This is a genomic window from Caldinitratiruptor microaerophilus, from assembly GCF_025999835.1.
Classification (GTDB): Bacteria; Bacillota; Sulfobacillia; order Symbiobacteriales; family ZC4RG38; genus Caldinitratiruptor; species Caldinitratiruptor microaerophilus.
The window spans coordinates 3,494,768-3,551,347 of the sequence record NZ_AP025628.1; the positions used below are offsets into that span (position 1 = coordinate 3,494,768).

The following is a 56,580-nucleotide window of genomic DNA, read 5'->3' on the forward strand; positions in this document are numbered from 1 at the left end:
TCGGCCACGTACTGCGCCAGCAGCTTCGCCGGTCAGACCGGGCCGGCCGCCTGGGGGGCGACGAGTTTGCTCTGGTGCTGCCGGGTACCGACCTGGCCCAGGTCCACCGGGTTTACCAGCGGCTGGTGGATTCCCTGTCCAGGCAGCCGTGGCCGCACGAGGGGCCCGTATTGTCGGCCGGAGCTGCCGAGGCGGGCGCCACCGACACGGCCGCCAGCCTCATCGCCCGGGCCGATGCCGCCCTGCTGGCCGCCAAGCGGGCCGGCAAGGGGCGCCTGATGCTGGACAGCGCGGTGGAGGCGGGTGGCGGGGAGTAATCGGGGCGGACCTGGGCCGGCGATCGGGGGGTGCTCGCTGCCGCGCCATCTGGGTGACCTTCTCCTGCCTGTCAGGCGGATAACCGTGCCTGCGGAGGATATGGTTCACGAGCAGCCGCCGGTGGGCGCGCACGTTTACGCGCACCGCCCAGTCAATGGTGACGTTCGCGCGCACGGCGGCCACGGGCTCGCGGGCGATGGCGCGCAGGGTTTCGTCGCCCAGGACCTTCACTGCGCTGTCGTTGAGAGCCGGCCATTGTTCACATGACCTGTAGTCCACGGCCGCCAGCTCCGTCCGGAGCGGCCGCCTCGAAAAGCCCCTTGATCTATGACGCCCACCACGTGATATAATCACGGGGGCAACCGAGGAAACGGACGGCAAATGCAAACTCCGCAAGGGGAGTAGCCAGCCTGGGCTATACCAGGTGGTGTGGCCGTCATTACGGGGTTACCCCGGCTGCACCTGCCACCGGCGTGCGGGGGCACGGCAAGACCTTGGTTCCGCTACGGAACGGAAGGCTGCCGTGCCCCCTGTTTTGTTGCGAGCGGGCCGGTACCGTGCAAGGGAGGATGTCATGGCGGACAGTATCCTGGCGGTCCTGGCGACAGTGGGTGTTTCGATAGTGCCTGTGCTGGAACTCCGGGCGGGCATTCCGCTAGGCCTGCTCCTGGGCCTGCCGCCCGCTGTGGCCACGGCGGCAGCCATCTTCGGCAATATCCTTCAGATTCAGGCTGCCCTCGCGGTTGTCGCTGCGGTGCGCCGGTATGGTGGCCGATTCACCGGGTTGGCCCGGTGGCTGGAGCGCGTGGAGAGGCGGGCAACCCACCATGCATCGCTTCTCAACCGTTATGGATGGATTGGCCTGGCCGCCTTTGTCCTGCTGCCGCTCCCCGGCACCGGTGTTTGGGGCGGAGTCGTGCTCGCCCGTCTGCTGCAACTGGGTGCCGGGGTAACCTGGCTGGGTCTCGGCATCGGCGTCGCCCTGTCGGGTCTCTTCTTCGGACTGGGATGGGGCGGTGTCCTGGCCGGCCTCGGGTTCTTGCGGTAACCCGGCAGCGGCCCGCGGGCGCACAGTGCCCGGCCTCTCGCCTGCGGAGTGAGCGGGGCAATATACCGAACGGTAGGAGGATGGGCGATCGGTGGACGGAAACCAACTGCTACTCTGGGTCGGATTCAACCTCTTTGTGCTGGCCATGCTGGCCCTCGACCTGGGTGTCTTTCACCGCCAGGCCCATGCGGTCACCATCAAGGAAGCCACCGTCTGGAGCACGGTCTGGATCGCCCTGGCGCTGGCGTTCAACGTCGGGGTGTACCTCTGGCGGGGGCCGGAGACCGCCCTTGAATTCTTGACGGGCTACCTGATCGAGAAATCGCTGAGCGTCGACAACATCTTTGTCTTTCTGATGATCTTCTCGTACTTCAGCGTTCCGGCCGCTCTGCAGCACCGGGTGCTGTTCTGGGGGATCATCGGGGCCCTCATCATGCGGGGCATCTTCATCGCCGTGGGGGCCACGCTACTGGCCAAGTTCCACTGGATCATCTACGTGTTCGGCGGGTTCCTGGTCCTGACGGGTATCAAGATGGGCGTGCAAAAGGACACAGACATTCACCCCGAAAGGAATCCCGTCCTCCGGTTCTTCCGGCAGTGGATGCCCATCACCGAGGGGTACGACGGGGAGCACTTCCTCGTCCGCCGGGCGGGGCGCCTGTTCGCCACGCCGCTGTTCCTGGTACTGCTGATGGTGGAGACCACGGACCTGATCTTCGCCCTGGATTCGATCCCGGCGATCTTTGCCGTCACCCGGGACCCCTTCATCGTTTACACCTCGAATGTCTTTGCCATCCTGGGCCTGCGCTCGCTCTTCTTCCTGCTGGCAGGGATCATGGGCCTGTTCCGCTACCTGAAGCTGGGTCTGGCGGTGGTGCTGGTCTTCGTGGGCGTCAAGATGATGATCGTCGAGATCTACAAGATCCCCATCGCCGCCTCGCTCGGGGTCGTGTTTGGGGTTCTGGCCATCTCGGTGCTGGCCTCGGTGCTGATCCCGCACCACACGGGGAAGACGGAGCCCTGAGTACGCAAGACCCCGGGGTATCCCCGGGGTCCTGCGTCTGCGCGCGGCACGGGTACTGACCCGAGCGCCTACTTCTTCACGAGTTCGAGACCGACCGGGATGAACTCATCCACCTTCTCGCCCTTGAGCACCTTCACGGCGGTCTCCACGGCGATCCGGCCCATGTCCCGCGGCTTCTGCGCCACGGTGGCGGTCATCTCGCCGGCCTCGACCGCCTTGCGGGCGTCGGCGGTGGCGTCGAAGCCCACCACGATGACGCCCTTCTTGCCGGCGGCCTTCAGGGCCTCGATGGCGCCGAGGGCCATCTCGTCGTTGTGGGCGAAGACGGCCTGGACGTCGGGGTGGGCCTGGAGCAGGTTCTCCATGACCGAGAGCCCCTTGGCCCGGTTGAAGTCGGCGGGCTGCTTCGCCACGACCTCGATGCCCTTCACGCCGTCGACGGCCTCATGGAAGCCCTTGCCCCGGTCGCGGGCGGCCGAGGTGCCGGGGATGCCCTCGAGCTCGATCACCTTGCCCTGACCCTTCAGCAGGTCGACGATCAGCTGGCCCGCCATCTTGCCGCCGGCCACGTTGTCGGAGGCGATGTGGCTGACCACCTTGCCGCCGCCGGCCCCGCGGTCCACCGTGATGACGGGGATGTTGGCCTTGTTGGCCGCCTCGACGGCGGGAACCACCGCCTGGGAGTCGGTGGGGTTCACGATGATCAGGTCGACCTTCTTCGTGATCAGGTCCTCGATGCCGGATACCTGCTTGGCAGTGTCATCCTGGGCGTCCGTGATCTCCAGCTTGACGCCGGCGGCCTTGGCGGCCTCCTCGGCCCCCTCCTTCAGGTCCACGAAGAAGGGGTTGTTGAGCGTGCTGATGGCGAGCCCCAGGGTGAATTCCTTCTGAGCTGGCTGCTGTGCGGCCCCGCTCTGCCCCTGGGTCTGGGCCTGGGGGGCTGGCTGGGCGGCCGGCTCCTCTTTCTTGGCGCCGCCGCAGCCGGCCAGGAGGCCAAGGCCCAGGACAGCCGCCAGTAGCACGCCGAGACGCCGTTTCATGGACGGGTACCTCCTCGCTCGCGTGGGTTGGGTTCCAAGCGGCCGGATGGATAGTATGGAACCGTTTCCATCGGTGGGGGAGCCACGATCCCCCCCGCACCACCTCCCCCGGGGGTTTTCGGTCCGGGGCCGGCAACACGCCGGCAGGGCGGGCGCCCGGGCGGGCCTACTTCTTGGCCCGGTCGAGGAGCACCGCCAGCAGGATCACCAGCCCCTTGACCACTTGCTGGTAGAACGAGGAGACGCCGAGCAGGTTGAGCCCGTTGTCCAAGACGCCGATGATCAGGGCGCCGACGAGGGTGCCCATGACGCCCCCGCTGCCGCCGGCGAGGCTGGTGCCGCCCAGGACCACCGCGGCGATGGCATCGAGTTCGTAGCCCAGACCGGCGGTGGGCTGCGCGGAGTTCAGCCGGGAGGTCAGGATCACCCCGGCGAGGCCAGCGGCCAGGCCCGAGAGCACGTAGACCAGCGTTTCGTACGGGGCCGTCGGCACCCCGGCGACGCGCACGGCCTCCCGGTTGCTGCCGATGGCGTAGACGTAGCGGCCGGGGCGGGTATGGGAAAGGAACACCCAGGCGGTGGCGAAGACCAGGGCCATGATCGCCACGGGAACCGGGATGCCCAGGAGGTAGCCGCCGCCGATGGCCCGGAACGAATCCGTGAGACCGGTGATGGGCCGGCCCCCGGTGTAGGTCAGCGTGAGGCCCCGCAGGGCGGTCATGGTGCCCAGGGTCGCGATGAACGCGGGGATCCGCCCCCGGGTCACCAGGAGGCCGTTCACGAGCCCTGCCACCACGCCGACCCCCAGCCCCGTCATCACCCCGACCGGCACCGGCCGTCCGGCGGCGATGGTGCCGGCCGTGAGCGCACCGGCCAGGGCGAGGATGGAGCCGACGGACAGGTCGATGCCGCCGGTGAGGATGACCGCCGTCATGCCGGCGGCGATGATCGCGTTGATCGAGATCTGCCGTGCCACGTTGAGCAGGTTGCTGACCGTCAGGAACCGGTCGCTCAAGAGGCTCAGGGCCAGAGCCAGGGCGAGGAACCCGGCGAACGGCCCGAGCCGGCGGAAGAGCCGACCGGGGTACCACCCGTGCATCGCGCGTCGCCCCTAACCGCGCGCCGCGCCGGTCGCGCAGCGCATGATCGCTTCCTGAGTCGCCGTTTCCCGGGCAAACTCCCCCACCAGCCGGCCCTTCCGCATGACCAGGATCCGGTCGCACATCCCCAGGAGCTCGGGCAGTTCCGACGAGATCATGAGGATCGCCTTCCCGGCCTCCGCCAGCCGGTTGATGAGGCGGTAGATCTCGGCCTTGGCCCCGACGTCGACGCCCCGGGTCGGCTCGTCCAGGATCAGCACCTGGGGGTCCACCGCCAGCCAGCGGCCGAGCACCACCTTCTGCTGGTTCCCGCCGGAGAGGGTGTTCACGGGGACCTCGCTGCCCGGCGTCCGGATGGCCAGGTCGCGGATGAGCCGGCCCGCGAGCTGCCGCTCAGCCCGGCGGGGGAGCCAGCCCGCTCGCCCCAGGCGCTTCAGGCTGGAGAAGGTCAGGTTCTCGCGCACGCTCCGGTTGAGCCAAAGCCCCTGCGCCTTGCGGTCTTCGGGTACGAAGGCCATCCCGGCGGCCAGCGCGGCCTGCGGATCGCCCGGGCGCAACCGGACGCCGAGCACCGTGACCTCTCCGGCGTCGACGGGGTCGAGCCCCATGATGGCCCTGGCCAGCTCGGTCCGGCCGGCGCCCATCAGGCCGGCCACCCCGACGACCTTGCCCCGTCGCACCGTCAGGGAGACGTCCCGCAGCACCTTGCCCCGGCTCAGGTGGCGCACTACCAGGGCTTCGCCGTCCACGCGGGCCCGGCGCCCGGGGAAACGGTCCCGGAGAGGCCGGCCCACCATGGCCTGGACCAGTTCCGCCTCGTTGGTGTCGGGGAGGGGGTAGGTGCCGACGTAGGTCCCGTCGCGCAGGACCGTCACGCGGTCGCAGAGGCGGTAGAACTCCTCCAGCCGGTGGCTGATGTAAAGGATCGCGACCCCGCGCGCCCGCAGCCCCTCGAGCACGGCGAAGAGGTGCTCGACCTCCGCCTCGGTCAGGGCCGCGGTGGGTTCGTCCAGGATGAGGACCCGGGCGTCGACCGCCAGGGCGCGGGCAATCTCGACCAGCTGCTGGCTTCCGACCCCCAGGTCGCCCACCCGTGCCGCCGGATCGATGGCGACTCCGAGCCGGCCGAGTGCTTCCCGGGCCCCGGCGGCCATGGCGCGGCGGTCCACGAGCCGGAGCGGCCCCCGGACCGGCTCCCGGCCCAGGGCGATGTTCTCCATCACCGTGAGGTGCGGCGCCAGGCTGAGTTCCTGGTGGATCGTGGCGATTCCCGCCCGGATGGCGTCCCGCGGGCTCAGCAGCTGCACCTCCCGGCCCTCGAGGCGGATGACCCCCCGGTCGGGCCGGTGGATCCCGGCCAGGCACTTGATGAGCGTCGACTTTCCCGCGCCGTTCTCGCCCAGGAGTCCGTGGATCTCGCCGCGCCGCACCTCCAGGCTCACGCCTTGCAGGGCCCTGACCCCGGGGAACTCCTTGTGCAGGCCGATGGCCTCGAGAACGGGGCCGGCCGCCGTCGGCGCGCCCATCTCAGAACGTGACCCCCGCCTTCAGGACGACGTTCGCGTACGGGGTGTGCTCCCCCGTGCGGACGACCGCGACCGCCCGGGCGGAGAGCGCCTTCAGCTCCTCGTGGGTGATGGTGCGGACCGGGATGGGCCCCAGGGCATCCCTGAGCCCGGCCCCCACGTGGGGGCTCACCTGCCAGGTCTCCCCGGCGACCAGGGCCTCCTCGACCTGCAGTTCGGTGAGCACGGCCCGGACCACGTCGAGGAACCGGGGCACGTCCCGGGTCACCGCGAGGTCGATCCGCCGGGTGGCCGGCGGGATCGGCAGCCCGGCGTCGCCGATGACGAGGAGGTCGCCATGACCCATGCCGGCGATGACCTCCGAGAGGGGTTGGTTGATCAGGGTGGCCTTCTTCACGGGCTAGCGCTCCTTTCCCTCAGGAAGCCCTCGAACTCGTCCCGCATGGGCATGGCTTCCTGGGCGCCCGGCCGCGTCGCCGCCAGGGCCCCGGCCGCGCAGCCCCAGGTCAGCGCCTCGCCGGCGGGCATCCCCCGGTGCAGGGCCGCGGCCAGGCCCCCCGCGAAGGCGTCGCCGGCGGCGGTGGTGTCGACGGCGTCGACGCGGAACCCCGGGTGGCGGAACTCCCCCTCCGGGCCCAGCAGGTAGGCCCCGCGGGCTCCCAGCTTGATCAGCGCCCGGCGGGCGCCCCGGCGGAGGAGGGCCTCGGCCACCGGCCGGGGATCGTCGGGGTTCACCGGCAGGCCCGTCAGGGCGGCGGCCTCACTCTCGTTCGGCGTGACGTAGTCCGCCAGCGCCAGGAGTTCCGGGGGGAGTGGACGGTCCGGCGGCGGGGCCGGCGCGGGGTCCAGGAGCACCGTCAGGCCGTGCTCACGCCCCAGGCGGGCGGCTGCCATCACGGCGGGGAGGGGGATCTCGAGCTGCAGGAGCATCACCCTCGCCGCGCGGATCGCCGGCGTGGCCCGGGCGACCTGCTCCGGGTCGACCAGGCCGTTGGCCCCCGGGATCACGATGATGCTGTTCTCGGCCTGATCGTCGACGGTGATGAGGGCGACCCCGGTCCCGCTCCCCGCCCGGCGCTCGACCCAGCGAGTCTCGACCCCGTCGCGCCGCAGCGAGGCGAGGAGCGCGTCGCCGAAGCCGTCCGCCCCCACGGCGCCCACCATGGCGACCCGGGCACCGAGGCGAGCGGCCGCCACGGCCTGGTTGGCCCCCTTGCCGCCGGGGTGTTGTTCGAGCGCCGACCCGAGGACGGTCTCGCCGGGCAGCGGCCGGCGGGGCACCCGGGCCACCAGGTCCAGGTTGAGGCTCCCCACGACGACGATCTCCGGGAGGATCCGGGCTTCCCTTTTCACTGTCCGTCCCTCCCCGCGCCGCACGATCGCCGGACCACCAGGCGGGCCGGCAGGACGACCCGGCGCGGCTCCGGCGGCGCCTTGCCGGCGAGACGCTCGAGGAGCATCCGGGCGGCCCGCTCGCCCATCTCATAGGTCGGCTGGGCGACGGTCGTGAGGGGTGGGTTCAGCATGCCCGCGAGGGGGATATCGTCGTAGCCCACCACCGCCACGTCGTCGGGTACCCGCAGGCCCAGTTCCGCGGCCGCCCGCAGGACGCCGATCGCCATGAGGTCGTTGGCCGCCACCACGGCCGTCGGCCGGTCGGGAGAGCCCAGGAGGGCTCGCCCGGCCGCGTAGCCGCCGTCGTACGTGAAGTCGCCGGCCCGGATGTGGCCCGGGTCGGGGTTCAACCCCGCCTCGGCGAGGGCCGCCAGGTAGCCGGCGAGGCGGTCCTCGGACGTACCCGACCCCGCCGAACCGCCCACGAAGGCGATCCGGCGGTGGCCCAGGCCGAGAAGGTGCCGGGTGGCGGTGCGGACCCCCTCCCGGTTGTCCACCACCACGGCGTCGGCCTCGGCGCCCGGGGGCACCCGGTCGACGAAGACTACCGCGGGGAAGTCGGCCCGGGCGATCCGGTGCCCGACCGCCGCGCTCGAAGCGATGAGGACCAGGCCGTCCACCTGCCGCTGGCGGAGGATCGCGAGGTAGTGCTCCTCGTGGGCCGGGTCCCGGTCCGTGTTGCAGAGGATGACGGCGTAGCCGGCCCGGGCGGCGGCGTCCTCGACGCCCCGGGCGATGGCCGGGAAGAACGGGTTCGTGATGTCCGGCAGCAGAAGCCCCAGGGTGTGCGTGGCCTTGGAGACGAGGCTTCGGGCCACGTGGCTGGGGCGGAAGTGGAGCTGGGCGGCCGCGGCCAGCACGCGCGCCCGGGTAGCGGGACTGACGTACCCGCTGCCGTTCAGCGCGCGGGAGACCGTGGACTGGCTGACCCCGGCTGCTCGCGCCACGTCCCGGATGGTGGCTGCCACGATCGGGCCCCCCTGCGGATGTGGAACCGATTCCACAGGATCGCCTCAATGTTTCGCAGGGGGCCTGCGCCTTTCCTGCCGTCAGACCGTCGCTGCGACCCGTCGATTTCTGCCAGCGAGGGGACCCACCGGGTGCCGGCACCGGGGGGAGCCTGCCGGCGCCCGATTGCCGGTTGGGCCTGGTCCTGTCCAGGGTTGTGTGCCGGTCCTTTGTACGGAAGAAGGAATTGCGTCCGGCGCCGAGAATATACCAAAGTCGATATCAAATCGTATACGGAGGTGGTGGACTGCAGTTGGCCCAGCTTGTGGCTGGGAGAGGCGCAGGTGGGTGCGGAATCTGCTTTGGATTCTGATCCTTTATCCAACACGTGAGGGTAGCACAAGATGAAATTCATGCGGTTTCTGACGCCAGACGGCCCGCGGTTCGGCCTCGTGGCCGGTGACGAGCTGCGCGAGCTGGACGGGGACATCTTCGGCGGGTGGCGCGAGACCGGGCGCACGTTCGACGCCCGCAACGTGAAGGTCCTTCCGCCGGTGGTGCCCGGCAAGGTGATCGCGATCGGCCTCAACTACCTCGCGCACGCTCAGGAGAAGTCCCGCGATGTCCCCGAGGAGCCCATGATGTTCATGGTCTCGCCGACGGCGATCGTGGCGCACGACGAACCGGTCGTGCTGAAGCACCCGGAACACGTGACCGAGCACGAGGCGGAGCTCGTCGTGGTGATCGGGAAGGAAGGCCGGGACATCCCGGAGGAACGGGCGCTCGAGCACGTCTTCGGGTACACCATCGGCAACGACGTGTCCGACCGGACCCTGCAGTACAAGGACAAGCAGTTCACCCGGGCCAAGTCCTTCCACACGTACAAGCCGCTCGGGCCGGTGATCGAGACCGAGGTCGACCCCACCGACCTCGGGATCCGCCTCTGGCTGAACGGCGAGCTCAGGCAGGACTCCCGCACTTCGCTTCTCATCCACGGTGTTCCGAAGCTGATCCGCGTCATCTCGGAGGTCATGACCCTCTATCCCGGGGACCTGATCTTCACCGGGACGCCGGCCGGCGTGAGCCCCATCAAGGCCGGAGACGTGATGGAGATCGAGATCGAGGGGATCGGCCGGCTGCGCAATCCGGTGAGAGCCTGAACGTGCCGCCCGCCGGTTCGCCAGGCAGTGCCTCGGCAAGACCCGGGCGGGAGGTGGCGGGCGACGCACCGATGTCCAAGCAGGAGCGAGCGTACCAGGTGATCCGGGAACGGATCCTGGGTGGCGTCTACGGCCCGGGGTTCCGGCTCGTGATCAACCAGCTGGCCAGGGAGATGGGCCTGAGCCCCATCCCGGTGCGAGAGGCGATCCGGCGGATGGAGGCGGAGGGCCTCGTCCTCTTCAACCGGAACACGGGCGCCGTCGTGGCTCCGATGGACCCGAGCGCGTACGTGGAGACCCTGGAGGCCCTTGCGGTGATCGAGGGCTACGCGACCCGCGTGAGCGCGCCGCACCTGGGGGCGCCCGACCTCGCGCGGCTGCGCGACATCAACGCCCGGATGCGGCAGGCCATGGAGTCGCTGGACTTCGTCAGCTTCGGCCGGCTCAACCGGGAGTTCCACTCGGCCATCTACGAGCGGTGTCCCAACGCGTACCTGGTCGACATGATCCGTCGTGCCTGGCAGCGCATGGACCAGGTGCGGCACAGCACGTTCGGCTTCATTCCCGGGCGCGCCCGGAACTCGGTGGAGGAGCACGACCTCCTCGTCCGCGAGCTCGAGGCCGGGGCACCCGGGGAAGTGATCGAGGAGCTCGTCCGGGAGCACAAGATGAACACGATGCGGTACTTCCGCGAGTGGGCCAGCCGGAATCTCCACGCCCCCGCCGGCCCGGGAGCGTGAGCCCCACGGCGGCCGGCGCCTAACCGGGCGGCCGGTTCTGCGCCTGGGCCTCCGGGGCGGACGGCGGAGGGGGGGCCGGCGGGGCGTCACCCGCCTCCGCCTCCCGGACGGGGACACGGCGGGCGAGCTCCTGGGAGAACTCGTACCGGGCTTCCGCCAGCACGTTGTCGACCTCCTCGCGCACCTCGGCGGCCAGCGTCTGGGCTCGCTCGCTGGCGATCAGCATGGCCACGATCCCGCGCCGGAGCGCGGCGCGAAGACCCTTGCGCACCGCCGGCCACAGGGCGCCCCCCACCGCGCCCGCTCCCAGGCCGAGGAGGAAGAGACCGAGGTCGCGCCGGTTCACTCGGCTCGCCTCCCGAACTGTCCAGTGGCTACCTGCCTAGCCTCACCCCGCCACGTGTCCCTTATGCGAGTCGGGGGCGGGTGCGCGGGCCGGTGGCCCACGGCCGCCTCGCAGGCTGTCCCGAGCCAGGCGGCGGCCAGCACCGCCAGCCAGTCGGCCAGTCCCAGAGGGGCAAGACCGAAGGCGCTGCGGAGGGACGGCAGGTAGATGGGCGCCAGCACCACGGTGGACGCGGACCCGTACGCGACGCGCAGGAGCGGGCTCGTCGGCAGTCTCAGAGGCCGCCCGTCAGGACCCGACGCCCGCAGGTCGCGGGCGTACCGGAGCTTGGCCGTCGCCAGCGCTGCCAGGGCGAGGGAGTGCGCCTTCGCCGCGCCCAGGCCGAGCGCCAGGGCGCCTGCGTGCAGCGCCACCACGCCCAGGCCGATCCCGATCGCCCGCGCCAGGATCCGCCGGCGGACCGGAGGCGGAAGGACGTCCTCCCGGGGATCGGCCGGTGACCGGTCGAGGGCGGCGGGGTCCGGACCGTCGATGGCGAGGGCGAGGCTGACCAGCCCGTCGCAGGCCACGTTGGACCAGAGGAGGAGCGCCGGGGGAATCGGCAGCGGCAGCCCGGCCGCCAGCGGCACCAGGCTCGCCAGTGCCTCGCCGGCGTTGGTGGCGAGGCTGTAGCGGACCGAACGGCCGATGTTGTCGTGCGCGGACCGCCCGAGCTGCAAGGCCCGGACGATGGCGGGGAACTGGTCGTCGACCAGGACCAGCTGAGCCGCGCCGCGTGTGACGTCGGTTCCGCCGCGGCCCATCGCGATGCCGGCGTCGGCCGCGTGGATGGCTGGCGCGTCGTTCACGCCGTCGCCGGTCATGGCGACGACCTCCCCCCGGGCCTGCAGTGCCCGCACCACCCGCAACTTGTGTTCCGGGGCCACACGGGCACACACGGCCAGCCGCTCCCCGCAGGCGGAGAGCTCGGCGTCGGACATCCGCTCGATCTCCGTCCCGGTGAGCACGAGCCCCCCGTCTGCGAGCAGGCCCGTTTCCTCGGCGATGGCGCGGGCGGTCGCGGGGTGGTCGCCGGTGAGCATGACGACCCGCACCCCCGCCCGGCGGCACGCCGCCAACGCCTCAGGGACGCCGGGGCGGGGCGGGTCCGCCAGGCCCACAAGACCCAGCAGGATCAGATCTCGCTCGATGTCATCGGCCACCGGGGGACCGGTGTAGCGCTCGAGGGGCCGGCACGCGACGGCGAGCACCCGCAGGGCCCGCTGCGCCATCGCGTCGGCCGCCTCCTGGGCCGCAGCCCGCGCCGCCCCGTCCAGGCCCACGACCTCCCCATCCCGCAGCTCCTGCGTGCACCGCGCGAGGACAGCTTCCGGCGCGCCCTTGACGAACACCTGCACCCCCTGACCGTCGCGGCATACCACCGTCATGCGGCGCCGGCCCGACGAGAAGGGAATCTCGCCGATACGGGGGTGGCGGGCGCGCACGGCCCCCGGGTCGACCCCCACGGCCGCCGCGGCGGTGACCAGCGCCGCCTCGGTCGAATCGCCCGTCACGCCGTTCCCCCCGGGGGGGACGTGGGCGTCGCTGGCCAGGCAGGCCGCGCGGAGAAGCGGCAGGAGACGGTCTCGATCTGCCGGGGCGCAGGGGAAGTCCAGCATCTGCCCGCCTGCGTAGGCGGCCCGCAGGGTCATCTCGTTCCGGGTGAGGGTCCCCGTCTTGTCGGTGCAGATGACCGTCGTGGCACCGAGGCTTTCCACTGCCGAGAGCCGGCGGGCGAGCGCGCCTGCGCCGGCCATGCGGCTCACGGCGGCCGAAAGGGCGATGGTGACGGTGATGGGCAGGCCCTGCGGGATGCTGGCCACCGCGCTCGAAAGTGCAGGCACCAACGCCTCGCGGGCCCCGGAGCCCCGGGCTACGGCCGCCACCACTCCCGCGCCCCCGAGAACCAGCACGGCGAGGATGAGCACCCGCACGAGGCGCTGAAGGCGCAACTGGAGGAACGGCACCTCCGTGGCGACGGCGTCGAGCACGGCCGCGATGCGCCCCATCTCGGTCCGCATCCCCGTCGCGACGACGATGGCCCGAGCGCGCCCGCCGGTGACGAGCGTGCCCATGAACACGAGGTTGGCCCGGTCCCCCACCGGGGTCGCCCGGGGGCACAGCACCCCCGGGTCCTTGGCGACTGGAGCCGACTCACCGGTCAGCGAGCTCTCGTCGACCGTGAGGTCGGAGGCCAGGACCAACCGGGCGTCCGCCGGTACCCGCTCGCCCGCCTGGAGGAGGATCAGGTCGCCGGGGACCAGGTCGGCCGCGGGGACCACGACTTCCCGCCCGTCCCGCTGAACCCGGGCGACGGGGGCCTCCATCCGGGTCAGGAGTTCCGCGGCCCGTCCCGCCCGCAGTTCCTGCCGGATCCCGATGCCCGACGTGACGCAGGCGATGGCGATGCTGCTCGCTGCCTCGAGGGCCTGGCCGAGCGCCAGCGACGCGCCCCCGGCGCCCAGCAGGAGGAGGACGACGGGGTTGCGCAACTGCCGGGTGGCGAGCTGCCACACCCCCGGCCGCGGCCGGGTGCGGATGCGGTTCGGACCCCACGCCGCCAGGCGGCGCCGCGCCTCGGCCCGGGACAGTCCCCCGGGCGACTCGACGTCCAGCGCGGCGAGGAGGTCTGGCAGCGGGAGGGCGTGCCACGGCTGCCCGGGCGGCGTCTCGGGCGGGCCGGCGGTCTCCGGGGGCGCGACGGCCGGTGCCTCCGGGGGTGCTCCGGCATAAGTCTCCGGAGTATCCGGAGCCGGGCGCCAGGGCGCCCCCGTCGCCCGGAGCAGCACGTCGAGGGCCAACGCCGAGGCGTCGTAGAGCACCAGCACACGCCCCGTGCGGGGATTGGGCCGGACGTCGGCCACCCCCGCCAGGCCCCGGAGGCGGCTCTTCAGCTCGGCTCCCAGGGCCGGGTTACGGTAGAGGCCGTCAACCCGGATGAGGAGCCGCCCCGGCAGGCTGTGGTAGCGACGGTCCGGGCTCCACCCGAACGGGGCCGCCTGTTCGATTTGCGGCTGCGTGGGTCATCCCTCCTGCTGTGGCGAAGGCCGGGGCGGTGCCGGCGGGCCCGCTTCGAACAGACGTCCGACCAGGTGCTGCGCGGCGACCAGGCCGCCGATCGGCGCCCACCGGGCCGGGGCGAGCGGGACCGTCCCGAAGATCCTGCCCACGCCCGGCACGTACAGGGTCGCCAGGAGCAGCGCCCCCGACGCCGCTGTGGAGGCCCGGAGCAGCCGGTTCGGCGGCGGGGCCGCCCCGGTGCGCGGGTCCCGCCGGCACCCGGACAGGTACGCCAGCTTCGTGAGCACGAGGGCGGCCAGCGCCCCCGTGCGCGCGGCCGCCAGACCCGCCCCGTGTCGGAGGAGCAGCGCGAAGGTGCCCAGCATGCCCGCGCCGGCCAGGAGGCCCTGAAGCAGCAGGGAGCGGGCCGCTCCGGGTTCGAGCAGGCTCTCCCCTGGTGGGACGGGGGGCCGGGTCATGAGGTCCGGGCCCGGGCGGTCGACGGCCAGGGCCAGCGCGGGGAGCCCGTCGCAGACGAGGTTCACCCACAGCAGCTGCACCGGCAGCAGTGGCGGGGGCAGGCCCAGGGCGACGGCGCCGACCATCGCGGCGACTTCGGCCGCATTCGTCACCAGCGTGTAACGCACGGTGCGGCGGATGTTCTGGAAGGCCGCCCTGCCCTCCTCGACGGCGGCGACGATGCTGGCGAAGTTGTCGTCGAGCAGGGTGAGGTCGGCCGCGGCCCGGGTGATGTCCGTCCCGGAGCGGCCCATGGCGATGCCCGTGTCCGCGGCCCGGACGGCCGGCGCGTCGTTCACGCCGTCCCCGGTCATCGCCACCGCGAGCCCGAGGCGCTGCAGCGCCCGAACCACCCGCAGCTTGTGGTGCGGGGTGACCCGGGCGCAGACCTGCAGGCGCCCTGCCACGGCGGCGAGGGTGCCGTCGTCCATCCGGTCGATCTCCGTCCCCGTGAGCAGCACGCCTCCGCCGTCAAGGATGCCCAGCCGCCGCCCCAGGGTCCGGGCCGTCTCCGGGTGGTCGCCGGTGAGCATCACCACCCGGATACCCGCCTCCCGGCAGCGCCGGAGCGCCTCCGGGACCTCGGGCCGGGGCGGGTCCCACAGGCCGGCGATCCCTGCCAGCACGAGCTCGTCCTCCGGGAGGTGCGCCGGCCGGTAGGCGAGCGCCAGCACCCGCAGACCGGCCCGGGCCATCTGGCGTACCGCCCGCGCCGCGGCCGCGCGTCCCGCGGGGCCCAGGGGCACCTCCTCGCCGCCGACCCGCTCCCGGCTCAGGCGGGGGAGGACATCCTCCGGCGCCCCCTTGACGTACAGCGCGGGCCCGCCGTCGGGCTCGCGGCACAGCACCGCCATCTGGCGGGAGTCGGATGAGAACGGCCACTCCCGCAGGCGGGGGCAACCGATCCGCTCCCGGGTGATATCCAGCCCCACGGCCTGGGCGGCTTGAAGGAGGGCGACCTCCGTCGGGTCGCCGTCGGCGGGCGGCATTGCGGCCAGACGGGTATCGCTGCACAGGATGCCCACCCGCAGGGCGAATCGGAGGTCGTCCGCTCCCGCCTGGACCGGCTCGGGGCCGGCGCGGGCGAACCCCGCCGGAACGCCGCCCGGACCGGACGGTCCTGAGCGCAGCCAGAACGTTCCCGCCGCGTACACGGCCTCGACCGACATGCGCCCGGTCGTGAGAGTCCCCGTCTTGTCCGTGCAGATGACCTGGCAGCTGCCCAGCGTCTCCACCGCTGCAGGCTGTCGGGCCACCGCCAGTCGTCCCCCCATGCGGTACGCGGCCGCCGCGGTCGCCACACTGACGGAGACGGGGAGTCCCTCCGGCAGGGCGGCCACGGCCGTGGACAGGCTGGCGAGCAGCATGGCGCCGGCGGGCGTACCCCGCAGGAGCCCCAACCCGAAGAGGACCGCGGCCGCCGCCACGGTCGCCCGGACGATCGGCGCCACGAGCCGCTGCATCCGCTGCTGGAGGAGGAGGGGGGCCGGGGCGGCGCCGGCCAGGAGGGCGGCGATGCGGCCCATCTCCGTCGCCATACCGGTGGCCACCACCACGCCCCGGCCCCGCCCGGCGGTCACGTGGGTGCCCATGAAGAGGAGGGGGCTGCGCTCGGCCAGCGGCGTGCACACCGGCACCGGTCGAGTCCCCTTCGGCACCGGAGCCGGCTCACCGGTGAGCGCGGCCTCCTCGGCCGCCAGGCCGGTCGCACGCAGGAGCCGGAGGTCGGCCGGGACCCGGTCGCCGGCCCGGACCGCCACCACGTCGCCCGGGACAAGCATTTCCGCCGGCACGACCTCGAGCCGTCCCTCACGCACGACTCGGGCGACGGGCGCCGAGAGACGCTCCAGGTGGGCGAGGGCCTCGGCCGCCCTCCCCTCCTGCAGGGCGCCGATCACCCCGTTGACCACCACGATTCCCACGACGACGACGGCGTCGAGCACCTGCCCCAGCGCGGCCGACAGGCCGGCGACCCCGAGCAGCAGAGCGACCATGGGCTCGTTCAGCTGGCGGAGGAACCGCTGCCACGCCCCCGGCGGATCCTCCGGGCGGATCGCGTTGGGACCGGTGCGGCGGAGGCGCCAGGCCGCCTCCGCCCGGGTGAGCCCGAGGCGGGGGTGTGTCCGGAGGTCCGCCACGACCGCGTCCGCGGGCCGCGCGTGCCAGGCCGGAAGGGGCCGGCCGGCGGCGCCCGCCGGAGGAGCCGGCTCCCCGCTCAGGATCTGCGCCAGCAGGCGGTCGATGTCGTCGGGCCCCGTGGCGTCCGGGTCGTAGTACACGAGGAGCCGCCCGGTCCGGGGGTTCGTCCGGGCCGAGCGGGCCCCAGGCAGCCCCAGGACCAGGCGCTCCACCCGGGCGCGCAGCACGCCGTCCGGGCCAGCTTCGGGGATACGCACCAGGTACCTGCCCGGTACGTGGTGCGACCGTCCGTCCGCGCTCCAGCCGATGGGCCGCAGGGTGGCCGCGCCGCCGGGCCGCCCCGTCACGGGCTCGCCACCGGCTGGACCCCAGCCGTCCGGGCGACCGCCCGCAGGTCCGGGTTCGTCCGCAGCTCCGTGGCGAGGTCCGTCGGCATGCCATGCCCAGGCAGAATCCGGGTCGACGGCGGCAACGGCAGGATTCGCTCGCGCAGGCTGCGGGCGAGTGCCTGGCGGTCGCTTCCGGGGAGGTCGGTGCGCCCGAGCTTGCCCGCCTCCAGGGTGTCCCCGGTGAAGAGGAGGTCCCCCAACCGGTAGCAAACGCTGCCGGGGCTGTGGCCCGGCGTGTGCAGCACCTCGATGGTCTGACCCAGAAAGTTCAGCGTCTCTCCGCCCCGCAAGGTGACATCCGGGTCGGGTGCGACCACCCGGAGGACCGGCAACAGGCTGAGATTCAGTTGCGGGTCCCCCAGCAAGAGGGCGTCGTCCGCGTGAACGTGCACCGGCGCCCCCGTGAGCGAGCGCAGCGTTCCCACCCCGGCAATGTGGTCGAAGTGCCCGTGGGTGAGGAGCACGGCCTCTACCCGGACGTCCTGCAGTACGTGAAGAAGCGGCGTGACGCCGAGCCCGGGGTCGATCACCACGGCCCGCCGCGCCCCCGTGTCGAGGAGGACGTAGCAGTTCACCCGCAGCACGCTGAGAGGGAATCCCAGCACCCGGATCACGTCGGGCCACCTGTCCCGGTCTCGACCGGGATCGACGGCACCTGGGCGACCCGTGCCGCCAGGTGGATCGCGGGAGTGGCCGCCCGGGCCTCAGCGAGGATCTGTGTCCAGCTCTGCCGGGTCCGGGACGCCATGTTCCACAGGACGTCCTGGAAGCGCAACCCGGCGCGGGCGGCCCCGACGGCGGCGCCGCGCAAGAGCTTCCGGCCCTGTCGGGTTCCGGCCAGGAGGGCGATCCCGGCGGCCGCCGCGCCGAGAACGGTCGGGTTCGCCTCCGCCGCGGCGCTCACCCATTCCTCCATCCGCATCCCGATCACCCCGGCCATTAGTATCCGCGGCGGTGCGGCGGCGAACCGGCGAGGCAGGCGCGTGGCAGTGACTGACAGAGAGCCAGGAAAACCGTGGCATCGCGTCGAATCCCGGGGAGCGCGTTCATCACGCGGTCCCCGGAATGTACCGGGGCGGAATGATGCGGGCAGGTCCGGTGGCAGTGAAGGCGCCGCGTCCCAACCGGGGCTGTCGGAACGGTCCGGTGAGTGCGCCCGTCCGTCGCTGATTTTTTCGCCAAAACGGTCGTGTCCGGAAGGGACCGGGGTATCGCAGCGAGAACGGGGAAATGGCCGGTTTTCGGAGCAGGCCAAGGACGGACGGGGACCCCGTGGGAGCGGGGGAGCGTCCGCGGATCCCATCGCAGCTTCAACCATCGCGCATCAGGTAGACAGCGGCGGGGGGCGATGGCATGGGGCTCAGGGTCGTCCTGGTCGAAGACCAGCTACTGATGCGGCAGGGGCTCAAGGCGATCATCGAGGCAGAACCGGATATCGAGGTGGTCGGGGAGGCCTCGACGGGGACGGAGGCCGTCCGGCTCGTCCGGGAACTGTGCCCGGACGTGGTGCTGATGGACATCAGCCTGCCGATGCTCGATGGCATCGGCGCCACCCGGCAGGTGGTGGAGCGGTGTCCCCAGACGGCGGTCCTCATCCTGACGATGCATGATCGAGACGAGTACGTGCTCGCGGCGGTCAAGGCGGGGGCGCGCGGGTACCTCCTCAAGGACGCGCCGGCCCGGGACGTGATCGCTGCCATCCGCAACGCAGCGTCCGGTGGTGCGTGGCTGCACCCGAACGTGGCGCGGTTCCTTCTCGACGTGGTGGCACGGGGGCGCCAGAACGAGCCGCGCCACGAACAGGCGCTCACGGATCGGGAACGGGAGGTTCTCCGGCTCGTCGCGCGGGGTGCGAGGAACCGTGACGTGGCCCGGGCCCTGGCCATGTCCGAGAAGACGGTCAAGCAGCATGTCACCAACATCTTCCGCAAGCTCGGGGTCACTTCCCGATCCCAGGTGGTGGTGTACGCGATCGAGCACGGGCTCGTGGACATCGCGGAACCCGGTTCGGCCATCCGGCCGCGGAAGGAAACCGAACCGCCGTCCGCCGGGCTCTGAGCCTGCTCGTTCGACGTGGATCGTTCGGCTTCATCTTGTTGGGGCCGCGTGATTCGTGCTAAGGTAGTGAGCGGTACGATCCGCCGGGACGGGCGCCGCTCGCGCCCGGCGGTGCAGGCGATGGAGCTCGCCGGAACCGCTGCCGGCGCAGGCCGGCAGCTGATGGCTCCTACCCCGTCCGGGGTGGGGGCGTTTCTGTTTCGGGCCGGCCGCGCGCCCGGCTCGGGTGCGAGCCGGCCCGGAAGTTGCGGGAGGGCGAGTAGTTGGAGAGCTACCTCTTTGTGGCGATCGGCGGCGTGTTCGGCACGGTCACGCGGTACTGGCTGGGTGGGCTGCTGTCGGAGAAGTGGCCGGTGGCGTTCCCGATCGGGACGCTGGTGATCAACGTGACGGGGGCGTTCCTCCTCGGGTTCCTCACGAGTGCGGGCGCCGAGCAGGGCCTCATCTCGCAGCCGTGGCGGCTGGCGTTCGGGGTCGGGTTTCTGGGCGCGTACACCACGTTCTCGACCTGGCAGGTGGAGACCCTGCGCCTTCTCCAGCAGGGCAGCATCTGGCTGGGGATCGGGAACGTGGCGGCGAGCCTCACGCTCGGGCTTCTCGCGGCCTGGCTGGGCTACTGGCTCGGCCGGGCCCTCTGACGGACGGCGCCGGACGAACGAAGGGAGGACAGGCCCGTGAAGGTGGAGACCCAGGGCGTGCTCCTGCGCATGTTCATCGGGGAGTCCGACCAGTACAGGGGCATGCCGCTCTACCATGCCATCGTCCTGAAGATCCGTGAGCTGGGGATGTCCGGGGCCACCGTGCTGCGCGGGGTGGAGGGCTTCGGCGCCCACAGCCGCATCCACACCGCGAACATCCTCCGGCTGTCGCAGGACCTGCCCATCGTCATCGAAGTGATCGACACCGAGGAACGCATCCGGCGTCTGGTCGAGTACCTCGACCGGATGGTGCCGGAGGGCCTTCTCATGACGGTCGAAGGGGTGCGGATCATCCGCTACGCCCGCACCCCCGGGGAGGGAAAGGGGACGCCCGGCCAGGAGAAAGGCTGAACCGGGGACTGCCGGCCGCCGCCCGGGTGGCGAACGCCCGGCCCCGGGCCGTGAGCACCCAGGCGGTCGGGCCGGATGCCCCGAAACCGGAGGCGGCAACGGGACAGCCGGCCGGCGCGCCGGACAGCGGGCAGGACGCGCAGGCTCCGGCAGAAGTACCGGCGCGCTCCGGTGGGCACCCTGCTGGAGCGATGTAGCCGAGGGCGGAGAGCCGCTCGACCACCCGCGCCAGCGCCTCCCGGTCGAGCCCCAGCCGGGCGGCCATCTCGGGGCCGGTCAAGACGCCGGCCCGGACCAGCTCGCGCAGGAGCGCGGCATGCGGGTGCGGCGTGGTGCGCATCGCCTTCAGCCTCCGAGCAGGAGCGCGGCCCGGTACACCACGAGCGCCAGCACACCGGCCACGACCAGCCCGTAACCGATGCTGAAGTACATCCATCGGGAGGAGCCGGTCTCGTTGCGGATCGTCACGGCCGTGGCCAGGCAGGGGCTGTAGAACGAGTAGAAAACGAGGAAGGACAGGGCCTGCGGCACCGTCACCGCGGCCCGGAGAGCCGGGCCGAGGCCCGCCCCGGCGGCGTGGCCGTACAGGACGGCGAGCGTCGAGAGCGTGCCCTCCTTGGCCAGGAAGCCGGTGAACAGGCTCACGACCATCCGCCAGTCGAGGCCGAGCGGCGCTCCCAGGGGCGCCAGCGTCCGGCCGAGCCAGCCGACGGGGCTCCGGCCGATCTCCCCGGCCGGAAACCACGACAGTGCCCAGATGAGGGTGGTCATCGGAGCGATCACGGTGAGGGCCCGGTGCAGGTAGTGCCAGGTGTTCTGCCAGGCGTACAGGAGCACGTTGCGCAGGATGGGCCGGCGGTACGGCGGCAGTTCGATGAAGAAGGGCTCGTCGCCGCCCGGCAGGAGAGTGCGGCGGAAGAGGCGGCTCATCGCCAGGACCAGTCCGACCCCCAGGACGTAGATGCCCACCAGGACCCAGGCCCCGGTCCCCGCGGGGAAGAAGGCGGTGGCGAAGAAACTGATCACGACCAGCCGGGCGGAACAGATGACGAGCGGCGAGAGCAGGACGCTCAACAGGCGGTCGGCCTCCGAGGGGGCGGTGCGGGCGGCCATCGCCGCCGGCACGTTGCACCCGTAGCCGATCATGAGCCCGATCGCCGCCTTGCCGTGCAGGCCGGCGCGGGCCAGCAGGCGGTCGAGGACGAAGGCGGCCCGGGCGAAGTAGCCCGAATCCTCGAGCAGGCCGAGGAACAGGAAGAAGCCGGCGATGAGGGGGGCGAAGGCCGCCACCGCGCCCAAGCCCGCGATCACCCCATCCCGCACCAGCGGCCCGGCCCAGGCCGGTCCCCGTGGTCCGAGCCATCCGGCCGCCATCTGGCCCAGGTCGGCGAAGGCGCGGCCGATCCAGTCCTGCACCGGCGCCGTCAGGCGGAAGGTGCCCCAGATGCCCAGCCCGAGCGTCAGGATCGTGATCGGGACGCCGAGGACGGGGTGGGTGACCACCCGGTCGACCCGGTCGCTGGGGGTCATTTTCAGTCCGACCGGCCGTGCAGCCGTCGCCTCCCGGACGGCGCGCGCCACCCAGGCGTAGCGCTCGTCGGCGAGGACGACGGGGGCATCCGGCAGCGCCGCGGCGATCTCGTCCTGAAGGCGGTCCCAGTCCGCCCCGACCCGGTGGCGCACGCGCGCCGTGATCTCCGGGTCCTCCTCGGCCAGCTTGATCGCCACCCAGCGGGGCGGCAAGAGCGGCATCGGCGGGAGGAGCCGGGCGATCCGTTCGAGGCCCGCCTCGACCTCGGGACTGAAGTGAAAGCCGGCCGGGTTCGAACCGGCCTTGCGGGCGATCTCGCCCCGTGCCGCCCGCGCGATGAGGGATCGCAGTTCGGCGAGCCCCTCGCCCCGCGAGGCGACCACCGGGACCACCGGCACCCCGAGGGCGCGGGCGAGCCGATCCGGATCGATCCGCCACCCCTGCGCCGCCGCCATGTCCGCCATGTTCAGGGCGATGACGACGGGGCACGGCAGGTCGAGCAGTTCGGTGGTCAGGTAGAGGTTGCGCTCGAGGTTGGCCGCGTCGACGACGTTGACGACCAGGTCCGCGCCCCCGGCGAGGAGGAAATCCCGGGCCACGACCTCCTCGAGCGAGTGGGCGCTGAGGGAGTAGGTGCCCGGCAGATCAGTGACCGCCACCTGAAGCCCGTCCACGGTGAGGTGGCCGTCCCGCCGCTCGATCGTCTTGCCGGGCCAGTTGCCGACGTGCTGCTGCAGCCCTGTCAGGAGGTTGAAGAGGCTCGTCTTGCCCACGTTGGGGTTCCCGGCCAGCGCGACCGTGAAGGTGCGGGGGCCGGCGAGCACAGCGGGCCCGGCCCCGTGGCAGGAGGCGCTCACCGCCCGTCCTCCTCCGGCACCACCCAGACCCGGCGGGCGACCTCTCGCCCCAGGGCCAGGCGGGTCGTCCGCACGGCGACGATCGCCGGTCCGCCCACGTTCGAGACGAGCCACAGCCGGGTGCCCGGAGTCAGCCCGAGCGCCAGGAGCCGCCGCTGCAGCCGCCGGCCGGCGTCCACCCCCACCAGGCGTGCCGCCTGCCCGGGCGCCAACGTGACGAGGGGTACTGCTCCCGACCCGCCGCTGACACGGCGGAACTCGGGCAATACCGCTGTCCCGGCCCCGGCCGGTTGAGACTCGCTCGCATCCCCGTGGAGACGAGTGGCAGGGGGATGAACTGCCGGCGCCGCACCAGTGGCCGGCCCTGGCGGCCCTCCTGCCGGCGGGCGCCGCAGCCGGGCGAGAATCGTTCTCAACAGAGTCATGCAGGACACCACCGGCTTCTCATGCTGACATGGGGGGCCAAGGTTGTCCATCCGGCTGCGCACCGGGTGCTGCCCGGGGTGGGGGCCAGCGCTCGCGGAGCAGGTTCGGCCGCGAGCCGGCGGCCGGTCATAAGCCTTCATTAATCTGGCGATCGGACTGTTCGGGAAGACATCGATTCACTTCGCTCGCCGCTGCCGTTTCCCTGCCCGCTCTGCGACTGGCCCGGTCGGTCCGCCCGGGCTGGTGTCAGTCGGGCTGGCCATCGCAGGTGCCGCCGGCACGGTCAGGCGGATTTGCCTCGAACCGGGGCTTGCAAACTTCAGGGGTGCCGTGCTATCATTCGATGTGCTGAAGCGCCCGGACGGGCGCAGCTAGTTCGGTTGGGGCTATAGCTCAGTTGGGAGAGCGCCAGAATCGCACTCTGGAGGTCAGGGGTTCGAATCCCCTTAGCTCCACCAGCGGACGGGGGTGAGCCCGGGAGGCGCTGGACCCGTCGCCGAAGATGCACGGGGGTCCGGCGCCAGGGCTCACGGACCGGCAGGCCGGCCGGCGGTCCTGTGGACGGGACGCCGGCGACATCGGAGCGGAGGCGTGGTGTAGAGGCCTAACATACCGGCCTGTCACGCCGGAGACCGCGGGTTCGAATCCCGTCGCCTCCGCCAATTTGGGGATTGGGGTAACGGTAGCCCGCCTGACTCTGGATCAGGTAGTCCTGGTTCGAATCCAGGATCCCCAGCCAGGTGGGGCCCCATCGTCTAGAGGCCTAGGACACCGCCCTCTCAAGGCGGAAACCCGGGTTCGAATCCCGGTGGGGTCACCAACGCGTGCGGATGTGGCGGAACTGGCAGACGCGCTAGATTCAGGGTCTAGTGGCCGCAAGGTCGTGGGGGTTCAAATCCCTCCATCCGCACCACGAGGCGGACAGAAGACGTCCGCCCTACACGCGCCCGTAGCTCAGTGGATAGAGCGTTGGCCTCCGGAGCCAAAGGTCACAGGTTCGAATCCTGTCGGGCGCACCAGGTTCGGTTCGGGCTGTGGCGCAGCTTGGTAGCGCACTACCTTGGGGTGGTAGGGGTCGTGGGTTCAAATCCCGCCAGCCCGACCAGACAACCGATCCGGCTGCCGACCGGCCGGCCGTGCCGTATCGGCCGGCCGTGTCGGTGCCAGCGGGGCGTGGCGCAGCTTGGTAGCGCGCTTGGTTCGGGACCAAGAGGTCGCTGGTTCAAATCCAGTCGCCCCGACCAACGAAGGCCGCTTGCAGGGCTGGACCGGGCAAGCGGACCACAAAGTTCAAGGGCGCCGGTGCTGCCCGCACCGGCGCCCACGACTTTTCGTGGATTGGACCATCGAGGTCGGCTGTGTGATCGATGGAGGCAGTCAGGAGCGAGTCCGTGCGCCTGGCTGCCTTTCTCTTGTCGTGCTGCCGACCGTGGCCGGGGCGGCGCCATACCCACCTGTCGCGGCGCACTCCTCCGGGTGAACTGCGCCGGCGACGCAGGCAGGTGTTTCCAGCTACGAGCGGGGGCGATGCCACGGTGGCCCCCGGCGAGTTCCTCGCCCGCCTCGGCCCGTCCGGCATGTGTCACGAATTGGTGCGGTGGCGGCCCGGTGTGACAGGATTGTTAACGAAACCTAACAGATAATCTTGCCATCCGCATGGTAAGATTACATGCTGCTGACACAAACAATTGACCAGTGCCAGTCGATACGTTACGATACGGCTACCAAGACGGTGGCCATCCGGCACGAGCACAGGCGAACAGGCCGGTGCGACCGGCGGAACGGGAAGACCTCCTCATCGGTACGCCGGGTAGAAGGGAGGATGGATCAAGTGCGTTACCCGATGGCAGTAATGAACGAAAAGGTTAAGAACGTCTTATCGGTGCTTACCTTTTCCGAGGAAGAGGTGCTCCACAAGGTCATCGAGGCCTTGTCTGAGACCCGCGCGACGGTCGTCACTTCCTCTCGGCTGACCGATAACGGCAGGATCACTCGAAGCGTCGTACTCAGCCTGTTCCGCCTCCTGGCGGCCGCCGGCATCATCCGGTTCCGGTCCGCGGGGGCGAAGGGGACCCGGGTCGGCGTCGTCGACACCGAGGCGTGGCAGAGCCTCCGCGAAGCCCTGGCGCGCCGGCGCTGACGCCTCCGCATTGCCTCGCGAGCCGACCCGGGTCCGGTGCGCCACGGCAGGAACCCGTGCTACCCGGGAGGAACCACGTGGAGGGAGTGATCTGCGGGCGGAGGTGCAAGAGTTGGAATCGTACGTGACGGGTCTGCGGTGCGCCGGCTGTGGGCACGGGCTCCCGGTGCAGTACGCCCTGAGCTGCCCCCGGTGTGGCGGGCTGCTCGAGCTGGAGTACGACCTGGAGCGGATGGCCGGACTCCCGCGGGACCGTCTGAGCGGTCCCGGCATCTGGCGGTACGCGTTCGCCTTGCCTGTCCGGGACCCCGCACACCGGGTGAGCCTGGGCGAGGGGAACACGCCCCTGTACGACTGCCCGCGGCTGGCAGAGGCCATCGGTGTGAGAAAGCTGTGGCTGAAGTTCGAGGGGACGAATCCGACCGGAACGGTGAAGGATCGGACGTCGGCCACCGCGGTCTCGGCGGCGCGGGAGTTCGGGTACAAGGCCATCGGCGTCGTCAGCACCGGGAACGCCGGCTCCTCCCTGGCCACCTACGGCACCCGGGCCGGACTCCGGACCTTCATCTTCTGCTATGAGCGGGGCAGCCAGCCGAAGCTGAACCACATGGCGGCCTGCGCCTCCGACCTGGTCTTCTACCGGGGCGTCTACGACGACATGATCGGCGTGTTCGACCGCCTGGTCGACGAGGGGCTGGTCTTCGACGGCGGTGCCTCCCGCAACCCGTTCAAGCATGAGGGAAAGAAGACCATCGCCTACGAGGTGGCGGAGCAGCTCGGCTGGGCGGTACCCGACTTCTTCGTGGCCCCTGTCGGGGTGGGGGAGACGTTCATCGCCAGCTACCGGGGCTTCCGGGAGCTGGCGGCGATGGGTTGGACGGCGGGCGTGCCACGCATGGTCGCGGCGCAGTCGGCCGTGGCCAACCCCATCGTGCGGGCGTGGCGCGAGGGCGGCGACCTGGTGCCGCAGCGGATCGGGTACACGGTGGCCGAAGGCGTCGCCGTGGGGAACCCGGATGCGAAGGGTCGCTACGTCCTCGACATCCTCCGGCGGGAAGGCGGGCTCGCAGGGGATGCCGCCGACGCCGACATCGTCGCCGCACAGAAGCTCGTCGCCCGCACGGAGGGCATCTGGGCCGGGCCCACCGGGGTCGTCACGGTCGCCGTCCTGCGGAACCTCGTCCGGGCGGGTCAGGTGCCGTCGGCCGCCCGGGTTGTTTGCATGGTCACGGAGACGGGGCTCAAGGGGGAGTACCCACCCATCCACCCGGAGGGGATCGTGCCAGACTATGAAGCGGTGAAGAAACTGGTGATGGCACGGTTAGGCGGGTTCCCCGCGTGAGGACCCGTGGGAGCAGTGAACCCGGGCCGGGAGCGGCCCGGGTTCTTGCGCCACGGTGTAAGCAATCCTCACTGTCTTGAAGGGATTGCGCGACCGGGCATAGTATGTAGAGCTATGCGCGCATTGTAAACCGCCTTTCCACATCGTGGACCAGCGAGAGGGGGGAGATGAATCCGTTCTCGAGGCGCAGGCGCCGTGGAGAAGGCCCTGGCCCTTCTATCCCTCTTCGAGTCCCACCCGGAGCTGAGCCTGACGGAGGTGAGCAACCTCAGCGGTCTGCCCAAGGCGACCGCCCATCGCCTGCTCCGGGCCCTGGAGCGGGCGGGCTTGGTCCAGCAGCGGGCAGATCGGCGTTATCGCCTGGGGCTCCGTCTCCTGCGGCTGGCGAGCACCGTCGCCGAGCGTCTGGAGGTGCGTGAGGTGGCGCTGCCCCACATGCGCTGGCTCCGGGACCGGACCGGCCAGTCGGTGCAGCTGGTGGTGGTCGACGGGTACGAAGGGGTCTACGTGGAGCGAGTCGAAGGGACTGCCCCTGTCCGCCTGTACATCGCTCTCGGCCGCCGAGGACCCCTTTACGCCGGGGCGTCCACACGGCTGCTCCTCGCCTACCTGTCGCCCGAGCAGCAGGAGGCCATCTTGGCCCGCAATCCGCCGCAGCGCCATACCCCGAACACGATCACGGACCTCGGGCGCCTGCGTGAGGTATTGCGGGAGACCCGGGAGAAGGGCTGGACGATCAGCTACGGGGAGCTGCAGGAGGGCAGCGCCGAGATGGCAGCGCCGATCTGGAACCACCGGGGCGAGGTGGTGGCGGCACTCTCGATCGCGGGGGCCGATTCCCAGTACACGCCAGCCCATCTCGAGCAGTACCTGCCTCTCCTCCGGCAGGCTTCCCTGGCGATCTCGAGGGAACTGGGCTACCACCCGGCGCTGCAGGAAGCGAATGGATGATCCGGCCGTACGGTGCCGGGCCGGCGGTATCGAGGTGAGGGGGAACGGCGGTTGGACCGACCGGTGGACATCAACTGCGACATGGGGGAGAGCTTCGGCCCCTGGAAGATGGGCCGGGACGCCGAGATCATGCCGTTCATCACCGCCGCGAACATCGCGTGCGGGTTTCACGCCGGAGACCCCCTGGTCATGGCGCAGACGATCACTCTGGCACAGCGTCACGGCGTCGCCGTGGGGGCGCACCCGGGCTACCGGGACCTGCATGGGTTCGGGCGCCGGCCCATGGACTGCTCGGAAGAGGAGGTCTACGGGGACGTCCTGTACCAGCTGGGGGCCATCGACGCGTTCTGCCGGGCGCAGGGGGTGCGGCTGCGCCACGTGAAGCCCCACGGCGCGCTGTACAACGTGGCGGCGCGAGACGAGCGCACCGCCCGGGGCATCGTCCGGGCCATCCGAGCCTTCGATCCGGATCTCATCCTTTACGCCTTGCCCGGCGGCCAGCTGGCCCGGGAAGGGGAGAAGTCCGGGCTCCGGGTGGCCTACGAGGTCTTTGCCGATCGGAACTACAACCCGGACGGTACGCTGGTGAGCCGGCGCCTGGGCGACGCCTTCGTGCACGACCCGGAGCAGGCGGCCGAGCGGGTCCTCCGCATGGTGACGGAGGGCAAGGTCCGGGCGGTGGACGGCAGCGACGTGCCGGTCCGCGCGGACACGGTGTGCATCCACGGTGACGGTCCCATGGCCGTGGAGATCGCGCGGGCCGTGAGGCAGCGGCTGGAGGCGGCGGGGTTGACCGTGGCGCCACTGGGGGGTGGAGCCGGTGTCTGAGGCGGGGTTGCGTGAACCCGACTTCAAGACTCCAGCCGCTGTCCGGCAGGCGTGCCGGGAGGGGCGCTGGGACAAGCCCACGGCAGGTCTTGCTCCGGGATACGCCCAGGCGAACCTCGTGGTGCTCCCGAGGGAGGATGCCTTCGACTTCCTGCGCTTCTGCCAGCGCAACCCCAAGCCCACGCCGCTCCTGGAGGTGCTCGATCCTGGTGACCCGCAGCCCAGGCTCGTGGCCCCGGGGGCCGACCTGCGCACGGACCTGCCGCGCTACCGGGTCTACCGGCGGGGGGAACTGGTGGAGGAACGGACGGACATCCGCGACCTGTGGCACGACGGCCTCGTGGCATTTCTCATCGGCTGCAGCTTCACCTTCGAGCAGGCCCTCCTGTCGGCCGGTGTGCCCGTACGCCATCTGGAGTGTGGCTGCAACGTCCCGATGTACCGCACCAACATCCCCACCGTGCCGGCGGGGAAGTTCCACGGGCCGCTGGTGGTGACCATGCGGCCGATCCCGGGGCACCTGGTGGCGAAGGCGGTGCTGGTGACAGCGCGAGTCCCGGCAGTCCACGGGGCCCCGGTGCACATCGGGGACCCGGAGGCGATCGGCATCCGAGACCTGCAGAAGCCGGACTGGGGCGACCCGGTGCCGGTCCGCCCGGGCGAGGTGCCCGTGTTCTGGGCCTGCGGGGTCACGCCCCAGGCCGTGGCCATGGAGAGCCGGCCGGACCTCATGATCACGCACGCCCCCGGCCACATGTTCGTGACGGACCTGCGCGACCAGGATCTCCTGCAGATGTGACGAGACACCCGCGGTTACCAGCCTGTACCAATTCCATGCGAGGGGGTACCCACATGCAGCGGAAGGCCCGCACCACGGCTGTCTCCCTTCTCGCCGCCGCGGCGATGCTCGTGCTCGCCGCCTGCGGCAAGGGGCCGGCGCCCGCACCCGGCGCGCAGGGCGGCAGCACCCCGGCTCAGCCGTCCCAGCAGGCAGGAGGGGCGGCGGCCGAGGTCAAGGAGGTGCGCATCGGGGCCATCTACCCGGTGACCGGCACCTCGGCGGTGGCCGGCACGGACCTGTCCAACGGCGTCAAGCTGGCGGCGGAGATCATCAACGGCGAGTTCCCCGACCTCAACCTGCCGCTGGCGAAGACGAAGGGCCTCCCCGGTCTTGGCGGGGCGCAGGTGAAGGTGATCTTCGCCGACCACCAGGCCGACCCGAACAAGGGAAAGGCCGAGGCTGAGCGGCTCGTGACCCAGGAGAAGGTGGCCGCCCTCTTCGGCGCCTACAACAGCTCGGTCACCGGGGCGATCGCGCCCGTGGCGGAGCGCTACCAGATCCCGTTCCTCAACGCGGAGTCGTCCTCGCCTACCCTGACCGAGCTCGGCTTCAAGTGGTTCTTCCGGACCACGCCCCACGACGGGATCTTCGCCGAGAACTTCTTCCAGTTCCTCGAGGACCTGAAGAAGCAGGGCAAGCTGCAGAACCCGACGATCGCCCTGGTCAACGAGAACGGCCTCTTCGGCCAGGACGCCACCAAGCAGGAGAAGAAGTACGCCGAGCAGTACGGTTACCAGATCGTCGAGGAGATCGCCTACTCGGCCAAGGCGACGAACGTCACCGCGGAGGTGCAGCGCCTCAAGGCGAAGCAGCCCGACGTCATCTTCCACGCCTCGTACGGTCCGGACGCGATCCTTTACATGAAGACTTATAAGGAGTTCGACCTGGCGCCGAAGATCATCCTGGCCCAGGACGCCGGCTTCGTGGACTCGCAGTTCCTCAAGAACCTCGGGAAGGACGGGGAGTACGTCTTCAGCCGGGAGGTCTGGTCCCTCGACCTGGCCAAGAACAACCCCCAGATCGCCAAGGTCAACGACATGTACAAGGAACGGTTCGGCACGGACATGAACGGCAACTCGGCCCGGGCGTTCACCGGCCTGCTGGTGCTGGCCGACGCCATCAACCGCGCCGGGTCCACCGAGCCGGAGAAGATCCGCCAGGCCCTGCAGGAGACCCGCATCGGTCCGGAGCAGCTGATCATGCCCTGGAAGGGCGTCCAGTTCGACGAGAAGGGCCAGAACACCCTGGGCACCGGGATCATCGTCCAGGTGCAGAACCAGAAGTACGTGACCGTGTGGCCCTTCGACCTCGCCTCGGCCGAGCCCATCGTGCCGATGCCCGCCTGGAGCCAGCGTTAACCCCGGCGGGATCCCGGGTCTGACCGGCACCGGGGCACCACGTGTCCCCGGTGCCGGGAGGACCTGAGCCAGCGCGAGGAGGTGCGCCGTTGACCGCGGCGGTCCTGGCCCAGTCCATCGTCTCGGGCCTCCTGTGGGGGGCGGTGTTCGCCCTCATCGCCCTCGGTCTATCGCTGATCTTCGGCGTGGTCGACATCGTGAACTTCGCGCACGGCGAGTTCCTGATGGTCGCCATGTACCTGGCGTGGGTCTTGAACGCGTTCTGGGGCTGGGACCCGCTCCTGACCCTGCCGCTCGGGGCTGCCGCGCTCTTCGGCCTCGGCGTCCTGACATACCGGCTACTCATCCGCCGGGTGCTGGACGCGCCGATGCTCGCCCAGATCATCGTCACGTTCGGGCTCATGGTGTTCCTGCGCAGCCTGGCCCACCTGATCTTCCGGGCGGACTACCGCAGCGTCCAGGACCCGCTCGTTCAAGGGACCTTCACGCTCTTCGGCGTGCACGTGACGTGGCCGCAGGCGGTTGCCGGACTGGGTGCCCTGATCATCACCGGCCTCCTTTACTGGTTCCTCTACCGCACCGAAACCGGCTGGGCGCTGCAGGCGGTGGCCCAGAACAAGCAGGCGGCCGCCTTGATGGGGATCGACCCGGACCGGTTCTATTCGCTGGCGTGGGGGATCGGCTCCGCCAGCGTGGGGATCGCGGGTATCCTCCTGTCGAACTTCTACTACATCCACCCGGAGGTCGGGGCGATCTTCGGGACCCTGGCCTACGTCACCGTGGCGCTCGGGGGCTTCGGCTCGGTGCCCGGGGCGCTGGTGGCCGGCATCCTCATCGGTCTGGCCGAGTCTCTGGCGGGCGTGTTCATCGATCCGAAGCTCAAGTACGCCGTGGTCTTCTCGCTCTACCTCGTCGTCGTCTTCGTACGCCCGCGGGGTCTCATGGGCAGGGTCTGAACGCCGGGAAGGTGTGTGGATGCGCTTGCGCAGGCATGGCTTTTTGGCAGTGGGGGTCCTGGTCACGCTCGGCATCCCGCTGGTCGTTCGGGATCCCCACGCCCTCCACGTCCTGATCATGATCTTCCTGTACGCGTTCCTGGGCACGGGCTGGAACATCCTGGGCGGGTACGCCGGGCAGGTGTCGCTGGGCCACAGCGTGTACTTCGGGATCGGCGCCTACACGGCGACCCTTCTCATGATGAAGGCCGGCGTCAGCCCGCTGATCGGGATGTTCGTCGGGGGGCTGCTGGCCGCGCTCGTCTCCCTGGTCGTCGGTTGGGGGTGCTTCCGCCTGGCCGGGCACTACTTCGCGATCGCGACCCTGGCGGTGGCGGAGATCGCTGTGGTGCTGGCGACCAACTGGGAGTACATCGGGGCCGCAGTCGGAGTCTACGTCCCCATTGACCGCGCCGGCAACTGGCTGAGGACGCTCCAGTTCACGACCAAGACAGGCTATTACTACGTGGCGCTGACCCTGCTGGCGCTGGGCATGTCGCTCGCTGCCTACATCGAGCGCAGCCGCCCCGGGTTCTACTTCCGGGCCATCAAGGCAGACCCGGAGTCGGCGCGGGCGCTCGGCGTCGACATCTTCCGGCAGAAGCTGTACGCCATGGCGCTCTCGGCGTTCTTGGTCGCCCTGGGCGGTGCCGTCTACGCCCAGTACGTCCTGTTCATCGACCCGGAGAGCGTGCTGGGCGCCGCCCTGTCCATCCAGATCGCACTGATTCCCGTTCTGGGTGGGGTCGGTTCGCTGTGGGGGCCTCTCATCGGGGCACTGGTGCTGGTTCCCCTCTCGGAGTACACGCGGCTCTACTTCGGCGGAACAGGAAGCGGCCTGGACCTCGTGATCTACGGACTGCTCATCATGCTGGTCGCGACCTACCAGCCTGCAGGGCTCATGGGCCTGTTGGAGGCGCGAAGGGAAAGGAGCAAGCCGGGTGCCGCTCTTGGTCGTTGAGGGGATCACGAAGCGATTTGGCGGCGTCGTCGCCAACGACGGTGTTTCCCTGACGGTGGAGAAGGGGGAGCTTCTGGGGCTGATCGGTCCGAACGGGGCCGGGAAGTCCACGTTCTTCGCCACCATCTCCGGCTTCCTGCGCCCCGACGGCGGGCGCGTCCTGTTCGACGGCGAGGACGTGACCGGGCTGCCGGCCGAGGTGCTGTGCCGGAAGGGGATGACCCGGACGTTCCAGATCGTCCGTCCCTTCCATGATCTCACGGTGCTGGAGAACGTAATGGTGGGCGCCCTCCTGCGCCACCCCCGTGCGGCCGAGGCGCGCCGCAAGGCGGAGGAGGTCCTCGAGTTCACCGGGCTCGCCCCGCAAGCCGCCTTCCGGGCGGGAAACCTCACCATTGCCGACAAGAAGCGCCTGGAGATCGCCCGGGGGCTTGCCACCGAGCCTCGCCTCCTGATGCTGGACGAGACCATGGCCGGGCTCACGCCGGCGGAAACCCAGGAGGCCATCGACCTGATCCGCCGGATCCGGGAACGGGGGGTCACGATCATCCTCGTGGAACACGTGATGGAAGTCGTCATGTCGCTGTCGGACCGGGTCGTCGTGCTCGACATGGGGCGGAAGATCGCCGAGGGCAAACCGGAGGACGTCGTCCGGGATCCCGCCGTGATTCAGGCCTACCTTGGGGAGAAGTACCATGCTCGAGGTGCATGATCTCCACGCCGGGTATCGGGGAACGCTCGTGCTGCAGGGGGTCAGCCTCGAGGTCCGGCAGGGCGAGGTCGTCGCGCTCCTGGGCAGCAACGGGACCGGGAAGTCGACCCTGGTCCGGGCGGTGAGCGGGGTGATTCGCCCCGCACGGGGGACCATCACCTTCCGCGGCGAGCGGATCGACGGCCTTCCGGCCCACCGCATCGTCGGGAAGGGGATCGCCCACGTCCCGGAGGGGCGCCTCGTGTTCCCACGGCTCACGGTTGAGCAGAACCTGCTGCTCGGGGCATACACGAAGAAGGACCCGCAGCGCCGCCGGGTCGCGCTGGAGCGCGTCTTCGCCCTGTTCCCCCGGCTTCAGGAGCGGCGGCGCCAGCTCGCCGGCACGCTCTCCGGCGGCGAGCAGCAGATGCTGGCCATCGCGCGGGGACTCATGTCGGAGCCTCAGCTGCTCATGCTGGACGAGCCCTCTCTGGGGGTCATGCCCAAGCTGGTGACGGAGATCCTGGAGATGGTCCGGCGCATCGCCCGGGAAGGGACCACGGTGCTCCTGGTCGAGCAGAACGTGCGTGAAGCGCTGGAGATCGCAGACAGAGCTTACGTGCTGCAGACGGGCCGGATCGTGCTCGAGGGGACAGGAGCCGAGCTCCTGGACAGTGAACTTGTGAGGAAAGCGTACCTGGGCCTGTAGCCAGCGGCCGGGCCCAGCCGAAGGTGTGGAAGCCATCCCGTGAAGGTTCATGGAGCCGTCGTCCCTGCAGGCGACCGGGCCGCGCTCGTTCGCCTCGGCAACCGTCTCGATCCCGAACTGAACGCCCGGGTGCACGCCCTGGCCCGCCACCTGGCGAACCTCCGGCATCCCGCGATCCTCGAGGTGATCCCTGCCTACACCACGGTCCTGGTGGAGTACGACCCGCTCCGGCTGCCGTGGCGCAAGCTCGTGCCGCTGCTCCGGGCGGCGATGCGCGAGGCTCGCCCCGACGCGGGCGCTGGCCGGGTGGTGGAGATCCCGGTCGTGTACGGAGGCGAGGCCGGCCCAGACCTCGCCGACGTGGCGCGGCACGCCGGGATCACAGAGGAGGAGGCGGTCCGCCGGCACGCGGGGCGGGAGTACCGGGTGTACTGCATCGGTTTCAGCCCGGGGTTCTGCTACCTGGGAGACCTCGACCCCGCGCTGGTCACCCCCCGCCTGGCCACCCCGCGGGTGTCTGTGCCCGCCGGCAGCGTGGCGATCGGCGGTGCCCAGACAGGCATCTACTCCCGCACCACCCCCGGCGGCTGGCGGATCCTCGGCCGTACGCCGGCGGTGCTCTTCGACCCCCGTCGTGACCCGCCGTCGCTCCTGTCACCCGGCGACACGGTCCGGTTCGTGCCGGTATCCCCGGAGGCCGCGGCCGCCGGTGCCGCAGGGGACACCAGGGAGGGCGGCCTCGCTGCGACCGGCGAGACCGGGGCGCCGGCCAATCTCACCGAGGTCCCGGGGCGCACCGGCGTCCGAATCGTCCGGCCGGGGCTTCTGACCACGGTGCAGGACATGGGCCGGCGCGGCTACCAGGCGCTGGGCGTGCCCCAGGCAGGGGCCGCCGACCGCTGGGCCCTGCGGCTCGGGAACTGGCTCGTCGGCAACCCGGAGGACGCCGCGGCCCTGGAGATCACGCTGGAGGGGCCGGAGGTCGAGTTCACCGGCCCGGTCACCTTCGCGCTCGCCGGCGCGCCTTTCCCGGCGGAACTGATCCCGGAGGGCGGCGGGTCACCTCGCCCGGTCCGGACCTGGGAAGCCGTGCTGGCGGGGCCGGGGGACCGGCTGCGGATCGGCGTCGCCCCGGTCGGGGCACGCGTGTACCTGTGCGTGGCCGGGGGGATCGACCTGCCCCCCGTGCTGGGCAGCTGCTCGGAGGACCTGTTCGGCGGCATCGGCCCCGTCGGGCGGGCCCTGCGGGAGGGCGACTGGCTGCCGGTCGGCGTCCCCCTGCTGCCCCCCGCCGACCTCGCCGGCCGCCGCCTGCCACCCGACATGCAGCCCCGGTACCAGGGCTCCCTGCGCGTCCGGGTGATCGCCGGGCCCCAGGCCGGCGCGTTCACGGCAGAGGGCCTCGAGACGTTCCTCGGTGCCGAGTACCGGGTCTCCGGCCGCTCGGACCGGCAGGGGCTGCGGCTCGAGGGGCCCGCGATCCGGCACCGGCGCAGCGCGGACATCCTCTCCGAGGGCATCCCCTTCGGCGCGATCCAGGTGCCTGCCGACGGGCGGCCCATCCTGCTCCTCACGGGGCGCCACACGATCGGCGGCTACACCAAGATCGCCGTCGCCCTGTCCGGTGATGCCCTGCGGGCCGCGCAGCTGCGGCCCGGGGACCGGGTCCGGTTCCAGCAGGTCGACCTCGCGGAGGCGCACCGGATCCTGCGCGCCGAGGCCCGCCGGCTGATCGAGATCCGGCACTTCCTGTTCCGGGCCGGAGCGCGCGGCGCGCCGCCGCTGCCGGCAGCGGCCCCGCCGGAGACCCCATGGGAGGCACGAGCGGTCGCGCAGGGGGGAGCCGTGCCGGCGGCCACCCTGCCTGCGGCCGGAGCGGAACCGGCGCCGCCCCCGGGGCCGGCGGCCGGCGTGCGGCACTACCGGATCAGGGTGGCCGGGCGCGAGTTTCTCGTGCAGGTCGAAGAAGTCCCTCCCGGGCGGTGACACCCGGGAGGGCATTCCGTATCGCTGCGGCGCGTGGTAAGGTAGCAGGGTGTGCGGGTCACCCCTCGGACCTGGGGGTGGCACTGCCTTCCTCCGCATGCCGGGCGCCGGAGGCCAGTTCCCGGGTGAGGGTCGCCGCCAGGCCGGCCGGGGCGGCGAGGAACTTGCCGTGGGCCTCGGCGAGCACCTCGCCGGCGGCGTCTCGAAGCCGACCGCTGGCGAGGAACAGGCGGCTGTTCCGGGCGGCGTCCACGCTGGCCTCGACCCGGAGGTCCGTCCCCACGGGTACGGGCTTCTTGTACCGCACGGAGATGTCCGCGGTCATCGTGATGACCTCGCGCTGGGCGTAGATGGCCCACCACATCGCGTCGTCGAGGAGGCCGCAGACCACGCCGCCGTGCAGCACGCCCGAGAAACCCTGGAAGTGGGCCTGTGGGCGCACCGTGGCCTCCACGCCCGTCGGAGTGCGCCGGAACTGGATGTGCAGTCCCACCGGGTTGTCGCGTCCACAAACGATGCAGCCCCGCGACATCGGCAGGTCAGACAAGCCGCCGCACCGACCTTTCGCAGTGACGTTGGCGCCCGGCCGCCATTCCGGGTCTTACACAGATTACGGCACCGCCGGCGTGGGTCCTGCCGGCCGGCGGGCTTGGAGCGAACCGCCTGAAGGGGGCACAGGGCGTGGCCACGATGCTGCCACTCTTGGGCGACTACCTCTTCGTCTTCGTCGCCCGCCTGACGGACGTGAGCCTCTCCACCGTCCGCTTCATGTTGATGATGCGGGGCAAGCGCCTGGTGGCGGCGGCGATCGGTCTCGTCGAGATCGCCGTGTGGGTGACGGCGCTCGGGCGGGTCCTGGCGTCCCTCGACAACCCCCTCAAGGTCGTATTCTATTGCCTCGGCTTCGCCTCGGGGATCTACGTCGGGCAGATCATCGAGGAGAAGCTGGCAGTCGGGCTGTCGACCGTCCAGATCATCCCCTCTTCCCATGATGCGGCCGACCTCTTGACCGACCGCCTGCGTGCCGCCGGCCACGGGGTCACCGTGCTCACCGGCGAAGGGCTCCACGGCCCGCGCAAGGTCCTGCTCGTCACGGTGCAGCGCAAGGGGCTCGGGTCGGTCATGGACATCGCCCGCAAGACGGACCCCGGCCTCTTCGTGACCGTCCTCGACGCCCGCACCGCCCTGGGCGGCACGATGCGGCTGAGGAAGTAGGGACCGTCGCGCGCCGGTCACCCACTTGGGCCGCGAAAACCGCACGCGGAGCAGGAGGCGTGCCTGCTCCGCGTGATGGGAAAGGAAGATACCGTTTTTGTTGAGTAAGGTACCAGATCGCCGAAGTTTCTATCCATCCGGCCCGGACTGGATTTCACATCCTGCCGGATAGGGTGTTGGCCCGGTGCTCGTGACCCGGTTCGGCGAGGAGGGGCGAGAGGTGCGCACCGGTGCGGATCTGGCCGGGATGAAGCAGGTCCTGACGCGGCTTCCGGCCTACGGCCGGCTGGCCTGGGCGTTGTGGAGGGATCGGCGCCTGGCGGCCGGCGACAGGGCGGTGCTGCTCCTGGCGGTCGCGTACAGCGTCTCGCCGGTCGACCTCATCCCCGGCTTCCTCCCGGTGGCGGGGCAGGTCGACGACCTCCTCGTCCTCCTGAGCGGGATCCGCCGCGCGCTGCGGCACCTCCCACCTGCGGCCCGCAACGAGCATCTCCGGACAGTGGGGGTCACCCTTGACGACCTCGACGCCGACCATCGCCGCGTGCAGGCGGCGATCGCCGCGCTGGCCGGCCGCACGGCCCGGCTCGGGGGCCGGCTCGCCCTGGCCGGCCTGCGGCTGGGGCGCCGCGCCGCCTTGTTCGGCCTGCGCACCGGCGGCCGGATCGCTCGGGCGGGGCTGAGGGCGGTCGCCCGGGCGGTGCCGCGGGGGGCGGCGGGAGGCTGGCGCCCCCGGTCCTCAGCCCACTCGCCGGAGCACGGCGGCGAGGACCGCGTCGGACACGTTCGCCCCGCTCACCCTCACCACGACCACGACCCGCCGGCCCGTCCCTGACTCCTCGAACGCGGCGGCGAGGGCGGCCGCGCCGGCGGGTTCGCGACAGCCGCCCAGCTCGGCAAGCAAACATGGGCATAGATGAAGAGTTCGGCTCGTGGTGCAGTGCGGGTCCCTTGGGGGACACCAGGTGGGTGGTCCAGGCTACGCAGCGTGAGCGGCGCCGATGAGAAGAATCGTCCCGGACACCAACGTGCTCGTGGCGGCAGTCCTCACGCCATTCGGGGCACCGGCGCGGGTCGCAGATCTGGTGCTCTCGCGACAGGTCCGGGTGCTTTTCGTTCGTGGAAGTCGCCGTGGACGGCCGGGCCGACGCGATCGCAACGGGGAAGAAGGGGCACTTCCCGTCGCCTGCTTGCCACGGCGTCCCGGTCGTGTTCCCTGCGGAGTTCCTGGCCGTGTGGCCGTCAGGTCCGGGCACCTGACGGCGACCACATGAAGCCCCGGCCAAGCCGGGGCCTCACGGTTATGTGCACGGCATGAGTGCTGCCGGATGTGGCAGCGTTGCGGAACCCCGATCAAGATCTCCGACGACCGGCCGGCTGCCTGCCGACCGGTCGGAAGAAAATGCGGCAGGAGTCCGGCCCGCACTGTCCAACAAGGGACAGGTGCGGGGGGATGGGGCCTGGCGGGCAGGGGCATCATCCTCCGCAGCGGGGGTGGGATGGATGCGGGAGCCGATCGTGGAGCGGTTCCTTCTCAGGAAGCTGACGAAAGAAGCCCTGGATGCGATCAACGAGATGCCCTACATCCGGTGGGCCGGGCTGCGGTTCACGGAGGCAGGCCCCGGCTACAGCCGGATGGAGCTCAGAGTGCAGCCCCACCACTTGGGCGGCGGGGGTACCGTGGCCGTGAACGGGGGGATCCTGGCCTACATGGTGGACATCAGCGCCGGCCTCACGCTGATGACCACGTGGACCGAGGAGGATCGGTCTCAGGTCACGATCAACATCCACGTGCAGTATCTCAAGCCGGCTTACGGCGACCTCATCGTGGCGGAAAGCCGCGTCCTCGGCAGGGGCAAGACAGTGGGGACGGTGGAGACCGAGATACGGGACCCCCAGGGTGAGGTGTGCACGAAGGCCATCTCGACGTACCGGATCTTTCCCAGGCCTGTGGGCGTCCCGATCGGGCCGCAGGTACAGGGGATGGACACATGACCGGGAGCGAGAACGCGGCTGGCCGCCCCCCGGATGCGGTGGACCGGGAGTGGGAGGTCACGTGGGGCGATTGCGACCCCGCGGGGATCGTCTACAATCCCCGCTACCTCGAGTGGTTCACGCTCGGACGGATCACGTACCTCCGGAAGTGGGGGGTGCCTTACGGTGAGGCCTTCCGGGCGGCCGGGGTCGAGGCCGTCGTTTACGAGGCGCACCTTCGCATCCTGCGGCCATCCCGTCCGGAAGACCGTGTGCTCATCCGGACATGGATCGCCGAGCTCAGCAGGAGCCGGCTGAGGTTCTCGTACCAGGTCCTTGACCCGGACGGGCAGGTCCTGGCCGAAGGCTACACGACCCATGCGTACGTGGACGCCTCGGGGCGGCCGTTCGACCTGGCCAAGCGAGCCCCGGCGCTGTGGGAGCGGCTGAGCCGCCTGCCTGTCTCCCCACCCGTCACCACGTTGAAGTGACACAGGCCGAGCCTGGTCCTACGGGTTCGCCGGGTGCAGGGCCGGTGGTCGGGGTTGCCGGCTGCGGCGCCCGCGCGTCGCTCTCCTGGGGGAGGACGGCGGCGTTGGACGAGCAAAGCCCCGCGGCCCTGGATTTCTACAGGATCCGGGCGTGCTGGTCGAGCGCACTGCCCGAGAGCGATCCGCGAGTGACGTCGGGCCTGGCCCCCCTGACGGCCGCCGCGGCCGGGGAGGAGCGCTCACCGCTTCTTCACACGGGTCGCCCAGGCTTCCAGTTCTCCATACGGCCGGGCGCCGGAAAGCACGTGGCGGCCGTCGGCCACCAGAGTGGGCACCGCGTGGACCCCGTAGAGGAGTGCCCGAGCGCGGTCGCGCTCGACCGCCTCCCGCACCGCCGGGCTCTGGACGTCCTCCTGCCATCTCCGGACGTCCAGGCCGACTTCCGTCGCGCACATCGTCAGGACCTCCGGGTCCGTGATGTCGAGGCACTCCGTCAGGTGCGCCCGCTGCACCCGGTCGAACATGGCCCAGTGCCCCTCCTGCCCGCCCTGTACCTCCGCGGCCTTGCAGGCGAGGAGGCCGGGCATGGAGTGCGGGTAGGGGTGTATGCGCGCCGCCATGCGGTCGGCGTCGATCCGGTGGTCGTCGTCGTACCGGTTCGCCGCCCGCCAGTGCCCGAGGATCTCCTCCTTGGCCTGGGCGGCCGAGCCGAACATGCGCACCAGGTCCTCCGGCGACGGCGCGAGGGCGAACGCGCGGTGCACCACCTCGACCTCCGGGTGCCCGGCGACGAGGCGGCGTACCCGGGGTGACAGGACGTAGCACCAGGCGCACAGGACATCGTGAAAGAACTCAACCACGATCCGGTGCTCCACCGGTCTCTCCCTCCCCAGGGCCGCGTGCCGGGGCGCCGGCGCCGACGCCGCCCGCCGTGCCGGCGAGAAGCCACCGGGTCCCGTACTGCCGCATCGCCTCCAGCACGGAGACGAGTCCTCTTCCTTTTTCGGTGAGCTCGTACTCCACGCGGGGCGGGATCTCGGGGTAGGCGGTGCGGCGGACGATGCCCTCGACCTCCAGCCGGCGAAGCCGGTCGCTGAGGGTCCGGGAGTTGGCGCGGACGGATCGGGCGAGCTCGCCGAAACGCCGCGGCCCTTTGGCCAGATCGCGCACGATGAGGAGGACGTACACGTCGCCGATCAACTCGGCCGTCCGGGCGATGGGGCAGAAGTCCTCCACATTCACCGCACCCCTTTCTGCGCCTATCATAGTACAAGTTCAAGCCACTTGCCAAATGGAAGTCGGTATCCTAGAATTAGCGATACGACGTGGCGAAAGTCTGCTACAGGAGGGGATGTCGGTGCAAGTCGTCTTCGACGTTGCCCGGGTGGTGCTCGCCCTGTACTTCCTGTTCAACGGCGTCAACCATTTCGCCCAGTGGAAGGGCATGACCCAGTACGCCGCGTACAAGAAGGTTCCGGCGGCCGGTTTCATGGTCATCCTGACCGGTGTGATGCTGCTGGCGGGCGGGGCCTCGATCCTCTTTGGCTATTCGGTGACGGCCGGTGCCGTGATCCTCGCCGTGTTCCTCGTGCCCACGGCGTTCTTGATGCACAACTTCTGGGCCGAGGAGGACACGATGTCGCGGATGAACCAGATGGCGCACTTCCTGAAGAACATCGCCCTGGCCGCGGCGGTCCTGCTCCTTCCCGCGATCGCCGACTGGTCCTGGTGACGAAGAACGCCCCGGCGGCACGAAACGCAGTCTGCCGCTGGGGCGCCGCCTTCGTGGCGAAAGGGGAGCGATCATGCCGAACGCTCAAGCCGTCGTCACGGCCGAGCCGATGGCCGAAGGAGCCGGCGCGCGAGTGCGCCGTGCGTTCCCGACCCCGCGGCTTCGCACGGCCGACCCGTTCGTCCTCCTCGACGAGTTCTTCGTCGAGCCGCCGGCCGGTTTCCCGGAGCACCCGCACCGCGGATTCGAGATCATCACGTACATGCTCGACGGGGCCTTCCGGCACCGCGACAGTCTGGGCAACGACCGCACGATCCCGGCGGGGGGGCTGCAGCGTATCACGGCCGGGCGCGGCATCTGGCACGCGGAGATGCCGGGGCAGGAGGGCTTGAACCACGGGTTGCAGCTCTGGATCAACCTGCCCCGGCGCCTCAAGGGCGTGGACCCGGAGTACCAGGAGGTCGCCGCCGGAGAGATCCCGGAGGACACGGGCGAGGGTTACCGGGTCCGGATCGTCGTCGGGGACCGGTCGCCGGTGCGCCTGCACACCCCGGTGCAGTACCTGGACGTGGCCGTCGAGGCGGGCCACGGCTGGGAGACGACGGTGCCGCCGGACCACCGCGGGTTCGTCTACGTACTGGTGGGCGAGGGGCAGTTCGGCCCCGGCGGCGACGTGCGCCTGCGGCCGGGGCAACTTCTCCTGGTCGGCGAGGGGGAGCCGGTGCGCGTCCGGGCCGGCGGGGACGAGCCCCTGCGGTTCGTGCTGGTCACCGGCCGGCCGCACGGGGAGCCGATCCGACTGCGCGGGCCGTTCGTCGACTGAGGCGGAAGGAGCTGGCGGATGGCCATGGAAGCCTTCTCGCTGCCCGATGGGACGCGCCTCGGCCGGGTGTGCCTCCAGGTCGCGGACATCCGCCGGTCGCTCGCCTTCTACCGGGATGTCCTCGACCTGCGGGTGCTCCCGCCTGACGGACTGGCCGGTCGGGGTTCCGACCCTGCGAACTCCGTTGTCCTGGGTGCCGGCGGGGAGCCGCTGGTCGTCCTGGCGGAGCGGCCCGGTGCGCCGCCGAAACCGCCGAGGACCACGGGCCTGTACCACTTTGCCCTCCTGCTCCCGCACCGACGGGGACTGGCCGCGGTCCTGCGGCGCCTGGTTGAATGCGGATGGCCGCTGGAAGGGTTCGCCGACCACGCCGTGAGCGAGGCGGTGTACCTGCGTGACCCCGACGGGAACGGGATCGAGCTGTACGCCGACCGCCCCAGGGAGAGCTGGCTCCGCCGCGGCGACGAACTGTTCATGACCACCGAGCCGCTCGACCTGCACGGCCTGCTGGCCGAGGCGCAGTCGGCCGCCGGGCTTCCGCCGGGAACCGTGCTGGGGCACGTGCACCTTCAGGTGGCCGACCTGGATCGGGCGGAACGGTTCTACCACGGCCTTCTCGGGTTCGACGTGACCACCCGCAGCTACCCTGGGGCGCGGTTCCTGGCCATGGGCGGCTACCACCACCACCTGGGGCTGAACGTGTGGGCCGGGATCGGGGCCCCGGCGCCGCCCGGGGAGGCCGCGGGCCTCCGGTTCTTCGAGATCGTCCTCCCGGGCGCGGCCGTCCGGGACGGACTGGTGGACCGCCTCCTCCGCCACCGCATCGGGGTGGAGTCCCTGCCGGCGGGCCACTTCGTGCGCGACCCGGACGGGAACGGCGTCGTGCTGACCGTGCGGTAAGACTGCGAAGGCCCGCTGGCGTCTTGCCGGCGCCCCGGCGAGACGGAGCGGAAACCCGGCACCCTGATCGACCGCGGGCGTAGACGTGCAGGGCGGGGCCGGCCAGCCGGGTTGCCGGCCCTTCAGTCTTGGGGCTCATTTGTTTTCCGAGCACGTAGTCCGGGCGTGGTCAGCGCGGTCGGACGGGCGGGGTGCCGGGCCAGGGGAGCCGGCGGGAAGTGGCGGCGCACGACCCGCTCGGCGACGCGGACGTCCGCCGGGCTGATCACGGTCGACAAGGCCCCCCTTCCTACACGTTGAAACGGAAGTGCACCACGTCGCCGTCCTGCATCACGTAGTCCCGTCCTTCCAGGCGGACCAGACCCTTCTCCCGGGCGGCGGCGAGAGACCCCGCCCGCATCAGGTCCTCAAAGGCGACGACCTCGGCGCGGATGAACCCGCGCTCCATGTCCGAGTGGATCTCGCCGGCCGCCTCCGGAGCCCGGGTGCCCTTGCGGATGGTCCAGGCACGCACCTCCGGGTCCCCCGCCGTCAGGAAGGTGATGAGGCCCAGCAGCCGGTAACCGGTGCGGATCAACCGCTCCAGGCCCGATTCGGAAAGCCCCAGCGCCCGCAGGAACTCCTGGCGCTCGGCGGGGCTGAGGTCGGCGAGTTCGGCCTCGATCTGGGCGCACACCGGCACGACGGCCACCTCGGCGCCGGCGCCGCCCGCCTGCCGCGCAGCGTATTCCTTCAGCCGGCGGTAGTGCGGATTGGCGTCCGGGTCCTGAAGGTCCGCCTCGGCGATGTTCGCCACGTACATCACCGGCTTGCGGGTGAGCAGGTGCATGTGGTGAACGGTGCGGAGGTCATCGCCCTCGAACGCCACGCTACGGGCGGGCTGGCCCTGGCCGAGCGCTTCCAGGAGCCGCTCGGCGACGCGGACCACCGAGGCGGCCTGCTTGTCGCCCGAGCGCGCGGCCTTCACGTTGCGGTCGTACTGGCGCTGGACGGATTCCAGGTCCGCCAGGACCAGCTCCAGCTCGACGGTCTCGGCATCCCGCACTGGATCGACAGAGCCCTCCACGTGGGTGACGTCCGGATTCTCGAAGCACCGGACCACGTGGGCGATCGCGTCGACCTCGCGGATGTGGTGCAGGAACTGGTTCCCCAGCCCCTCGCCCTTCGACGCCCCCCGCACCAGCCCGGCGATGTCCACGAACGTCACCACGGCCGGCGTGACCTTCCGGGGGTGATAGAGGCGGGCGAGGGCGTCGAGGCGGGGGTCGGGGACCTCCACCACGCCGACGTTCGGGTCGATCGTGCAGAAGGGATAGTTCGCCGCTGCCGCCCCGGCCCGGGTGAGCGCGTTGAAGAGCGTCGACTTGCCGACGTTCGGTAGCCCCACGATGCCGATGCTGAGCCCCACGGATCCTTCACCGTCCCAGCCACCCATGGTACCACAGTTGTGGGGCGACAGCATCCGGCCACCGTCTGCACGGCCATTCCTCGCCCGCAAGGGGGGACCCGCCGCATGAGGTCGAGAAGATGCACCCGGCATGGCGGAAGTCCGTGCTCCGGCAGGTGATCCTCTGGAGCGGCCACGATGTCCCCCGCCCGTGGCTCCACCGGGCCCCCGGCGGGGGACGATACGTCACCCCGCGTCGCGCCAGCATTCCGCCCGCCTTCACCACACCGCCTTGCGCCGTCACGTTTCAACGTGCGGGCGGGGAACGACGCATCACCGGGCGTCGGGCCCTCCGCCTCCGCGGGCACGGGCGGCCTCGTGCGCGGCGGCGATGGCCTCGAAGAGCTCGGCGGCGCCGTCCTGCGTGTGAGGCGGGGCGATCGCCTTGGCGGCGGCCCGGAGCACGGGGTCGCCGTCCCCCATCGCGACCCCGACGCCGGCCCAGGTGATGAGCTCGATGTCGTTGCGGGCGTCTCCGATCGCTGCCGCCTGGTCCGGAGTGAACCCCAGGCGGGTGGCCAGCCACCGGGCGCCCCACGCCTTGGTCACGCCGCGCGGGGTGATCTCGAGGTAGTCGGGATGGTACACGATCTGGGCGCGCTCCGCCCAGCGGGCCAGGGCCTCGTCGTGGAGGTGTGCCGCCCCCCAGGGCATGACCTTGTGCGCCGGGACGTGCCAGTCTTCCGGGCCGGCCAGGCGGGGGGCGACGCCCCGGACCCGGTTCGCCTCCTCGACCAGCGGGGTGACCCGGGTGACCAGGTAACCCACGGGGGTCATGAGGTAGACGGGGCAACCGTGACCGTGGAAGAAGGCGGTCATCTCCGCCACGAGAGGAGCGGGCAGCGTCTCCTGCATCAGGAGCGTGTGGCCGTCGTAGACGGAGGAGCCATTGGTGCAGACCATGTAGCGGCCGCCGAGGGACTCGACGATCGGCCGCGTGGCCTCGGGCGCCCGGCCGGTGCACACGACGAACTCGACCCCCAGCCGCAGGAGGCGCTCCACCGCCCGCCGGCTCCGGTCGCCGACCCGGTGATCCGGGCCGAGGAGCGTCTCGTCCAGGTCGGAGAACACGATGCGGATGCGGGCGAGCCGGGCGGGGTCGACGGCGGACGGGGCGGGCTGCGCGGCGGGCTCTGGTGAGCCGGGTGTGATCATGGGGCCAGACCCTCCGGGCGATGGTTCCAGTGGTGTTGGTAAGTAAGGTAGCAGACGGGGAACGCGAGGGCAACCCGGCCGCCTCCTGTTCACAGAGTCACTGGGAAGCTGTAGGAGCGGTCGGAGCCCGCAGGAGTCCCCCGCCGTGGGGCGAAGATCAGAGCAGTGGTGGTACACGAAAACGGGAGGGCATCCGTTTGAAGAAAGGATTTGTCTGGGTCGTTCTGACGGTCGCCTTCGCGGCTCTCTCGGCCATTCTCGGCGTCCAGGTGTACGTGCTCTACCGCAGCCTGGACAGCCGAGCTGTGGTGGCCACGGTGAACGGCGAGGCCATCACCAAGGCCGATCTGTACAACGAGCTGGTCGCCCGGAGCGGAAAGCAGGTGTTGCAGGGCCTGATCGAGGACCGGCTGATTGCCCAGGAGGCGAAGAAGCAGGGCGTTCAGGTCACCAGGCAGGAGATGCAGGCCGAGATCGACAACCTGCGCAAGGAGTTCCCTTCGGAGCTGGCGTTCCAGGCCTTCCTCGCCGAGCGCGGCGTGACCCAGGAGCGTCTCGAGCAGGCCGTGTCGAGGACCCTGATGCTGAAGAAGCTCGTCGAGCCCCGGGCCAAGGAGCGGCTCACCGACGAGGCCCTGAAGAAATACTTCGAGGACAACCGCGACAAGTACGATCAACCCGAGCGGGTCCGGGCGCGGCACATCCTCCTGAAGACCCGGGAAGAGGCCGAGGCCGTGCTGGACCAGCTCAAGGGCGGCGCCGACTTCGCGCAGCTCGCCCGGGAGAAGTCGGTCGACACGATGAGCGGCCAGCAGGGCGGCGACCTGGGGCTGTTCACTCGCGGCCAGATGGTGCCAGAGTTCGAGAACGCCGCCTTCGCGCTGCCCGTCGGGCAGATCTCCGGGGTGGTGCAGTCGCCGTTCGGGTTCCACATCATCCAGGTTACCGAGCACCAGCCGGCGCGACAGGCCCGGTTCGAAGAAGTGAAGGACAAGGTCCGGCAGGACGCCCTCGAGGACGAACTGGGCACCCTCATCCCGCAGTGGCTCGAAGAGATGAAGAGCAAGGCGACCATCACCAATACCCTGGAGCCGGCACCGGCACCGAAGCCGAACGCGCCCGCCCCGGAGGGCGGCGGGACGTCCCAGACCGGTGGGTCCTCCCAGGGCGCACAGCCGCCCGGGGGCCAGTCGGGGCAGCCGGCGCCGGCCGGAAAGTAGGGGGATGGCCATGAACGATCGGGTCCGGTCGGCGGAGCTGTTCGCGGCCAGCCGCGAGGTCATCCCGGGCGGGGTGAACAGCCCGGTGCGCTCGTTCCGGTCCGTGGGGGGTACCCCGCCTTTCATCGCCCGGGGCGAGGGGGCGTACCTCTACGACGTCGACGGCAACCGCTACATCGACTACTTCCTCTCCTGGGGCCCGCTCGTCCTCGGGCACGCACACCCGGAGGTCGTGGAGGCGCTCCGGGAGGCGGTCCTGCGGGGGACGTCGTACGGCGCCCCGACCGAGCTCGAGCTGGAGCTCGCGCGGGAGGTCATCGACTTCTACCCCGGGCTTGAGATGATCCGCATGGTCAACTCGGGTACGGAGGCCACGATGAGCGCGCTCCGCGTGGCCCGTGCGGCGACCGGCCGGCCCAAGGTCGTCAAGTTCATCGGCAACTACCACGGGCACCACGACAGCCTTCTGGTGCGGGCGGGCTCCGGGGCGATGGACATGGGCGTGCCCGACAGCCCCGGCGTGGCGCCCGGCGCCGCCCGGGACACCCTGAGCCTGCCGTACAATGACCTCGATGCGGTGCGGGAGGCGTTCCGGCAGCACGGCGATCAGATCGCCGCGGTGATCGTGGAACCGGTGGCGGGCAACATGGGGCTCGTGCTGCCGCGCCCGGGCTTCCTGGAAGGCCTGCGGTCGATCACGCGCGAGCACGGCGCCCTCCTGGTCTTCGACGAGGTGCTGTGCGGTTTCCGCCTACCCGGGGGCAGCGCGGCGGCGCACTTCGGGATCGACCCGGACCTGGTCACGCTGGGCAAGGTGATCGGCGGCGGCCTGCCGGTCGGCGCGTACGGGGGCAAGCGGCGCTACATGGAGCTGGTCGCCCCGGCCGGGCCCGTGTACCAGGCCGGCACCCTCTCGGGCAACCCCCTGGCGATGACCGCCGGCCTCACCCAGCTCCGGATCCTGCGCCGGCCGGGGGTGATGGCGGAGATCGAGCGCAAGACCGCCCGGCTGGTCGAGGGGCTGAACGCGCTTCTGAGCCGCCGCGGTCTGCCGTACCGCGCGCAGGGGATCGGCTCGCTGTGGGGACTCTTCTTCTCGGCCGAGCCGGTGTACGACTACGAGTCCGCCCTAAAGTCCGACACCCGGCTCTTCGCCCGGTTCTTCCACGCGCTGCTCCGCCGCGGCGTGTACATCGCCCCCTCGCAGTTCGAGTCGGGCTTCATGAGCCTCGCCCACACCGACGCCGACCTGGATGCCACCCTGGAGGCCGCCGGGGACGCGCTCGACGAGGCGCTGGCGATGGTGCAGTGAACCTGCGCCGCCGGCTGCGGATCGCGCTGGTGGCCGGAGTCCTGGCGCCCCTGGGCATGGTCCTCGGCGGGGTGCTGCTGGCCCGCATCCTGCGGGGCGAGAGCCTGGTGCAGGCGCTCGCCGGCCCTCCGGCGGGCGTGGGCCGTTCCCTGCGCGAGGCGCTGCCTTGGGCCCTGGGGGGCGCCGGCGTCTCCCTCGGCGTGAGCGCGCTCCTGGCCTCCGTGTGGCCGCAATTCGGCAAGGCCTTGGAGCGAACGGGGATCCAGTCCGGGAGCGAGGTCCTCCGCCTCGCCGGGTGGCCCGTGCTGCTCCTGGTGGTGGCCGCCGGCGCGGTGGGGGAGGAGGTGCTCTTCCGCGGGGGAATCCAGCCCTCGCTCGGCGTGTGGCCCACGGCCACCGCCTTCGGCCTGGCTCACGGCGGCTGGCAGCTGCGGGAGATGTGGTCGTACGTCATGGCGGCCGGCCTGGCCGGCCTGGCCTTCGGCTACGCATACGAGTGGAGCGGGACGCTCTGGGCCCCGGTTCTGGCGCACGTGGTGCACAACGGCGCGGTCGTCGCCTACCTCCTTTACCGGCAGCGCCGCGGCGAGCCGGAGAGAGCGGAAGCCGGGGCGGTGGAGGCCGCCGCTGGCCCGGCTGTCATCCCGACACAAGGTGAGGTGCTCGGCATGCTGGCGATGGCGCGCATCCGGCAGAATCTTCCCCGGCCCCGGGTCGAAGACGTGCCCGCTGCCGTCCGGGCCGAGTTGCGGCGCCTGGAGGGCCGGGTGCGGCCCGGCATGACGGTGGCGGTCACGGCGGGTAGCCGGGGCATCGCCGGGATCCCGGCGATCCTGCGCGCAGTCGTGGGCACGCTCCGGGAGATGGGCGCCGAACCCTTCCTCGTCGCCGCCATGGGCAGCCACGGGGGCGGCACGGCCGCAGGACAGGCCGAGCTCCTCGCGCATCTGGGCATCACGGAGGAGTCGGTAGGGGCACCCCTGCGGGTGACGGACCAGGCGGTGGCGGTCGGCACCACGGCCTCCGGCCACGTGCTCTACTGCGACGCCGAGGCCGCGCGTGCCGACGCCATCCTCCTCGTGAACCGGGTGAAGCCCCACACGTCCTTCCGGGGGTCCCTGGAGAGCGGGCTGTTCAAGATCCTTACCGTCGGCCTCGGGAAGGTGCCGGGGGCGCGCCAGGTGCACCGGCTGGGAGCGCCCGAGATCTACCCCGCCATCCGGGAGATGGGTCGCCTTGGTCTGGAGCGGCTGCCGATCCTGGGCGGGCTGGCCATCCTGGAGAACGGGTACGAGGAGACGGCAAAGGTGCGGCTGCTCCTCCCGGAGGAGATGGAGGCCGGGGAGGAGCGGCTCCTGGAAGAGGCCCGGTCGCTCCTGCCGGGGCTGCCGGTGCGGGACCTCGACCTCCTCATCGTCGAGGAGATGGGCAAGAACTACAGCGGCACCGGCATGGACACGAACGTCATCGGCCGGTGGCGGGTGCCGGGGATGCCCGAGCCGGAGTGGCCCCGGATCGGCCGGATCGTGGTGCTGCGGCTGTCGGAGGCGTCGGCCGGCAACGCGAACGGGGTCGGGCTCGCTGACTTCACCACCCGGCGCCTGGCGGACGCGATCGACTGGGACAAGACCCTGACGAACATCGCCACGTCGGGCTTCTGGTTCCGGGCGATGTGCCCACCGGCTCTCCCCAGCGACCGGTCCGCCATCGAGTGGGCGATCCGGAGCCTCGAAGCGCTGAAGGGGGAGCCGGTCGACCCCGGGCGGCTCCGGGCGGCCCGCATCCGGTCCACCCTCCACCTGGAGGAGCTGTGGGTCACCGCTCCGGTGCTGGAGGAAGTGCTGGCCGCCGGCACCTGCGAGGCGCTCACCCCGCTCGAGCCCCTGCGCTTCTCCGGGGAGGGAGATCTGCTGCCGGGGGCGTGACGAGGCCTAACGACCGATCTGCCAGAGGAAGTACCGCTCGAGGGCGTGCTTGATCCACATGGGTGCCCGCCCGGCGTGGGTGATCTGGATCTGCCAGTTGCCCAGTGCGGGCGGGGACGGTTTCCAGATCGAGAACACCGCGTCCCGGCTTCCCAGGGGGAGGTCCACCAGGGTGGACGGCCGGAACCGGGCGCGCGGCGGGCCGCCGCCGACCACGGCAGCCAGGTTCTGTGCCACGACGCCTCCGGCGAGGCGGGCGTTGTGCCCCGTCTTCAGCCCGTCCAGGGCCACGCAGTCGCCCGCCGCGAAGACCTCCGGGTAGTCCGGGTTCTGCATGTGCAGGTTGCACCGGACAAAGCCGGCGGCGTCCGCCAGGGAGGAGCAGTGGAGCGGTGCGGGGCCCCGGTAGGGCGGGTCGATGAAGAGGAGTTCCGCCCCGAGCCGCGTCCCGTCCTCCAGCACGAGGCAGCCCGGCTCGGCCTGACGGACGCGCGTGGCGGTTCGCAAGCGGATTCGCCTCTGCTCCAGCGCCCGGGCCACCACCCGGGACGCCCCGTCGCCGCCCTGGTCGAGGGCCCGGGGCTCGTTCGTCACGATCTCGATCTCGATCCGGCGTCGCCGGCCCCGGCGCCGGAAGTAGTCGTCGAGGAGGAACGCGAGCTCGTAGGCCGGCGCCGGGGTATCGGCGCCCGCGGCGATCGCGATCAGGATCTCCCCCGCTTCGAACTCCTGCAGCGCCTCCCAGATCCGCACGGCGCCGTCCAGGCGGTGGATGTTGTGGCTGTGCGTCCGGGCGCCGGGGAGGGCCTCCCAGTCCAGCTCCGCCCCCAGGGCGATGACGAGGAAGTCGTAGCGCAGGACGCCGGCGTCAACGACCACTTGCCGGCGGTCGGGGTCCACCGCCCGGACCTCCGCCTCCACGAATCGGATGCCCTTGCGCCGGAGCCCCGGCCCGAGAGGCGCCACGATGTCCTGAGGCTGCCGTGTTCCCACGGCCACCCACGGCAGGGACGGGAGGTAAACGAAGTTCGCCTCCCTTGCCACGACCGTGATCGGGTGTTCCGGTCCGAGGAGGGCCGCGAGCCGGTAGGCGACCGTGATGCCGCCGAACCCGGCGCCCAGTACGAGGATGCGTGCCACCTTCTCGCCCTCCCGACCGCCAAGTGCCGGTTCTTAGGGTTTGTAACAGGTCGCTGTTTTCATCCTGTTTTCCTGTTTTCATAAGGAAAGCTCACGTTTTCAGGAACGGTCCGGCCGCCCGGTGGACGCGCCGGGTGGTCGGAGCGCGGGAGTCCGGGCCGGGGCGCGGGCTTCGGGCGGGCCGTGCCGGCAGGACGGCCAGGAGGAGGAGGAGGGGGACCGCCGAGTAGAGGAGCCCTCCGGTCGCTGCCATGAGCGGTTGCCGGAGTCCGGGCTCATGGGCGGCCGAGGCGACCCCCAGTGCGCCCCCGGCGACCACGGGGATGAAGGGGTCGGGGTTGCGCGCGCTGACGAGAGCTGCGAGCATCTCCGCACCTGCCAGGAGAGACACAGCCACAGCCATGAGCGCGTTGACGTTCAGGCTCAGCCGGGCCAGGTGCTCCGGCCGGTCGAAGAAGGAGCGGGGGAGCGTCAGCACCGCGGTGATGTCCGGGTACGGCTGACCGAGCTCCCGCGCCGCCTCCGGGCCCACGACGGCGACGACGAACAGGACGGAGACCAGGATGACGGCGGCGCCGGCGAAGCCCCCGGCCGCGAACGCCGGGAAGAACCGCTTCTTCCGGGCGGCGAGGGGGAAGAGAAAGGGCAGGACCACCGGGTAGTGGAACCCGACCAGGGCCAGCCACACCGCCACAGGCTCCCACCGGAACTGGCCCGGGTCGATCGGCGGCCACAGGTAGCCGGCTTCGGCCTTCGGCACGAGCAGGGCCCAGAGAAACGAGAGGGTGGCACCCACCGCGAGCAGCAGAAGCGGGCTCACCATGGCCAGGGAGCGCCACCCGGTCCAGGCGGCGTACCCGGCGACCACAAGCACGGCGGCCGCGAGGGCCCAGAAGGGGGTCCGGTCGTAGAAGACGTCGTCCACCGATTCGAAGATCAGGATGAGATCGACGGCGGCGACCAGGACCGGGACCCCCGCCAGGTACAGGAGTGCCACCCGCCCCAGCACGGGGCCCAGGGCCCGGAGGACGTAAGTCGGAAACCGCTCCTCCGGGTGACGGCGCGCGGCCAGCCAGAAGGCGCCGCTCCCGAGCGCCGACACCACCCACGCAGCGAGGACCACCGTCCAGGCGGCCCGCCCTGCCACCGCGATGCTCACGGTGGGCAGGATGAGGATGGCCCCTCAGAGGGAGACGAGTGTGGCCAGGGCGAAGACCTGGCCGGTAGAGATCCGGCCCCGGATCGCCATCTCACGACCTCCTTCGCGGGGCGTGCACGTTCACCGGGTGTACCCTGTGGTGCGGATGCGGATCACGGCCTCCACCTCCAGCGGCGCCCGCGCGTACGCCCGGCGCCACGCTTCCGGTCCGGCGACCGCCGGGTGAGTGGGGTCCAGGCGGCGGAGGCGCTCGCCGAACCCCAGCGGGTCCGCACCCAGGGCCTGGAGGCGTGCCAGCACGCGGCGGGTTTCCTCCTCCAGCTGGCGGGCCCCGGCCGCCTCGAGCTCCCGGATCGGCATCTCGTCGCGCTCGCGCACCGCGGCCTGGGCCTCGAGGTGAGCCCAGAGGACGGGCTCTCCGCCTGCGCCGACCCGCACGCCGTACCGGGACCTCCCGCCCGTCAGGAGCAGGTCCCCGGGCTTGCCGCCGCCCCCCCGGGGCACGGCGAGGGAGCCGTAGAAGCGCGTGGACCGCAACCGGTTGAACGTCCTGGACTCCTCGGGGCTGAACCATCCGACCAGCCGTCCCTCCCGGAACACCGCCACCCCTTCCACGTTGAGCCCGTACTTCCGGGACGTGACCCCCGGCAGGAAGACGTCCTCCAGCGGGCTCCGGAGCCGCTGCAGGGCCTGCCAGCGTTCCACCGGCACCACCCCGTCGTCTACCCCGTGGGTGGGCCGGAAGGCGTGATACAGGAACAGCGCCGGGAGCGCGACCGGCGGCGTCCGGGCCCGGATCACCTCCGCCACGGGCTCCCGGGCAACGGCCAGGAACGCCACCGCCGGGAAACGCCGGCTGTGCCACAGCCAGTCGATGCCGCCGAGCCCCTCCCGGGCGACGGCTTCCCCGACGATCACGACCTTCACCTGGCCGAGCTCCATGAAGCGATACAGGCTCGCGCGGATCTTCTCCAGCGCCTCCTCCACCGTCCGGCCTTCCTCGGCCAGCACGCGGAAGTCGGAGGCGATGAGGGCTTCCGGCGCCCCGCCGCGCGGGATCGGGATCTGCACCGATACCTGGTAGGGAGCGGTCTGACCGCGGTCGATCCCCACCATGAGGACCAGCGCGCGCTCATCCGTGTCCCGGAAGTCCCAGCAGCCCGCGGAGGCCACGGCAAGGGCCAGGGCCGCCGCCAGCGGCGCCCGCCTCACTGTGGCCTCCGCCGGGGCGGGACGAAGGGGTGTGGGCCCCGGGCGGGCATCTCCCACCAGTATCGCCGGGTGAGCCCGTCCTGCCGGAGGTCCCGGAGGTTGAGGGGAGCCAGGGGGTGGAGGTACGGCTGTCCCAGGGACTGCAGGCAGCACAGGTGGAACACCAGCGCCATGAGCCCCAGGAACACGCCGAAGAGGCCCAGAACGGCCCCTCCGAGCAGGAGCAGGCCCGAGCTGATCCGCCAGGCGGCGGCAATCTCCCGGTCCGGGAAGGTCAGGCTCCCGATCGCCGCCATCGCGATGATGACGATGATGATGTCGCTGACGATGCGCGCGCGGGCCACGGCCTCGCCGATGATCAGTGCCCCGATGATCGTCGTCGACGCCCCGACTTTCTCGGGCAGGCGCACGGCCGTCTCCTGGATGAGTTCCACCATGACGATGAGGAAGATCGACTCCAGCACCACGTTCAGCGGCACCCCGGCGCGGGCGGCGTCGACGGCCAGCATGAGCTCGAGCCGCAGCACGTCGACGTTGTGGGCCTCCAGCGCGACGTAGAGGGCCGGGAAGAGGACGATCCCCAGCCACGCGGCGATCCGGGCCAGCCGCAGCAGGGCGACCACCGCCGGCCGCAGGTAGTAGTCGTCGACGGAGAAGAAGAAGTCGATGAGCCGCACCGGCACGAGCACGACCCACGGCGAACCGTCCAGCATCACGAGCACCTTGCCCGCCATGAGCCACGCCGCGGCGCGGTCCGGGCGCTCCGTGGCCATGTACAGCGGGAAGGCGGTGCGATACCGCCCCACGAGGATCTCGGCCAGCTGGCTGGCGTCGATGACCGCGTCCACATGCACTTGCCCGAGCCGGTCCCGAACTTCGCGGACGAGGTCCGGCCGGGCGAGCTCCCGGACGTACACGAGGGCCACCAGGACCCGGCTGCTGGGGCCGAGGCGGGTCTCCTCCACCATGAGGCGCGGGTCGCGGAGCCGGCGGCGGACCAGGGCCAGGTTGACCTCCACGTTCTCGGTGAAGGCCTCTCCGGCGCCCCGGAGGCTCGACTCGGTGGTGGGGCGGGGTACGGGCCGCTCCTTCCAGCCGGAGATGCGCAGGATCCAGGGCTCCGGGTCGGTTTCGAGGAGGAGAAGGGCCTCGCCCGAGAGCACGCGGTCCACGAGGTCCTGGCCGTCTGTCGGCCGGAGCGGCTCGACGGGCGCCAGCTTCTTCAGGACGTCCTGTCCGGCGCCGTCCCTGCCCTGCGGGGAGGAGGGGACCTCGGGGGGATTCGCGCCGGTCGCCGGGGGCGGCGGTGCCGGTTCGAAGTGGGCGAGCACGTGCCGGCGGAGCGCCTGCCGGTCGGTGAGCCCCTGGACGTGAATCAGGGCCGCGCGGGTCCGAGGCGATCCCGGCGCGTACAGCCAGAGGCAGCGAATGTCGTGCGCGTCGCCCAGGAGCCTGCGGACCTGGTCCACCCGGGTCCGGAGGTCGCCGCCGGCGTTCCGCATCGCTGGGGGAGAACCCGCACTCATGCTCTTCATGACGATCCTAGGGTTTTCCCGCCGGGCCGTCCTATCCGTGCTGCCGGCGAGCGGGGTCGGCTTGCGGCGCATCCGCGGCCGGGAAACCGTAGGCGAGCGGCACGCCCGTGATGGCGGCGGTCTCCGGGTCCAGGGCCACGAGATCGTCCCGGTTCACGTCCCGGAGCGCCCGCTTGCCCAGCGCGCGGGCGCCGATCACCATCTCGTCGGTCACCGCCCTGAGGAACCGGGCCAGGCTCTCTGCGCCGCGCGCGGGGTCGAAGCGGCGGGCGAGGACACCGGTCGCCCACACCAGCTCCGTGGGCGGCTCCCAGGGCATGGCCCGGGTAACCTGCTCGTGCGTGGCGGCGAAGAGGGCCGCCGTACCCATGTACACGGCGTCCGCGCCGAGGGCCAGGCACTTCAGGCAGTCGCCGGGGGTGAGGAGGCCGCCGCCGACCAGGAGGCTCACCCTCCCACCCGTCCCCCGCGCGTCCAGGTGGCGGCGGGCACGGCAGAGCGCGTGCAGGGTCGGGAGGCCGAAGTCGTCCGCCAGGATGGGTGGCGCGGCGTGCGTCCCGCCCTGGGCGCCGTCGAGGGAGATGAAGTCGACCCCGGCGGCCAAGGCCACGTCGAGGTCCGCCTCCAGGTCGTGGCCGGCTGCCAGCTTCACCCCGATCGGGACCCCGCCCGTGACGGCGCGCAGGTCGTGCACCAGGCGGCGCAGCGTCTGGGCATCGCGGCGATCCGTCGCCCCGGAGGGGAGCACGACCACCTCGTCGTCGCCGAATCCCATGGCCTCTGCCGCCTGCCGGGGCACGTCGCCCGGCTCCAGGGTGGGTTCCAGGCCCGCCTGCGCGCCCTGCCCGAACCAGATCTCCACCATGTCTGCCTGTCGCAATACTGCCGGGTCGGACGTCCAAGGCGTGCCCGTGTACTGTACGACGAGAATGCGGGCCTCGCGGCGTACGGCGGGGAGCAGGGGTCCCTTGCCGGCGTTGCAGGCCGTGCCGGCCAGGGCGGCCCCCCGCGCCAGCGCCACGGCGACCCGCTCGCTGACGGCCACGCCGTATCCCATGGCGGCCAGCAGGACGGGGATGTCCAGGTGAACGGGCCGGCGCGCCTGTGGCCCGATGGTCACGCGGGTGTCCACCGGCTCGTCGGGTTCGAGCGGGCGCCGGGTCAACTGGGCGGGGCGGAAGAGAAGACCGCGGAAGTCCCGGAAGCGCCTGCCGGTGCCGATCGGGCGCCTGATCGCCCGTCCTGCCCGGGCGCGGAGCGCATTTTCGAGCGTGGGTCCCGGGGGGTTGTGACCGAAGCCGGTCACCAGTTCCCAGAGGTTCTCGTGGTACGGTTCGGTCAGGAGCCGGCGGAGGGCACGGTCGACCGCGGCGTCGACCAGCCGGCGCCCCAGGGCGGCCGCCAGCAGCCACGCTCCCGCGAGCACCGCGGCTCCGCCCAGGAGCCAGGCCAGCAGCCACACGGCCTCGCCTCCCTCCCCGAAGGCCCGCTGCCCCCCCGACTAGTCTGGGCACGCCGGTCCGGCCTCATCCTGCCCGGCCGGGGTGGCGGCGTGCTACACTAGAGAAGTCGGAGTGCCCGTCCGAACACGTTCCGGAAGGTGGGGGGCCCCGGGATGCGCCTGGTGGGAGCGGGGATCGACATCATCGAGGTGGACCGCGTGCGCCGGGCCGCCGAGCGCACTCCCCGCTTCCTGACCCGGGTCTTCACCCCCGCCGAGCTGGCTTACGCCGGGGCGGCGCCGGCGCACCGCTGGCGCCGCCTCGCCGCGCGCTTTGCCGCCAAGGAGGCCGCGCTGAAGGCCCTCGGTACCGGCCTCCGGCGGGCGCGCTGGCAGGAGGTGGAGGTCGTCCCTGGTCCGCTCGGCCGTCCCGGGCTCCGGCTGACGG

Annotated in this window: 55 protein-coding genes, 8 tRNA genes, 1 pseudogene and 1 riboswitch (2 of these 65 only partly in view); of the genes and pseudogenes, 39 read left to right on the forward strand and 25 right to left on the reverse strand. The window is 71.4% G+C overall.

Annotated elements, in window-relative coordinates:
• Positions 1-317, forward strand: the 3' portion of a protein-coding gene (locus caldi_RS17015) for a GGDEF domain-containing protein (RefSeq protein ID WP_264842936.1). It extends 100 nt beyond the left edge of the window; 317 of the gene's 417 nt are visible here — the last part of the coding sequence; the start codon falls outside the window, past its left edge; the stop codon is at positions 315-317.
• On the opposite strand, the gene caldi_RS17850 is transcribed toward caldi_RS17015, so the two are convergent.
• Entirely contained in the window at positions 220-672 is a 453-nt protein-coding gene (locus caldi_RS17850) for a type I restriction enzyme endonuclease domain-containing protein (protein ID WP_406568133.1), read from the reverse strand. The two genes, caldi_RS17015 and caldi_RS17850, sit on opposite strands and share 98 nt — an antisense overlap.
• Positions 673-892: 220 nt before the next feature.
• Here caldi_RS17850 and caldi_RS17020 point away from each other — a divergent pair, with 220 nt between their 5' ends.
• Positions 893-1,366, forward strand: a complete 474-nt coding sequence (locus caldi_RS17020) for a small multi-drug export protein (protein WP_264842937.1) — start codon at positions 893-895, stop codon at positions 1,364-1,366.
• A gap of 91 nt (positions 1,367-1,457) precedes the next feature.
• Positions 1,458-2,390: a TerC family protein gene (locus caldi_RS17025; protein ID WP_264842938.1), complete on the forward strand. Its 933-nt coding sequence runs from the start codon at positions 1,458-1,460 to the stop codon at positions 2,388-2,390.
• A gap of 68 nt (positions 2,391-2,458) precedes the next feature.
• On the opposite strand, the gene rbsB is transcribed toward caldi_RS17025, so the two are convergent.
• The 6 genes from rbsB to caldi_RS17055 all read right to left on the reverse strand — a co-directional run bounded on the left by rbsB (position 2,459) and on the right by caldi_RS17055 (position 8,419).
• Positions 2,459-3,430, reverse strand: a complete 972-nt coding sequence (gene rbsB, locus caldi_RS17030; RefSeq protein WP_264842939.1) for a ribose ABC transporter substrate-binding protein RbsB — start codon at positions 3,428-3,430, stop codon at positions 2,459-2,461.
• 166 nt (positions 3,431-3,596) lie between these two features.
• Complete coding sequence (locus tag caldi_RS17035; protein ID WP_264842940.1) at positions 3,597-4,529, reverse strand: ABC transporter permease; 933 nt, start codon at positions 4,527-4,529, stop codon at positions 3,597-3,599.
• A gap of 12 nt (positions 4,530-4,541) precedes the next feature.
• Positions 4,542-6,056 carry a sugar ABC transporter ATP-binding protein gene (locus caldi_RS17040; RefSeq protein ID WP_264842941.1) on the reverse strand — a complete coding sequence of 505 codons (1,515 nt, stop codon included), beginning with the start codon at positions 6,054-6,056 and terminating at the stop codon, positions 4,542-4,544.
• A gap of 1 nt (position 6,057) precedes the next feature.
• Positions 6,058-6,453, reverse strand: coding sequence for a D-ribose pyranase (gene rbsD, locus caldi_RS17045; protein WP_264842942.1), 396 nt, complete (start codon positions 6,451-6,453; stop codon positions 6,058-6,060).
• Positions 6,450-7,409, reverse strand: a complete 960-nt coding sequence (rbsK, locus tag caldi_RS17050) for a ribokinase (RefSeq protein WP_264842943.1) — start codon at positions 7,407-7,409, stop codon at positions 6,450-6,452. Before rbsK ends, rbsD begins: the two co-directional genes overlap by 4 nt.
• The gene (locus caldi_RS17055) at positions 7,406-8,419 is read right to left on the reverse strand and encodes a LacI family DNA-binding transcriptional regulator (RefSeq protein ID WP_264842944.1); all 1,014 of its coding nucleotides are present in this window, start codon (positions 8,417-8,419) and stop codon (positions 7,406-7,408) included. The genes rbsK and caldi_RS17055 overlap by 4 nt, the downstream gene beginning before the upstream one ends.
• Before the next feature lie 393 nt (positions 8,420-8,812).
• Here caldi_RS17055 and caldi_RS17060 point away from each other — a divergent pair, with 393 nt between their 5' ends.
• Positions 8,813-9,559, forward strand: a complete 747-nt coding sequence (locus tag caldi_RS17060) for a fumarylacetoacetate hydrolase family protein (RefSeq protein ID WP_264842945.1) — start codon at positions 8,813-8,815, stop codon at positions 9,557-9,559.
• Positions 9,560-9,630: 71 nt separating this feature from the next.
• The gene (locus caldi_RS17065) at positions 9,631-10,299 is read left to right on the forward strand and encodes a GntR family transcriptional regulator (protein WP_264842946.1); all 669 of its coding nucleotides are present in this window, start codon (positions 9,631-9,633) and stop codon (positions 10,297-10,299) included.
• A gap of 19 nt (positions 10,300-10,318) precedes the next feature.
• On the opposite strand, the gene caldi_RS17070 is transcribed toward caldi_RS17065, so the two are convergent.
• The 5 genes from caldi_RS17070 to caldi_RS17090 form a co-directional block, all read right to left on the reverse strand.
• The gene (locus tag caldi_RS17070) at positions 10,319-10,645 is read right to left on the reverse strand and encodes a hypothetical protein (RefSeq protein ID WP_264842947.1); all 327 of its coding nucleotides are present in this window, start codon (positions 10,643-10,645) and stop codon (positions 10,319-10,321) included.
• Positions 10,642-13,548, reverse strand: a complete 2,907-nt coding sequence (locus tag caldi_RS17075) for a cation-translocating P-type ATPase (RefSeq protein WP_264842948.1) — start codon at positions 13,546-13,548, stop codon at positions 10,642-10,644. Before caldi_RS17075 ends, caldi_RS17070 begins: the two co-directional genes overlap by 4 nt.
• Positions 13,549-13,707: 159 nt before the next feature.
• Positions 13,708-16,689: a cation-translocating P-type ATPase gene (locus tag caldi_RS17080; RefSeq protein ID WP_264842949.1), complete on the reverse strand. Its 2,982-nt coding sequence runs from the start codon at positions 16,687-16,689 to the stop codon at positions 13,708-13,710.
• On the reverse strand, positions 16,686-17,345 hold the full coding sequence (locus caldi_RS17085; protein ID WP_264842950.1) for an MBL fold metallo-hydrolase: 660 nt from the start codon (positions 17,343-17,345) through the stop codon (positions 16,686-16,688). The genes caldi_RS17080 and caldi_RS17085 overlap by 4 nt, the downstream gene beginning before the upstream one ends.
• Entirely contained in the window at positions 17,342-17,653 is a 312-nt protein-coding gene (locus tag caldi_RS17090) for a hypothetical protein (RefSeq protein WP_264842951.1), read from the reverse strand. The genes caldi_RS17085 and caldi_RS17090 overlap by 4 nt, the downstream gene beginning before the upstream one ends.
• 431 nt (positions 17,654-18,084) lie before the next feature.
• Here caldi_RS17090 and caldi_RS17095 point away from each other — a divergent pair, with 431 nt between their 5' ends.
• From caldi_RS17095 to caldi_RS17105, 3 genes are all read left to right on the forward strand, one after another.
• Complete coding sequence (locus caldi_RS17095; RefSeq protein WP_264842952.1) at positions 18,085-18,789, forward strand: response regulator; 705 nt, start codon at positions 18,085-18,087, stop codon at positions 18,787-18,789.
• A gap of 107 nt (positions 18,790-18,896) precedes the next feature.
• A riboswitch (Fluoride riboswitch) is annotated at positions 18,897-18,968 on the forward strand.
• 84 nt (positions 18,969-19,052) lie between these two features.
• The gene (gene crcB, locus caldi_RS17100; RefSeq protein WP_264842953.1) at positions 19,053-19,427 is read left to right on the forward strand and encodes a fluoride efflux transporter CrcB; all 375 of its coding nucleotides are present in this window, start codon (positions 19,053-19,055) and stop codon (positions 19,425-19,427) included.
• Positions 19,428-19,463: 36 nt separating this feature from the next.
• Complete coding sequence (locus caldi_RS17105; RefSeq protein ID WP_264842954.1) at positions 19,464-19,838, forward strand: DUF190 domain-containing protein; 375 nt, start codon at positions 19,464-19,466, stop codon at positions 19,836-19,838.
• Here caldi_RS17105 and caldi_RS17110 read toward each other — a convergent pair.
• From caldi_RS17110 to caldi_RS17120, 3 genes are read right to left on the reverse strand one after another with little or no spacing between them, the layout of a single operon-like run.
• On the reverse strand, positions 19,777-20,178 hold the full coding sequence (locus caldi_RS17110; protein WP_264842955.1) for a MarR family transcriptional regulator: 402 nt from the start codon (positions 20,176-20,178) through the stop codon (positions 19,777-19,779). The two genes, caldi_RS17105 and caldi_RS17110, sit on opposite strands and share 62 nt — an antisense overlap.
• A gap of 5 nt (positions 20,179-20,183) precedes the next feature.
• Entirely contained in the window at positions 20,184-22,226 is a 2,043-nt protein-coding gene (feoB, locus tag caldi_RS17115; RefSeq protein ID WP_264842956.1) for a ferrous iron transport protein B, read from the reverse strand.
• The gene (locus tag caldi_RS17120) at positions 22,223-22,792 is read right to left on the reverse strand and encodes a FeoA family protein (protein WP_319951776.1); all 570 of its coding nucleotides are present in this window, start codon (positions 22,790-22,792) and stop codon (positions 22,223-22,225) included. Before caldi_RS17120 ends, feoB begins: the two co-directional genes overlap by 4 nt.
• A 242-nt stretch (positions 22,793-23,034) precedes the next feature.
• Here caldi_RS17120 and caldi_RS17125 point away from each other — a divergent pair.
• The 19 genes and pseudogenes from caldi_RS17125 to pxpB all read left to right on the forward strand — a co-directional run bounded on the left by caldi_RS17125 (position 23,035) and on the right by pxpB (position 35,454).
• Positions 23,035-23,110, forward strand: a tRNA-Ala gene (locus caldi_RS17125).
• A gap of 127 nt (positions 23,111-23,237) precedes the next feature.
• Positions 23,238-23,314 (forward strand) — tRNA-Asp (locus caldi_RS17130).
• A gap of 3 nt (positions 23,315-23,317) precedes the next feature.
• Positions 23,318-23,391, forward strand: a tRNA-Gln gene (locus tag caldi_RS17135).
• Positions 23,392-23,396: 5 nt separating this feature from the next.
• A tRNA-Glu gene (locus tag caldi_RS17140) sits at positions 23,397-23,472 on the forward strand.
• Positions 23,473-23,478: 6 nt separating this feature from the next.
• Positions 23,479-23,565: transfer RNA gene (locus tag caldi_RS17145), tRNA-Leu, on the forward strand.
• A 30-nt stretch (positions 23,566-23,595) separates the two neighbouring features.
• Positions 23,596-23,671: transfer RNA gene (locus tag caldi_RS17150), tRNA-Arg, on the forward strand.
• Positions 23,672-23,680: 9 nt separating this feature from the next.
• Positions 23,681-23,757, forward strand: a tRNA-Pro gene (locus caldi_RS17155).
• Between the two features lie 62 nt (positions 23,758-23,819).
• Positions 23,820-23,896: transfer RNA gene (locus caldi_RS17160), tRNA-Pro, on the forward strand.
• A gap of 587 nt (positions 23,897-24,483) precedes the next feature.
• Entirely contained in the window at positions 24,484-24,792 is a 309-nt protein-coding gene (locus caldi_RS17165) for a hypothetical protein (protein ID WP_264842958.1), read from the forward strand.
• 112 nt (positions 24,793-24,904) lie between these two features.
• Positions 24,905-26,134, forward strand: coding sequence for a threonine synthase (thrC, locus tag caldi_RS17170; protein WP_264842959.1), 1,230 nt, complete (start codon positions 24,905-24,907; stop codon positions 26,132-26,134).
• A gap of 195 nt (positions 26,135-26,329) precedes the next feature.
• Positions 26,330-27,085, forward strand: a complete 756-nt coding sequence (locus caldi_RS17175) for an IclR family transcriptional regulator (RefSeq protein WP_264842960.1) — start codon at positions 26,330-26,332, stop codon at positions 27,083-27,085.
• 51 nt (positions 27,086-27,136) lie between these two features.
• Positions 27,137-27,913: a LamB/YcsF family protein gene (locus caldi_RS17180; protein WP_264842961.1), complete on the forward strand. Its 777-nt coding sequence runs from the start codon at positions 27,137-27,139 to the stop codon at positions 27,911-27,913.
• Positions 27,906-28,712: a putative hydro-lyase gene (locus caldi_RS17185; protein WP_264842962.1), complete on the forward strand. Its 807-nt coding sequence runs from the start codon at positions 27,906-27,908 to the stop codon at positions 28,710-28,712. Before caldi_RS17180 ends, caldi_RS17185 begins: the two co-directional genes overlap by 8 nt.
• 53 nt (positions 28,713-28,765) lie before the next feature.
• Positions 28,766-30,112, forward strand: coding sequence for an ABC transporter substrate-binding protein (locus caldi_RS17190; RefSeq protein ID WP_264842963.1), 1,347 nt, complete (start codon positions 28,766-28,768; stop codon positions 30,110-30,112).
• 89 nt (positions 30,113-30,201) lie between these two features.
• Positions 30,202-31,068, forward strand: coding sequence for a branched-chain amino acid ABC transporter permease (locus caldi_RS17195; RefSeq protein WP_264842964.1), 867 nt, complete (start codon positions 30,202-30,204; stop codon positions 31,066-31,068).
• 19 nt (positions 31,069-31,087) lie between these two features.
• Entirely contained in the window at positions 31,088-32,068 is a 981-nt protein-coding gene (locus caldi_RS17200; protein WP_264842965.1) for a branched-chain amino acid ABC transporter permease, read from the forward strand.
• Complete coding sequence (locus caldi_RS17205; protein WP_264842966.1) at positions 32,049-32,780, forward strand: ABC transporter ATP-binding protein; 732 nt, start codon at positions 32,049-32,051, stop codon at positions 32,778-32,780. Before caldi_RS17200 ends, caldi_RS17205 begins: the two co-directional genes overlap by 20 nt.
• Positions 32,764-33,249 (forward strand): annotated as a pseudogene (locus caldi_RS17210) (ABC transporter ATP-binding protein); the annotation flags it as partial. The gene caldi_RS17205 and the pseudogene caldi_RS17210, both read left to right, overlap by 17 nt.
• Before the next feature lie 258 nt (positions 33,250-33,507).
• Positions 33,508-35,454, forward strand: a complete 1,947-nt coding sequence (gene pxpB, locus caldi_RS17215; RefSeq protein WP_264842968.1) for a 5-oxoprolinase subunit PxpB — start codon at positions 33,508-33,510, stop codon at positions 35,452-35,454.
• 58 nt (positions 35,455-35,512) lie between these two features.
• Here pxpB and caldi_RS17220 read toward each other — a convergent pair whose 3' ends face one another.
• Complete coding sequence (locus tag caldi_RS17220) at positions 35,513-35,947, reverse strand: PaaI family thioesterase (RefSeq protein WP_264842969.1); 435 nt, start codon at positions 35,945-35,947, stop codon at positions 35,513-35,515.
• Positions 35,948-36,144: 197 nt separating this feature from the next.
• Between caldi_RS17220 and caldi_RS17225 the strand changes: the two genes are divergently transcribed.
• The 5 genes from caldi_RS17225 (at position 36,145) to caldi_RS17245 (ending at position 39,131) form a co-directional block, all read left to right on the forward strand.
• Positions 36,145-36,669 (forward strand): DUF2179 domain-containing protein, encoded by a 525-nt coding sequence (locus caldi_RS17225; protein ID WP_264844838.1) that lies wholly within the window; start codon positions 36,145-36,147, stop codon positions 36,667-36,669.
• Between the two features lie 184 nt (positions 36,670-36,853).
• A complete protein-coding gene (locus caldi_RS17230; protein WP_264842970.1) occupies positions 36,854-37,501 on the forward strand; it encodes a YkvA family protein in 648 nt (215 codons plus the stop codon).
• A gap of 284 nt (positions 37,502-37,785) precedes the next feature.
• The gene (locus caldi_RS17235; protein ID WP_264842971.1) at positions 37,786-37,926 is read left to right on the forward strand and encodes a hypothetical protein; all 141 of its coding nucleotides are present in this window, start codon (positions 37,786-37,788) and stop codon (positions 37,924-37,926) included.
• A gap of 243 nt (positions 37,927-38,169) precedes the next feature.
• On the forward strand, positions 38,170-38,661 hold the full coding sequence (locus caldi_RS17240) for a PaaI family thioesterase (RefSeq protein ID WP_264842972.1): 492 nt from the start codon (positions 38,170-38,172) through the stop codon (positions 38,659-38,661).
• Positions 38,658-39,131 (forward strand): acyl-CoA thioesterase, encoded by a 474-nt coding sequence (locus caldi_RS17245; protein WP_264842973.1) that lies wholly within the window; start codon positions 38,658-38,660, stop codon positions 39,129-39,131. The genes caldi_RS17240 and caldi_RS17245 overlap by 4 nt, the downstream gene beginning before the upstream one ends.
• Positions 39,132-39,370: 239 nt before the next feature.
• On the opposite strand, the gene caldi_RS17250 is transcribed toward caldi_RS17245, so the two are convergent.
• Both caldi_RS17250 and caldi_RS17255 read right to left on the reverse strand, forming a co-directional pair.
• Positions 39,371-40,006 (reverse strand): DsbA family oxidoreductase, encoded by a 636-nt coding sequence (locus caldi_RS17250; protein ID WP_264842974.1) that lies wholly within the window; start codon positions 40,004-40,006, stop codon positions 39,371-39,373.
• Complete coding sequence (locus tag caldi_RS17255; RefSeq protein WP_264842975.1) at positions 39,984-40,367, reverse strand: winged helix-turn-helix transcriptional regulator; 384 nt, start codon at positions 40,365-40,367, stop codon at positions 39,984-39,986. Before caldi_RS17255 ends, caldi_RS17250 begins: the two co-directional genes overlap by 23 nt.
• Before the next feature lie 121 nt (positions 40,368-40,488).
• Here caldi_RS17255 and caldi_RS17260 point away from each other — a divergent pair, with 121 nt between their 5' ends.
• From caldi_RS17260 to caldi_RS17270, 3 genes are all read left to right on the forward strand, one after another.
• The gene (locus caldi_RS17260) at positions 40,489-40,863 is read left to right on the forward strand and encodes a DoxX family protein (protein ID WP_264842976.1); all 375 of its coding nucleotides are present in this window, start codon (positions 40,489-40,491) and stop codon (positions 40,861-40,863) included.
• A gap of 73 nt (positions 40,864-40,936) precedes the next feature.
• Positions 40,937-41,686, forward strand: a complete 750-nt coding sequence (locus caldi_RS17265; RefSeq protein WP_264842977.1) for a pirin family protein — start codon at positions 40,937-40,939, stop codon at positions 41,684-41,686.
• 18 nt (positions 41,687-41,704) lie between these two features.
• A complete protein-coding gene (locus caldi_RS17270) occupies positions 41,705-42,586 on the forward strand; it encodes a VOC family protein (RefSeq protein ID WP_264842978.1) in 882 nt (293 codons plus the stop codon).
• A 289-nt stretch (positions 42,587-42,875) separates the two neighbouring features.
• Here the strand turns inward: caldi_RS17270 and ychF are convergent, their stop codons facing one another.
• Entirely contained in the window at positions 42,876-43,994 is a 1,119-nt protein-coding gene (ychF, locus tag caldi_RS17275) for a redox-regulated ATPase YchF (RefSeq protein WP_264842979.1), read from the reverse strand.
• Positions 43,995-44,306: 312 nt separating this feature from the next.
• Entirely contained in the window at positions 44,307-45,188 is an 882-nt protein-coding gene (locus caldi_RS17280; RefSeq protein WP_264842980.1) for an HAD family hydrolase, read from the reverse strand.
• A 197-nt stretch (positions 45,189-45,385) separates the two neighbouring features.
• On the opposite strand from caldi_RS17280, the gene caldi_RS17285 reads away from it, so the two are divergent.
• From caldi_RS17285 to caldi_RS17295, 3 genes are read left to right on the forward strand one after another with little or no spacing between them, the layout of a single operon-like run.
• Positions 45,386-46,408 (forward strand): peptidylprolyl isomerase, encoded by a 1,023-nt coding sequence (locus tag caldi_RS17285; RefSeq protein WP_264842981.1) that lies wholly within the window; start codon positions 45,386-45,388, stop codon positions 46,406-46,408.
• 4 nt (positions 46,409-46,412) lie between these two features.
• Positions 46,413-47,720 carry a glutamate-1-semialdehyde 2,1-aminomutase gene (hemL, locus tag caldi_RS17290; protein ID WP_264842982.1) on the forward strand — a complete coding sequence of 436 codons (1,308 nt, stop codon included), beginning with the start codon at positions 46,413-46,415 and terminating at the stop codon, positions 47,718-47,720.
• On the forward strand, positions 47,717-49,645 hold the full coding sequence (locus caldi_RS17295; RefSeq protein WP_264842983.1) for a CPBP family glutamic-type intramembrane protease: 1,929 nt from the start codon (positions 47,717-47,719) through the stop codon (positions 49,643-49,645). Before hemL ends, caldi_RS17295 begins: the two co-directional genes overlap by 4 nt.
• A 6-nt stretch (positions 49,646-49,651) precedes the next feature.
• Here caldi_RS17295 and caldi_RS17300 read toward each other — a convergent pair whose 3' ends face one another.
• The 5 genes from caldi_RS17300 to caldi_RS17320 form a co-directional block, all read right to left on the reverse strand.
• On the reverse strand, positions 49,652-50,785 hold the full coding sequence (locus caldi_RS17300; RefSeq protein ID WP_264842984.1) for an NAD(P)/FAD-dependent oxidoreductase: 1,134 nt from the start codon (positions 50,783-50,785) through the stop codon (positions 49,652-49,654).
• 91 nt (positions 50,786-50,876) lie between these two features.
• Positions 50,877-51,962, reverse strand: a complete 1,086-nt coding sequence (locus caldi_RS17305) for a GerAB/ArcD/ProY family transporter (protein ID WP_319951828.1) — start codon at positions 51,960-51,962, stop codon at positions 50,877-50,879.
• A 102-nt stretch (positions 51,963-52,064) separates the two neighbouring features.
• Entirely contained in the window at positions 52,065-53,156 is a 1,092-nt protein-coding gene (locus caldi_RS17310; protein WP_264842985.1) for a Ger(x)C family spore germination protein, read from the reverse strand.
• Complete coding sequence (locus caldi_RS17315; RefSeq protein WP_264842986.1) at positions 53,153-54,658, reverse strand: spore germination protein; 1,506 nt, start codon at positions 54,656-54,658, stop codon at positions 53,153-53,155. Before caldi_RS17315 ends, caldi_RS17310 begins: the two co-directional genes overlap by 4 nt.
• 64 nt (positions 54,659-54,722) lie before the next feature.
• Positions 54,723-56,153, reverse strand: a complete 1,431-nt coding sequence (locus caldi_RS17320; protein ID WP_264842987.1) for an FMN-binding glutamate synthase family protein — start codon at positions 56,151-56,153, stop codon at positions 54,723-54,725.
• Between the two features lie 153 nt (positions 56,154-56,306).
• Between caldi_RS17320 and caldi_RS17325 the strand changes: the two genes are divergently transcribed.
• Positions 56,307-56,580, forward strand: partial view of a holo-ACP synthase gene (locus tag caldi_RS17325; RefSeq protein WP_264842988.1) — the 5' portion only. It continues 107 nt past the right edge of the window; 274 of the gene's 381 nt are visible here — the first part of the coding sequence; it begins with the start codon at positions 56,307-56,309; its stop codon lies beyond the right edge, outside the window.

Excerpts from the sequence above, each read along its gene's own strand:
- caldi_RS17020 (WP_264842937.1), top strand. The coding sequence starts at position 893 with ATGGCGGACAGTATCCTGGCGGTCCTGGCGACAGTGGGTGTTTCGATA.
- rbsB (WP_264842939.1), bottom strand. The coding sequence starts at position 3,430 with ATGAAACGGCGTCTCGGCGTGCTACTGGCGGCTGTCCTGGGCCTTGGC.
- caldi_RS17035 (WP_264842940.1), bottom strand. The coding sequence starts at position 4,529 with ATGCACGGGTGGTACCCCGGTCGGCTCTTCCGCCGGCTCGGGCCGTTC.
- caldi_RS17040 (WP_264842941.1), bottom strand. The coding sequence starts at position 6,056 with ATGGGCGCGCCGACGGCGGCCGGCCCCGTTCTCGAGGCCATCGGCCTG.
- caldi_RS17060 (WP_264842945.1), top strand. The coding sequence starts at position 8,813 with ATGCGGTTTCTGACGCCAGACGGCCCGCGGTTCGGCCTCGTGGCCGGT.
- caldi_RS17065 (WP_264842946.1), top strand. The coding sequence starts at position 9,631 with ATGTCCAAGCAGGAGCGAGCGTACCAGGTGATCCGGGAACGGATCCTG.
- caldi_RS17090 (WP_264842951.1), bottom strand. The coding sequence starts at position 17,653 with ATGCGGATGGAGGAATGGGTGAGCGCCGCGGCGGAGGCGAACCCGACC.
- caldi_RS17095 (WP_264842952.1), top strand. The coding sequence starts at position 18,085 with ATGGGGCTCAGGGTCGTCCTGGTCGAAGACCAGCTACTGATGCGGCAG.
- caldi_RS17110 (WP_264842955.1), bottom strand. The coding sequence starts at position 20,178 with ATGCGCACCACGCCGCACCCGCATGCCGCGCTCCTGCGCGAGCTGGTC.
- caldi_RS17120 (WP_319951776.1), bottom strand. The coding sequence starts at position 22,792 with ATGAAGGCTTATGACCGGCCGCCGGCTCGCGGCCGAACCTGCTCCGCG.
- caldi_RS17190 (WP_264842963.1), top strand. The coding sequence starts at position 28,766 with ATGCAGCGGAAGGCCCGCACCACGGCTGTCTCCCTTCTCGCCGCCGCG.
- caldi_RS17200 (WP_264842965.1), top strand. The coding sequence starts at position 31,088 with ATGCGCTTGCGCAGGCATGGCTTTTTGGCAGTGGGGGTCCTGGTCACG.
- caldi_RS17225 (WP_264844838.1), top strand. The coding sequence starts at position 36,145 with ATGCTGCCACTCTTGGGCGACTACCTCTTCGTCTTCGTCGCCCGCCTG.
- caldi_RS17240 (WP_264842972.1), top strand. The coding sequence starts at position 38,170 with ATGCGGGAGCCGATCGTGGAGCGGTTCCTTCTCAGGAAGCTGACGAAA.
- caldi_RS17245 (WP_264842973.1), top strand. The coding sequence starts at position 38,658 with ATGACCGGGAGCGAGAACGCGGCTGGCCGCCCCCCGGATGCGGTGGAC.
- caldi_RS17265 (WP_264842977.1), top strand. The coding sequence starts at position 40,937 with ATGCCGAACGCTCAAGCCGTCGTCACGGCCGAGCCGATGGCCGAAGGA.
- caldi_RS17270 (WP_264842978.1), top strand. The coding sequence starts at position 41,705 with ATGGCCATGGAAGCCTTCTCGCTGCCCGATGGGACGCGCCTCGGCCGG.
- caldi_RS17280 (WP_264842980.1), bottom strand. The coding sequence starts at position 45,188 with ATGATCACACCCGGCTCACCAGAGCCCGCCGCGCAGCCCGCCCCGTCC.
- hemL (WP_264842982.1), top strand. The coding sequence starts at position 46,413 with ATGGCCATGAACGATCGGGTCCGGTCGGCGGAGCTGTTCGCGGCCAGC.
- caldi_RS17315 (WP_264842986.1), bottom strand. The coding sequence starts at position 54,658 with ATGCGGAACGCCGGCGGCGACCTCCGGACCCGGGTGGACCAGGTCCGC.